52 protein-coding genes, 2 tRNA genes and 1 riboswitch (1 of these 55 running past the window's edge) are annotated in these 57671 nt (G+C 68.7%); of the genes, 21 read left to right on the forward strand and 33 right to left on the reverse strand.

Translation table 11 applies throughout. From position 1 onward, the window contains the following. Positions 1-513: 513 nt before the first annotated feature. From ABT061_RS44175 to ABT061_RS44200, 6 genes are all read right to left on the reverse strand, one after another. Positions 514-3150, reverse strand: coding sequence for a valine--tRNA ligase (locus tag ABT061_RS44175; RefSeq protein WP_350929667.1), 2637 nt, complete (start codon positions 3148-3150; stop codon positions 514-516). A 172-nt stretch (positions 3151-3322) separates the two neighbouring features. Beyond that, entirely contained in the window at positions 3323-4603 is a 1281-nt protein-coding gene (gene clpX / locus ABT061_RS44180; protein ID WP_030917736.1) for an ATP-dependent Clp protease ATP-binding subunit ClpX, read from the reverse strand. 192 nt (positions 4604-4795) lie between these two features. Continuing rightward, complete coding sequence (locus tag ABT061_RS44185) at positions 4796-5440, reverse strand: ATP-dependent Clp protease proteolytic subunit (protein WP_030917740.1); 645 nt, start codon at positions 5438-5440, stop codon at positions 4796-4798. A gap of 11 nt (positions 5441-5451) precedes the next feature. Then, on the reverse strand, positions 5452-6096 hold the full coding sequence (locus tag ABT061_RS44190; protein WP_030917742.1) for a ClpP family protease: 645 nt from the start codon (positions 6094-6096) through the stop codon (positions 5452-5454). 520 nt (positions 6097-6616) lie between these two features. Continuing rightward, entirely contained in the window at positions 6617-8002 is a 1386-nt protein-coding gene (gene tig / locus ABT061_RS44195) for a trigger factor (RefSeq protein ID WP_350929670.1), read from the reverse strand. Between the two features lie 209 nt (positions 8003-8211). After that, entirely contained in the window at positions 8212-9078 is an 867-nt protein-coding gene (locus ABT061_RS44200; protein WP_030917746.1) for a Sco1979 family transcriptional regulator, read from the reverse strand. Positions 9079-9321: 243 nt separating this feature from the next. Here ABT061_RS44200 and ABT061_RS44205 point away from each other — a divergent pair, with 243 nt between their 5' ends. Beyond that, positions 9322-9831 (forward strand): ATP-binding protein, encoded by a 510-nt coding sequence (locus ABT061_RS44205; protein ID WP_245651726.1) that lies wholly within the window; start codon positions 9322-9324, stop codon positions 9829-9831. Positions 9832-9970: 139 nt separating this feature from the next. Here the strand turns inward: ABT061_RS44205 and ABT061_RS44210 are convergent. Next, positions 9971-10044, reverse strand: a tRNA-Pro gene (locus ABT061_RS44210). A gap of 89 nt (positions 10045-10133) precedes the next feature. Here ABT061_RS44210 and ABT061_RS44215 point away from each other — a divergent pair. Beyond that, positions 10134-10207: transfer RNA gene (locus ABT061_RS44215), tRNA-Gly, on the forward strand. 53 nt (positions 10208-10260) lie between these two features. On the opposite strand, the gene ABT061_RS44220 is transcribed toward ABT061_RS44215, so the two are convergent. The 10 genes from ABT061_RS44220 to ABT061_RS44265 all read right to left on the reverse strand — a co-directional run bounded on the left by ABT061_RS44220 (position 10261) and on the right by ABT061_RS44265 (position 18356). Continuing rightward, entirely contained in the window at positions 10261-11385 is a 1125-nt protein-coding gene (locus tag ABT061_RS44220) for a tyrosine-type recombinase/integrase (RefSeq protein WP_350929672.1), read from the reverse strand. An 83-nt stretch (positions 11386-11468) separates the two neighbouring features. Beyond that, positions 11469-11723 carry an excisionase family DNA-binding protein gene (locus tag ABT061_RS44225; RefSeq protein WP_350929674.1) on the reverse strand — a complete coding sequence of 85 codons (255 nt, stop codon included), beginning with the start codon at positions 11721-11723 and terminating at the stop codon, positions 11469-11471. Then, positions 11720-13456 carry a replication initiator gene (locus ABT061_RS44230; RefSeq protein WP_350929676.1) on the reverse strand — a complete coding sequence of 579 codons (1737 nt, stop codon included), beginning with the start codon at positions 13454-13456 and terminating at the stop codon, positions 11720-11722. Before ABT061_RS44230 ends, ABT061_RS44225 begins: the two co-directional genes overlap by 4 nt. After that, positions 13453-13647, reverse strand: coding sequence for a hypothetical protein (locus ABT061_RS44235; RefSeq protein WP_350929678.1), 195 nt, complete (start codon positions 13645-13647; stop codon positions 13453-13455). Before ABT061_RS44235 ends, ABT061_RS44230 begins: the two co-directional genes overlap by 4 nt. Continuing rightward, positions 13647-15092: an FtsK/SpoIIIE domain-containing protein gene (locus tag ABT061_RS44240; RefSeq protein ID WP_350929680.1), complete on the reverse strand. Its 1446-nt coding sequence runs from the start codon at positions 15090-15092 to the stop codon at positions 13647-13649. Before ABT061_RS44240 ends, ABT061_RS44235 begins: the two co-directional genes overlap by 1 nt. Positions 15093-15176: 84 nt before the next feature. Continuing rightward, positions 15177-15602, reverse strand: coding sequence for a plasmid replication, integration and excision activator (locus tag ABT061_RS44245; protein WP_350929682.1), 426 nt, complete (start codon positions 15600-15602; stop codon positions 15177-15179). Positions 15603-15721: 119 nt separating this feature from the next. After that, on the reverse strand, positions 15722-16456 hold the full coding sequence (locus tag ABT061_RS44250) for a GntR family transcriptional regulator (RefSeq protein WP_350929684.1): 735 nt from the start codon (positions 16454-16456) through the stop codon (positions 15722-15724). Between the two features lie 146 nt (positions 16457-16602). Further along, positions 16603-16950 (reverse strand): hypothetical protein, encoded by a 348-nt coding sequence (locus ABT061_RS44255; protein ID WP_350929686.1) that lies wholly within the window; start codon positions 16948-16950, stop codon positions 16603-16605. Further along, the gene (locus ABT061_RS44260; RefSeq protein WP_350929687.1) at positions 16937-17281 is read right to left on the reverse strand and encodes a hypothetical protein; all 345 of its coding nucleotides are present in this window, start codon (positions 17279-17281) and stop codon (positions 16937-16939) included. The genes ABT061_RS44255 and ABT061_RS44260 overlap by 14 nt, the downstream gene beginning before the upstream one ends. 289 nt (positions 17282-17570) lie before the next feature. Then, entirely contained in the window at positions 17571-18356 is a 786-nt protein-coding gene (locus ABT061_RS44265) for a GntR family transcriptional regulator (protein WP_350929688.1), read from the reverse strand. A 73-nt stretch (positions 18357-18429) separates the two neighbouring features. On the opposite strand from ABT061_RS44265, the gene ABT061_RS44270 reads away from it, so the two are divergent. Then, entirely contained in the window at positions 18430-18882 is a 453-nt protein-coding gene (locus tag ABT061_RS44270; RefSeq protein WP_350929689.1) for an NUDIX hydrolase, read from the forward strand. A gap of 242 nt (positions 18883-19124) precedes the next feature. Here the strand turns inward: ABT061_RS44270 and ABT061_RS44275 are convergent, their stop codons facing one another. After that, on the reverse strand, positions 19125-19907 hold the full coding sequence (locus ABT061_RS44275; RefSeq protein WP_350929690.1) for a methylenetetrahydrofolate reductase: 783 nt from the start codon (positions 19905-19907) through the stop codon (positions 19125-19127). 862 nt (positions 19908-20769) lie between these two features. Between ABT061_RS44275 and ABT061_RS44280 the strand changes: the two genes are divergently transcribed. The 3 genes from ABT061_RS44280 (at position 20770) to ABT061_RS44290 (ending at position 25617) form a co-directional block, all read left to right on the forward strand. Further along, positions 20770-22128 carry a TrpB-like pyridoxal phosphate-dependent enzyme gene (locus ABT061_RS44280; RefSeq protein ID WP_350929691.1) on the forward strand — a complete coding sequence of 453 codons (1359 nt, stop codon included), beginning with the start codon at positions 20770-20772 and terminating at the stop codon, positions 22126-22128. 184 nt (positions 22129-22312) lie between these two features. After that, positions 22313-23899, forward strand: coding sequence for a phytoene desaturase family protein (locus ABT061_RS44285; RefSeq protein ID WP_350929692.1), 1587 nt, complete (start codon positions 22313-22315; stop codon positions 23897-23899). Between the two features lie 62 nt (positions 23900-23961). After that, entirely contained in the window at positions 23962-25617 is a 1656-nt protein-coding gene (locus ABT061_RS44290) for an ATP-binding SpoIIE family protein phosphatase (RefSeq protein ID WP_350929693.1), read from the forward strand. 201 nt (positions 25618-25818) lie between these two features. Here ABT061_RS44290 and ABT061_RS44295 read toward each other — a convergent pair whose 3' ends face one another. Next, entirely contained in the window at positions 25819-27363 is a 1545-nt protein-coding gene (locus tag ABT061_RS44295; protein WP_350929694.1) for a choice-of-anchor I family protein, read from the reverse strand. Positions 27364-27548: 185 nt separating this feature from the next. On the opposite strand from ABT061_RS44295, the gene ABT061_RS44300 reads away from it, so the two are divergent. Further along, on the forward strand, positions 27549-28136 hold the full coding sequence (locus tag ABT061_RS44300; RefSeq protein ID WP_350929695.1) for a TIGR03086 family metal-binding protein: 588 nt from the start codon (positions 27549-27551) through the stop codon (positions 28134-28136). A gap of 40 nt (positions 28137-28176) precedes the next feature. Here the strand turns inward: ABT061_RS44300 and ABT061_RS48500 are convergent, their stop codons facing one another. After that, positions 28177-28254 carry a 50S ribosomal protein bL37 gene (locus ABT061_RS48500; RefSeq protein ID WP_386323758.1) on the reverse strand — a complete coding sequence of 26 codons (78 nt, stop codon included), beginning with the start codon at positions 28252-28254 and terminating at the stop codon, positions 28177-28179. A 254-nt stretch (positions 28255-28508) separates the two neighbouring features. Between ABT061_RS48500 and ABT061_RS44305 the strand changes: the two genes are divergently transcribed. From ABT061_RS44305 to ABT061_RS44325, 5 genes are all read left to right on the forward strand, one after another. Further along, positions 28509-29105 (forward strand): HD domain-containing protein, encoded by a 597-nt coding sequence (locus ABT061_RS44305; protein ID WP_350929696.1) that lies wholly within the window; start codon positions 28509-28511, stop codon positions 29103-29105. 86 nt (positions 29106-29191) lie between these two features. Further along, positions 29192-29992 carry a DeoR/GlpR family DNA-binding transcription regulator gene (locus tag ABT061_RS44310; protein WP_350929697.1) on the forward strand — a complete coding sequence of 267 codons (801 nt, stop codon included), beginning with the start codon at positions 29192-29194 and terminating at the stop codon, positions 29990-29992. After that, entirely contained in the window at positions 29989-31068 is a 1080-nt protein-coding gene (galT, locus tag ABT061_RS44315; protein WP_350929698.1) for a galactose-1-phosphate uridylyltransferase, read from the forward strand. The genes ABT061_RS44310 and galT overlap by 4 nt, the downstream gene beginning before the upstream one ends. Positions 31069-31140: 72 nt before the next feature. Then, positions 31141-31277, forward strand: a riboswitch (cyclic di-AMP (ydaO/yuaA leader). Between the two features lie 3 nt (positions 31278-31280). Continuing rightward, positions 31281-32255 carry a coiled-coil domain-containing protein gene (locus tag ABT061_RS44320; RefSeq protein ID WP_350929699.1) on the forward strand — a complete coding sequence of 325 codons (975 nt, stop codon included), beginning with the start codon at positions 31281-31283 and terminating at the stop codon, positions 32253-32255. A gap of 110 nt (positions 32256-32365) precedes the next feature. Next, positions 32366-32560, forward strand: coding sequence for a hypothetical protein (locus ABT061_RS44325; protein WP_350929700.1), 195 nt, complete (start codon positions 32366-32368; stop codon positions 32558-32560). A gap of 53 nt (positions 32561-32613) precedes the next feature. Here ABT061_RS44325 and ABT061_RS44330 read toward each other — a convergent pair whose 3' ends face one another. From ABT061_RS44330 to ABT061_RS44340, 3 genes are all read right to left on the reverse strand, one after another. Then, positions 32614-33069 carry a hypothetical protein gene (locus ABT061_RS44330; protein WP_350929701.1) on the reverse strand — a complete coding sequence of 152 codons (456 nt, stop codon included), beginning with the start codon at positions 33067-33069 and terminating at the stop codon, positions 32614-32616. 109 nt (positions 33070-33178) lie between these two features. Then, the gene (locus ABT061_RS44335) at positions 33179-34228 is read right to left on the reverse strand and encodes a LacI family DNA-binding transcriptional regulator (RefSeq protein ID WP_350929702.1); all 1050 of its coding nucleotides are present in this window, start codon (positions 34226-34228) and stop codon (positions 33179-33181) included. Further along, positions 34212-36668: a beta-xylosidase/alpha-l-arabinosidase gene (locus tag ABT061_RS44340; RefSeq protein ID WP_350929703.1), complete on the reverse strand. Its 2457-nt coding sequence runs from the start codon at positions 36666-36668 to the stop codon at positions 34212-34214. Before ABT061_RS44340 ends, ABT061_RS44335 begins: the two co-directional genes overlap by 17 nt. 355 nt (positions 36669-37023) lie before the next feature. Here ABT061_RS44340 and ABT061_RS44345 point away from each other — a divergent pair, with 355 nt between their 5' ends. Genes ABT061_RS44345 through ABT061_RS44355 form a run of 3 tightly spaced genes read left to right on the forward strand, consistent with a single transcriptional unit; the run spans position 37024 to position 40186 of the window. Then, a complete protein-coding gene (locus ABT061_RS44345; RefSeq protein ID WP_350929704.1) occupies positions 37024-38361 on the forward strand; it encodes an extracellular solute-binding protein in 1338 nt (445 codons plus the stop codon). Then, positions 38358-39284 (forward strand): carbohydrate ABC transporter permease, encoded by a 927-nt coding sequence (locus ABT061_RS44350; protein ID WP_350929705.1) that lies wholly within the window; start codon positions 38358-38360, stop codon positions 39282-39284. The genes ABT061_RS44345 and ABT061_RS44350 overlap by 4 nt, the downstream gene beginning before the upstream one ends. Before the next feature lie 2 nt (positions 39285-39286). Continuing rightward, on the forward strand, positions 39287-40186 hold the full coding sequence (locus tag ABT061_RS44355; RefSeq protein WP_350929706.1) for a carbohydrate ABC transporter permease: 900 nt from the start codon (positions 39287-39289) through the stop codon (positions 40184-40186). Between the two features lie 325 nt (positions 40187-40511). Here ABT061_RS44355 and ABT061_RS44360 read toward each other — a convergent pair whose 3' ends face one another. The 4 genes from ABT061_RS44360 to ABT061_RS44375 all read right to left on the reverse strand — a co-directional run bounded on the left by ABT061_RS44360 (position 40512) and on the right by ABT061_RS44375 (position 46098). Continuing rightward, entirely contained in the window at positions 40512-41069 is a 558-nt protein-coding gene (locus ABT061_RS44360) for an OmpA family protein (protein WP_350929707.1), read from the reverse strand. Further along, a complete protein-coding gene (locus ABT061_RS44365; protein WP_350929708.1) occupies positions 41053-41685 on the reverse strand; it encodes a hypothetical protein in 633 nt (210 codons plus the stop codon). Before ABT061_RS44365 ends, ABT061_RS44360 begins: the two co-directional genes overlap by 17 nt. Before the next feature lie 77 nt (positions 41686-41762). Next, positions 41763-44573: an AfsR/SARP family transcriptional regulator gene (locus ABT061_RS44370; RefSeq protein WP_350929709.1), complete on the reverse strand. Its 2811-nt coding sequence runs from the start codon at positions 44571-44573 to the stop codon at positions 41763-41765. Positions 44574-44577: 4 nt separating this feature from the next. Next, entirely contained in the window at positions 44578-46098 is a 1521-nt protein-coding gene (locus ABT061_RS44375) for a serine/threonine-protein kinase (protein ID WP_350929710.1), read from the reverse strand. A gap of 150 nt (positions 46099-46248) precedes the next feature. Here ABT061_RS44375 and ABT061_RS44380 point away from each other — a divergent pair, with 150 nt between their 5' ends. Next, the gene (locus ABT061_RS44380) at positions 46249-46755 is read left to right on the forward strand and encodes a DinB family protein (RefSeq protein ID WP_350929711.1); all 507 of its coding nucleotides are present in this window, start codon (positions 46249-46251) and stop codon (positions 46753-46755) included. 41 nt (positions 46756-46796) lie between these two features. On the opposite strand, the gene ABT061_RS44385 is transcribed toward ABT061_RS44380, so the two are convergent. Together ABT061_RS44385 and ABT061_RS44390 are read right to left on the reverse strand one after the other, a co-directional pair. Then, the gene (locus ABT061_RS44385; protein WP_350929712.1) at positions 46797-47318 is read right to left on the reverse strand and encodes a MarR family winged helix-turn-helix transcriptional regulator; all 522 of its coding nucleotides are present in this window, start codon (positions 47316-47318) and stop codon (positions 46797-46799) included. 52 nt (positions 47319-47370) lie between these two features. Next, positions 47371-48678: a M50 family metallopeptidase gene (locus ABT061_RS44390; RefSeq protein ID WP_350929713.1), complete on the reverse strand. Its 1308-nt coding sequence runs from the start codon at positions 48676-48678 to the stop codon at positions 47371-47373. 188 nt (positions 48679-48866) lie between these two features. Between ABT061_RS44390 and ABT061_RS44395 the strand changes: the two genes are divergently transcribed. Continuing rightward, positions 48867-49472 carry a LuxR C-terminal-related transcriptional regulator gene (locus ABT061_RS44395; RefSeq protein ID WP_350929714.1) on the forward strand — a complete coding sequence of 202 codons (606 nt, stop codon included), beginning with the start codon at positions 48867-48869 and terminating at the stop codon, positions 49470-49472. Between the two features lie 13 nt (positions 49473-49485). On the opposite strand, the gene ABT061_RS44400 is transcribed toward ABT061_RS44395, so the two are convergent. After that, positions 49486-50601, reverse strand: coding sequence for a PP2C family protein-serine/threonine phosphatase (locus tag ABT061_RS44400; protein ID WP_350929715.1), 1116 nt, complete (start codon positions 50599-50601; stop codon positions 49486-49488). Between the two features lie 118 nt (positions 50602-50719). Between ABT061_RS44400 and ABT061_RS44405 the strand changes: the two genes are divergently transcribed. Both ABT061_RS44405 and ABT061_RS44410 read left to right on the forward strand, forming a co-directional pair. Continuing rightward, positions 50720-51949 carry a GNAT family N-acetyltransferase gene (locus ABT061_RS44405; protein WP_350929716.1) on the forward strand — a complete coding sequence of 410 codons (1230 nt, stop codon included), beginning with the start codon at positions 50720-50722 and terminating at the stop codon, positions 51947-51949. An 85-nt stretch (positions 51950-52034) separates the two neighbouring features. Beyond that, complete coding sequence (locus tag ABT061_RS44410; protein WP_350929717.1) at positions 52035-52181, forward strand: hypothetical protein; 147 nt, start codon at positions 52035-52037, stop codon at positions 52179-52181. A gap of 3 nt (positions 52182-52184) precedes the next feature. On the opposite strand, the gene ABT061_RS44415 is transcribed toward ABT061_RS44410, so the two are convergent. After that, the gene (locus ABT061_RS44415) at positions 52185-52652 is read right to left on the reverse strand and encodes a ribose-5-phosphate isomerase (RefSeq protein ID WP_350929718.1); all 468 of its coding nucleotides are present in this window, start codon (positions 52650-52652) and stop codon (positions 52185-52187) included. Positions 52653-52749: 97 nt separating this feature from the next. Here ABT061_RS44415 and def point away from each other — a divergent pair, with 97 nt between their 5' ends. After that, positions 52750-53238 carry a peptide deformylase gene (gene def / locus ABT061_RS44420; RefSeq protein ID WP_350929719.1) on the forward strand — a complete coding sequence of 163 codons (489 nt, stop codon included), beginning with the start codon at positions 52750-52752 and terminating at the stop codon, positions 53236-53238. Between the two features lie 43 nt (positions 53239-53281). Here def and ABT061_RS44425 read toward each other — a convergent pair whose 3' ends face one another. Together ABT061_RS44425 and ABT061_RS44430 are read right to left on the reverse strand one after the other, a co-directional pair. Beyond that, positions 53282-54691 carry an aldehyde dehydrogenase family protein gene (locus ABT061_RS44425; RefSeq protein ID WP_350929720.1) on the reverse strand — a complete coding sequence of 470 codons (1410 nt, stop codon included), beginning with the start codon at positions 54689-54691 and terminating at the stop codon, positions 53282-53284. 200 nt (positions 54692-54891) lie between these two features. Continuing rightward, positions 54892-55512, reverse strand: a complete 621-nt coding sequence (locus ABT061_RS44430) for a mycothiol-dependent nitroreductase Rv2466c family protein (protein ID WP_350929721.1) — start codon at positions 55510-55512, stop codon at positions 54892-54894. Positions 55513-55731: 219 nt separating this feature from the next. Between ABT061_RS44430 and pepN the strand changes: the two genes are divergently transcribed. Then, positions 55732-57671, forward strand: partial view of an aminopeptidase N gene (gene pepN, locus ABT061_RS44435; RefSeq protein ID WP_350929722.1) — the 5' portion only. 628 nt of this gene lie beyond the right edge of the window; 1940 of the gene's 2568 nt are visible here — the first part of the coding sequence; the start codon lies at positions 55732-55734; the stop codon falls past the right edge of the window.

A 57671-nucleotide genomic window follows, 5' to 3' on the forward strand; every position in this document is an offset into this window, starting at 1 on the left:
GAGTTCTCAAGAAACGGACGCGTACACCGTTGTTCGCAGACCCGCGTTCGCGGTGTCCCGGACTTCGGGGCGTTCCATTCCGTGTCACCATCTTACCAGATCTGCCGGGTTTGTGTCAACTTGTCGGCTTCCCGACCGTCGACCCAGACCTGCCGAATCCGCTAGGATTGCGACCACCCTGTCTCCAGGGCAACCCCTCTAACTTACTCCAACATCCGGTCGATGTCCAACTTGTGCAGACACGCCCGATTTGCCAGATTCTCAGAGGGGGGTGCAGGACTTTGCCCTGCCTGAAAAACTCTAGCAGCCTCCTAGGGCCACCATGACCAACTTCCTGGTAACAACTAGGTCTTCCCTGAGACTCAAGCTCTCAAACACGAGAACCCGGAGTCAAAAGACTCCGGGTTCTCGGCTCGCCCCAACTTCCTGACCTGGGCTGTTCCCCTCCCAACCACCGGCTGGAACTCCGGGTCAGGACTCTCGCACTGCTCTCGAACTCAGGCCATCGGCCAGTCAGCTCGCCGGCAACGCCGCCAGCTGAGCGAGCAACCGCGCGATGTCCTGGTCGGCCTGTGCGGCACGGGACCGCACCTTGGTCACCACATCGTCCGGCGCCTTGGCCATGAACTGCTCATTGCCGAGCTTGGCCGCGACCTGGGCCGCCTCCTTACGCGCCACCGCGAGATCCTTCTCCAGGCGCTTACGCTCGGCGGCCACATCGATCGTCCCCGCCGTGTCGATCTCCACGACAACCCCGCTCACATCGAGACGGGCGGTCGCGGCGAACGAATCGGACGGCTGGTCGAGCCGGAGCAACGACCGGATCGCCCCTTCGTGAGAGGCCAGCGCCGTACCGGCGAGCGAGAGCCGCGCGGCGACCCGCTGCCCTGGCTTGAGGCCCTGATCGGAACGGAACCTGCGCACCTCGGTGATCAGCCCCTGCACCGCGATGATCTCCTCCTCCGCCGAGGGATCACGCAATGACTCCTGGACCGTCGGCCATGGCGCAACCACGATCGACTCGTGCCCGGTGACCGCTCGCCACAGTTCCTCGGTGACGAACGGAACCAGCGGGTGGAGCAGACGGAGCAGCGAGTCGAAGACATGGCCCAGCACGAGCCGGGTGTGCTCCTGCCCGGAGGCGATCTGGATCTTGGCGAGTTCCACGTACCAGTCGCAGACCTCATCCCACGCGAAGTGGTAGAGCAGGTCGGAGATCTTGGCGAACTCGAAGTCCTCGAACGCGGCGTCCACCGACGCGACGATCTCCTGGAGTCTGGACAGGATCCACCTGTCGGCAGCGGTCAGTTCCTCAACCGGAAGCTCACCCGTCACGGCACCGTTCATCAGCGCGAAGCGAGTGGCGTTCCAGATCTTGTTACAGAAGTTGCGCGACCCTCCTGCCCATTCCTCGCTGATCGCCACGTCGGAGCCGGGGTTGGCTCCGCGTAGCAGCGTGAAACGGGTGGCGTCGGCGCCGAAGCGCTCGATCCAGTCGAGCGGGTCGACGACGTTGCCGAACGACTTCGACATCTTCTTGCCGTACTGGTCCCGGACCATGCCGTGCAGAGCCACGGTCCGGAACGGCGGCTCGCCGTCCATCGCGTAGATGCCGAACATCATCATTCGGGCGACCCAGAAGAACAGGATGTCGTAGCCGGTCACCAGGACGGAGGTCGGGTAGAACTTCGCCAGTTCAGGCGTCCTGTCCGGCCAGCCGAGAGTGGAGAACGGCCACAACCCGGAGGAGAACCAGGTGTCGAGGACATCGGGGTCCTGGACGTAGCCATCGGGCGCCTGCTCGTCGGGGCCGACGCAGACGACCTCACCGTCGGGGCCGTACCAGACCGGGATGCGGTGCCCCCACCACAGCTGCCGGGAGATGCACCAGTCGTGCATGTCGTCGACCCAGTCGAAGTAGCGCTTGGCCAGCTCCGGCGGGTGGATCTTCGTCCGGCCGTCACGGACCGCGTCGCCCGCCGCCTTCGCCAGGGGCGAGACGTTGACGAACCACTGGAGTGAGAGCCGCGGCTCGACCACGGTCTTGCAGCGCGAGCAGTGCCCGACGGAGTGCAGGTAGGGACGCTTCTCCGCCACGATCCGGCCCTCGGCGCGCAGTGCGGCCACCACTGCGGGCCTGGCCTCGAAGCGGTCGAGCCCCTGGAACGGGCCGTGGGCCGTGATCACACCGCGCTCGTCCATGATCGTCAGGGACGGCAGCGAGTGGCGGCGTCCGATCTCGAAGTCGTTCGGATCGTGCGCCGGGGTGACCTTGACCGCTCCGGTGCCGAAGGCCGGGTCGACGTGCTCGTCGGCGACGATCGGGATGAGACGCCCGGTGAGCGGTAGCTCCACTTCCCTTCCGATCAGGTGCGCGTAGCGCTCGTCGGAGGGGTGCACGGCCACGGCGGTGTCACCGAGCATCGTCTCGGCCCGGGTCGTGGCGACCACGATGGAGTCGTCGCCGTCGCCGTAGCGGATCGAGACGAGCTCACCCTCGTCCTCGCTGTGCTCGACCTCGATGTCCGAGAGCGCGGTCAGGCAGCGCGGGCACCAGTTGATGATGCGCTCGGCGCGGTAGATGAGCCCGTCGTCGAAGAGCCTCTTGAAGATCGTCTGAACGGCGCGGGAGAGTCCGGGGTCCATGGTGAAGCGCTCGCGTGACCAGTCCACGCCATCGCCGAGCTTCTTCATCTGGCCGAGGATCCGGCCACCGGACTCCTCCTTCCACTGCCAGACCCGTTCGACGAACGCCTCTCGGCCGAGGTCGTGCCGGGACAGGCCCTCCTTGGCGAGCTCGCGTTCGACGACGTTCTGGGTGGCGATGCCAGCGTGGTCCATGCCTGGCAGCCAGAGCGTCTCCTGGCCGCGCATGCGAGCGCGCCTGGTCAGCGCATCCTGGATCGAGTGGTCGAGTGCGTGGCCGATGTGCAGGACACCGGTCACGTTCGGCGGAGGCAGGACGATGCTGTAAGGCTCGCGCTCGCCGCTCGGATCAGCGGTGAAGTATCCCTCCGATACCCAGCGCTCGTAGCTCCGGGTCTCCACGTCGGCAGGTGTGTACTGGGTGGGCAGCTCTGGCGTCGTCACGATGCCCAAGTCTAGGGATGTCCGCGCACTCGATGTTCCCCAGCCGAAGAGTTGCGACATGTTCCCCCATCTCGCGAGCCCCGCCATGCCATCGGCCCCGCGGACCGGCTGCGGAAATCGTCCGGCGAATGCGCCACCGGCCGGCCCGGCGGAAACCGCCGGAAACGGCGACGCCCCCGCAGGATCTCCCTGCGGGGGCGTCAGCCGTGAAAACCGGTTTGTCCAGGCTGGATCACGCGGACTTCTCGCGCGGCGGCCGCTGCTGCTTGTTGAGCTGGTCACGCGGCACGAGCGTGGGGTTGACGTGTTCGAGAACCGACTCGCGGGTGATGACGACGCGCGCCACATCCTGCCGCGACGGCACCTCGTACATCACCGAGAGGAGAACCTCCTCCAGGATCGCTCGCAGGCCACGGGCGCCGGTGCCGCGCAGGATCGCCTGGTCCGCGATCGCCTCAAGTGCGTCGTCTGTGAACTCGAGTTCGACATTGTCCAGCTCGAACAGGCGCCGGTACTGCTTGACCAGGGCGTTGCGCGGCTCGGTGAGGATCTGGATGAGCGCCTCACGGTCAAGGTTGTGAACGCTCGTGATGACTGGGAGCCGGCCGACGAACTCGGGGATCATGCCGAACTTCAGCAGGTCCTCGGGCATGACGTCCCCGAAGATGTCGGAGCTGTCGATGTCTTCCTTGGAACGGATGATGGCGTTGAAACCGATGCCCTTGCGGCCGATCCGGGACTCGATGATCTTTTCGAGACCGGCGAAGGCTCCACCGCAGATGAACAGCACGTTGGTGGTGTCGATCTGGATGAACTCCTGGTGCGGGTGCTTACGGCCGCCCTGCGGCGGCACACTCGCGGTCGTGCCCTCCAGGATCTTCAGCAGGGCCTGCTGCACGCCCTCACCGGAGACGTCCCTGGTGATCGACGGGTTCTCGCTCTTACGAGCGATCTTGTCGACCTCGTCGATGTAGATGATGCCGGTCTCGGCCTTCTTGACGTCGTAGTCAGCGGCCTGGATCAGCTTGAGCAGTATGTTCTCTACGTCCTCGCCCACATAGCCCGCCTCTGTCAGGGCTGTGGCGTCGGCGATGGCGAACGGAACGTTCAGCATCTTCGCCAACGTCTGGGCGAGCAGCGTCTTACCGGAACCGGTCGGGCCCAGGAGCAGGATGTTGGACTTGGCCAGTTCGATGCCGTCGTCACGCCCGCGCTCGCCGGACTGCACCCGCTTGTAGTGGTTGTAGACCGCTACGGAGAGAGCCTTCTTCGCCTGGTCCTGACCGATGACGTAGGCGTCGAGGAATTCGTAGATCTCCCTCGGCTTGGGAAGGCTGTCCCACTTGAGCTCAGAGGACTCGCTGAGCTCCTCCTCGATGATCTCGTTGCAGAGGTCAATGCACTCATCGCAGATGTATACGCCGGGTCCGGCGATGAGCTTTTTGACTTGCTTCTGGCTCTTTCCACAGAAAGAGCACTTCAGCAGGTCTCCCCCGTCGCCGATGCGTGCCACCCCAGATACTCCTTTGCGTGGGACCGCCCTGGCTGCCGCGGTCCGTTTCTTCCGACCGGCCCGATACCCGATCGAAAAGTCATCCCGCTTAGGTTTCGACGTTACCGTCTTCTGAGCCCTCAGTGAGCCCCCTAGCGGCGAGTCGCACCGGAACGTGCCCGATTCGGCACGGTTCCGGTGCGATATGCCTCGTTAGGAGGCTACGGCCTTCGCGAGCTTCTTGCGGGACGGGATGATGTCGTCGATCAGCCCGTACTCCTTGGCCTCCACGGCGTCAAGGATCTTGTCCCGCTCGATGTCCTTGCGGACCGCCTCCGGCGCCCTGCCCGAGTGCTGAGCGATGATGCTCTCCATCTGCGCGCGCATCCTGAGGATCTCACGCGCCTGGATCTCGATGTCGCTTCCCTGGCCGCCCCCCTCGGTGGAGGGCTGGTGGATCAGCATGCGGGCGTTCGGCAGGGCGAAGCGCTTGCCGGGCGTGCCGCCGGCCAGCAGGACCGCCGCCGCCGAGGCCGCCTGGCCCAGACAGACCGTCTGGATCTCCGGCCGGACGAACTGCATCGTGTCGTAGATCGCCGTCATGGCGGTGAAGGAACCGCCCGGCGAGTTGATGTAGATGCTGATGTCACGGTCGGGGTCGAGCGACTCCAGGGTCAGCAACTGCGCCATGACGTCATTGGCCGACGCGTCGTCCACCTGCACGCCGAGGAAGATGATGCGGTCCTCGAAGAGCTTGGCGTACGGGTTCATCTCCCGCACGCCGTAGGACGTGCGCTCACTGAAGGACGGAAGAACGTAACGGCCGTTGATGTCTCCCGGCCGGATCAACTCACTCACCTTGTGCCCCTTCAGGAGACGGCGCCCGTGGAGGGCACCTGTCGAGCGCTGCGCACGACCTGGTCGATGAAGCCGTAGTCCTTGGCCTCCTCGGCCGTGAACCAGCGGTCACGGTCGGAGTCGGCCTCGATCTGCTCCAGATTCTGACCGGTGTGGAACGCGATGCGCTCGGCGAGGGTCTTCTTGACATATAGCATCTGCTCAGCCTGGATGGCGATGTCGGCTGCGGTACCGCCGATGCCGCCGGACGGCTGGTGCATCATGATGCGAGCGTGCGGCAGGGCGTAACGCTTGCCCCGCTCGCCGGCGCAGAGCAGGAACTGGCCCATGGAAGCGGCCAGACCCATCGCGACCGTGCACACATTGTTAGGCACGTATTCCATCATGTCGTAAATCGCCATCCCAGCGGTCACGGAACCGCCTGGCGAGTTGATGTAGAGCCAGATGTCGCGCTCTGAGTCGTCCGCGGCGAGCAGCAGCAGCTCTGCGCAGATTCGGTTGGCGATCTCGTCGTTGACCTGGGTGCCCAGCACGATGATGCGCTCACGCAGCAGCCGCTGGTAGAGCTGGTCTTCGAGCCTGAACGAGCCATTCGGCTGGCTCATCGACTCGGGCCCGGAGCCGGTCGGCTGGTAGAAGGTCGGCGGGCTGGTCACAGCGTCACCTTCCGATGCGTCGTAATCGATTGGCTTTGCTTGTGACCTTAACGCGCGTGGCCTACCGGACATGCCCCCTCAACGCGCTGTTCGCTGACGGCGCATGCTGCCCGCCGCCTCCGCACCGTGCCTGGAACCTCCCGCCGCGCGCCTCGGTAAAGGCTCGGAAACCGGGGCCCGTACGGCGTGTCGGAGCTCGCGGGATACGTGTGCGGACGCCGGAGACGGATCGTGGAGGACCGCTGAGAGGACTTCCGGCGCGAAAGAGCGGAAGGTCGCGGCCCTCAGAGGGCCCAGGAGCCTGCGAACCCCTTGGAAGCCGGGGAGGAACCGGAGGAGTCCAGGAGAGCGCCAGGGCAGCGCTCTGCGGCGCGCTCACCCCCACATCGCCCTCGGTCCGGCCCCGAAGGAGCGGCCGAAGGCCCTGACCGGGACCGGGAGAGCGCGGACGCCCCCGCCACGCTGAGCGCGGCGGGGGCGTCCGGGGCGCTCGACGGCGCCCCCTCGCTTCGCTCTGGGGCTACTTCGCGGCGTCAGCCTCGGTGGCCTCGGTGGCCTCCTCGGTCTCGGCGGACTCCTCACCGTTGATCTCGGTGTAGATGGCCTTGAGGTCGACCTCGTTGCCCGCCTCGTCGGTCACCTTCGCGGCATCGCCGATGACACTCTTGGCCTTGTCACGGACGATCTCGACCATGGCCAGCGTGAGCTGGTCGTTGTCGGCCAGGTGCTGGGCCAGCGTGTTGGGCGCGACGTTCATCTGCATGGCGCGGCGCACCACGAAGTTGGTCAGCTCCTGCTCGCTGACGCCGAGCTCCTCGCTCTTGACGATCTTGTCGAGGACGAAGCCCGTCTTGAGCGCCTTCGCGGCGCTCTCGTCGAACTCGGCGAGGCGCTCCTCCTCGGTGGTCTGGTAGAGGCGGAAGAACGCCTCCTTGCTCAGGCCACTGTCGGCGATCTGGTGCTCGAGGTTGTGCTTGCGGTTGTCGACCTCGGCCTTGAGCGCGCTCTCCGGCAGCGGAATGTCGATCTTGCCGAGCAGGGCGTCGAGCGCGTTCTCACGGGCCTGGACGACCTGGTCGATCAGCTTGTTGCGGCGGGCCTGCTCGCTGATGCTCGCCTTGAGCTCGTCAAGGGTGTCGAACTCGCTGGCGAGCTGGGCGAACTCGTCGTCGAGCTCGGGGAGGACCTTCTCCTTGACGCTCTTGACGGTGATGGTGACCACGGCCTCCTCGCCGGCGTTCTCGCCGCCGACCAGGTTGGTGGTGAACTCCTTGGTCTCACCGGCGGACAGGCCGACCAGGGCGTCGTCCAGGCCCTGCAGCACCGAGCCGGCGCCGACCTCGTAGGAGACGTCGTTGGCCTGCTGCTCCTCGATGTTGACACCGTCGATCGAGGCGGCCAGGTCCATGACGACGAAGTCGCCCGCGGCGGCGGCGCGCTCGACGCCGGTCAGCGTGGCGAAACGCTGGCGCAGGCCGTCCAGCTGGGTGTCGATGTCGGAGTCGGAGACCTCGGAGACCGGGACGGTCACCTCGATGCCCTGGTAGTCGGGGACGTCGAACTCGGGACGGATGTCCACCTCGGCGGTGAACTCGACCTGCTGACCGTCCTCGATCTTGGTGACCTCGATCTCCGGCTGGCTGACCGGGAAGATCTCGCTCTCGTCGACGGCCTGGCCGTACAGCTTGGGCACCGCGTCATTGAGGGTCTCCTCCAGCACCACCGCGCGGCCGAACCGCTGCTCGATGATGCGGGCCGGAACCTTGCCGGGGCGGAACCCGGGGACGCGCACCTGCTGCGCGACCTTCTTGTACGCCGCCTGCAGGCTCTCACCGAGCTCCTCGAACGGCACCTCGACGGTAAGCCTTACCCGGGTCGGGCTGAGCTCCTCCACAGCGGTCTTCACGGGGTCGTCTCCTTGATCAAACTTCGAGTGATCGCGGGCGCGCCAAGTCGTAGCGGCTATCGCGGCAAGCTCTCGCGCCGCGCCCACATGAGTGGCACCTGGCACAGCCATCGAGACGCGCGAGATTAGGGCACGCTCCACTGCGGCGGGTGTTCAGCGCCGCAGGCCAGTCTAGGGCAGAGCGACACCTTGGAGCGACCAATGACCGCTCAGTCCTCCTTGATGATCCGCCTCAGGATGTCGTTCGTCTCACCGGGGGTGGTACTGACCGCGCACAGCCGCTCCATGACCTCGCTGTAGCGGTCGACATCCTCGCGCTTGTCCAGGTAGAGGGCGCTGGCCAGCTGCTCGACGTAGACCACGTCCGGGAGCTCGCTGTCGTTGAAGCGGAGCACGCTGAAGGCACCGCCCTCCGCGCTGTGCCCGCCGAAGCTGAAGGGCATCACCTGGATTGTGATGTTCGGCTGCCGCATGAGGTCGAGCAGGTGCTCCAGCTGTGCCCGCATGACGTCCGCACCACCGATGGGACGTCGCAGCGCGGCCTCGTCGATGACGGCCCAGAAGAACGGGCCGTCGGGCCGCCTGAGCACCTGCTGGCGCTCCATCCGCAGGTCGACCCGGCGGGTGATCTCGTCGGGCGCTATGCCGGCGCTCCCCGCGGTGATGACCGCCCTGGCGTACTCCTTCGTCTGCAGCAGGCCCGGCACGAACTGCACCTCGTACGTACGGATCCGGGAGGCTGCCTCCTCCAGGCCGACGTACGTCTGGAACCATGAGGGCAGCAGGTCGTTGAACCGGTGCCACCAGCCGGGTTCGTTGGCCCTGAGCAGCAGATCCATGATCGCCGACCGGGCGCGATCGTCCTCCACCCCGTAGAAGGTGAGCAGATCCGCCACATCGCGCTCTCTCAGGCCAACCCGGCCGAGCTCCATCCTACTGATCTTGGATTCGGATCCGCGGATCAGATGGCCTGCCTCCTCTCGCGAGAGCCCCTTGGCCTCGCGCAGACGACGCAGTTGGGAGCCTAAGAGGATACGCAGAGCTGTGGGACCTGATCCCGGTTGAACCTGCGCCACTTCGCCTCCCTCTCTACTTGGGCCAGCGCACACAGTGTCACTACTTCCGGCCGCTATGACAAGGTCTCAAGTCACTGCCCAATTCGCCAAGTCGCCGACCTAACCGTCCATGCTGCTGCACATTGCAACTGCACGTGCATTTGGGTCTTGCAGCAGACGTTCCAGTGACCCATGATGGCTTAGTGCATATTGGGCTTATGGTGCACAAGCTCTGAAAACTCTCACGTGGTACGGAGACTCACGATGACAGCGGGAGGTACCGGCAGGATGGTGGAGGAGCCAAAATCGGCTGCCGACTACCTGCAGGCGACCCGCGAGGTGAGCTTTGACGAGCTGCTCGAGGCCAACCAGTCCGACGCCACCGCATGCCCTCTGCCCAGCCAGGCCGACTCGGTGAAGACCGCCCGGGACGTGACACGCTCGACGCTCCGCGACTGGGGACTGGCGGAGCTCAGCGATGACGCAGCGCTAGTGGTTTCGGAACTCGTCACCAACGCGGTCCGTTACGCGCTGTGTCCGCCCGGCCAGCCGGGAATCACCCCGATCACGCTCGTCCTGCTGCGTCTCTCGCCCCACGTGCTCCTGGCCGTGATGGACCCCAGCAACGAGGTTCCGACCCCCAAGGAGCCGGACTTCATCTCGGAGAACGGCCGGGGCCTCTACATCGTGGAGACCTACAGTCAGGGCTGGGGCTGGGACTACCTCAACTGCGGCGGCAAGGCCGTCTGGGCCCTCTTCAGCGCCCACCGCTGACGTTCCGCACCGCGCTCCCGCACCGCGAGGCGGTCTTCCAGACATGCGTCGTCCAGGTGCCCTGCCTCGCCTGGCCGAGAACTCACACCCCTGTACAACGAGAAACCGGGCACCGGTCGGAACCGATGCCCGGCATGCGTCGGGGTGACAGGATTTGAACCTGCGGCCCCCTGCTCCCAAAGCAGGTGCGCTACCAAACTGCGCCACACCCCGGTAGGTCGAGTACGCGCACGCTCCGGAACTCCGGTACGCTTACGCCCTGACGAACGGATGAAGTCTAGACCAGACTGAAGCCGCTTCGCGCGGACGTAGCTCAATGGTAGAGCCCCAGTCTTCCAAACTGGCTACGCGGGTTCGATTCCCGTCGTCCGCTCCAACGATGAAAGGCCAGGTCAGCCCATATGCGGCGACCTGGCCTTTTGTGTTTTCCTAAAACTTCAGGATCTTTCGTGCCCGTGGCGTGCCCGATGCTTTTTTGTGCCCGCCATCCCGAGCTTTCTTGAAAGCTTGGCCGAGGGCACGCGCGATGGCCTGGTCACGATCCTTGCTCGCATGCTGGTAGATCAGCGCCGCCCGCGTGGAGGAGTGCCCCATCCGGGTCATCAGCTCTTTGAGACTCGCCCCGCTGTCCGATGCCAAGGTGTTACCGACGTGCCGGAGATCATGGAAGCGGAACCCCGGTAGGCCCACGTCGGCCTGTACCTTCCTCCAGATCCGGCGGAAGCCGGAGCGCCGCAGCATCGCCCCCTTGGGACCGACGAAGACGCGCCCGTGCTCCCCCTGCTCCGCGAACTCATCGAGATGCGCCCGCAGATCGGGAATGATCTCCGGAGGGATGGAGACCGTACGCCGACCGGCCCGCGACTTGGGCGTGCCCTCAACAAGGGTGCCCCCGTCGAGTTCGGCCAGCGCGCCCACAACCCGGACCACTCCCCCGTCCAAGTCGAGATGCGTTCGGCGTAGCCCCGCCAGCTCACCCCATCGCAGGCTTGCGAAGGTCCCTAGGAGCACCAGCGCTCGATACCGGCAGGGAACCGCGTCCGCGATCTCCAGAACCTTGGCCAGCGGGATCATCTCCCGTTCCGGGGTGTCCGGCGTGCCGGCGCCCTTGATCCGGCACGGGTTACGGCGGATCCGCTCATCGTCCACCGCCGTTCCCATGATCGACTTGAGGAGCTGGTAAGCCTTGGCCACGGTGGACTGTCCGACGACGCCGAGCCGTTCCTTGCGCCAGCGCCGTACATCGGCCTCTTTGATGTCGGCGAGGTGGTGATTGCCGAAAGTCGGAGCAAGGTGGTTCTTCAGGAGCCCGCGATACAGCCCCTCTGTCCGAGGCTTGAGTACGCGATCATCAATCCACTCGGCGGCGTACTTGCCGAAGAGAACCTTCCCGCGCTCCGGACTCATCCAGTCGCCCCGCTGGATCTCGGCCTCTTTCAGGACGAGCCACCTGTCCGCGTCCTTCTTGGTGGCGAAGGTCTCCGGGGCAGGGCGGTCCATGCCGTCAGGACCGGGGTAGCGGGCCTGGAACCGCCCGGAGGGGAGTTTCCGCACACGCCCGAAGCGCCTCTTAGCGGCCTTCCTGCCCCTTGATGGCCGGGGGTCTTCCTCTGGGGTGGGCAGAGCGGTTTTAGCCATTACGCGGCCCTCCTGCGGCGTGTGGTGGTGATCGGCTCGACCAGCCCGGCGGCGATGAACGCCTCAAGGGCCGCTTCGGGGATTCGGACGTTCCGGCCGACGTGGACGAAGGCGATCCGGCGTTCCTCGATCAGGCGCCGGGGGAAACGGGGTGTGGTGTTGAGCCGCTCGGCGGCCTCTTCCACGGTGAGCAGCCGCCCCCGCGCGAGTTCCGGGAGGAGCGAGACGGGCTCTTGCCTGGTCTTCCTGGTCATGCCGCCACCCCCAGGGCCGGAGTTGCCGAAAGATCTGGAACAGGGGTGCCGTCGGCTCTGGCCTGGAGTTCGGCCAGGCGTGCTTTGGTGCGGTGGCGGTCGGCGACCCCGCGCAGCAGCCGTTTGGCCAGTGGGGTGCGGTTGGGGTCGCTGGTCGAGACCGGCCGCCAGATGTAGCGGTGGGAGTCGGTCTCGGTGTCGTCGGGCAGGCCGAGCATGTCGAGGACCCAGGCCCGGCGGTCGGCCTTGTGCTCGCGAAGGGTCTTGTTGGACCACTTGCGCGAGACCAGGACGCGACGCCCCGCGTAGCCGAGGTGTTCGGCCTTGTGCGCCTTGCCCTTGCACCGGCCCGGCAGCATGCCCGCCTTGGCGCCCTTGGGCTGGATGCCGTACCGCAGCCAGTTCGGGCAGGTGGGCGAGCACGGTTCGTAGCGCAGCGCTTCGACCATCCGCACGGCGTGGTCACGGCGAGCGGGATCGTCGGTGGTGGGGTCGAGGGTGTCGCCGAGGTTCTTGGTCAGGTACTTGGTGAGGTAGCCGATGCGCTTGTGAGCGTCCGGCGATCCGGCGACGATGCCCTGAACATCGACTTGAGGGCCGAAGCGGACCACGTGCAGCGGTTCGGCCGCCTCGTCCTGGTCGAGTTGATCGAGCGCCTCGTCCCAGGTGGGCAGCAGTTCCCCGGTTTCGGGGTCGAGGTAGTCGCCGCTCTGTCCGTCCGGGTAGGTGGCACCGTCGCCCAGGTCGGCCCGTTCCGCCCAGATGGGCAGGTGGTCACCGTCGAACTTCACTTCATCGACCGAGGGCCACCACACCTGATGGTAGGTCGCGGCGGCGATGGCCTTGATTTCCGCGCGGGGCAAGGTGCCGCGGATGGCCATGTGCAGATGAGGCGCGAGCCGCTTCTGAGGTTCCACCGTGGCGAAGTACTGCACGTCATAGCCGGCCACCCGGCGCAGGTTCTGCACGAACCGATCGACCAGCTTGGAGAAGTGCAAGGCGTCGCGGGCCGCCGCCGCGTAGTCGTAGGTGCTCGGATCGACCGGCACGCCCAGGCCGGAACGGATCTTGCCGTACGAGGGCAGGGTGAGGGTGACGAACAGCGACGGCCGGTAGACCCTGCCATCGGCGGCGATGAAGGTCCGCCCGAGGGTGGTGTCCTGCTTGGCCCGCTTGGGCAGGTCCGGCGCATCCTGACGCCGCCTCGTCGAACGCGAGCGTTTCGGGGTCGCTCGACCGCCCAGGACGTTGCCCCGCATCCCAGCGGCGTTGATCTCCGCGTCAATGCCCGCGATCGCCTCGTCCCAGTCGGCGACCTCTTCCCCGTCGCGTTCGGCCTCACCCCGCTTGGCCTGCACGTCGGCCCGGAACTCGATCAGCCATCGCTGGTCTTCAGTGGAGGGGTGGGGCTCGGCGATCGGCTCGTGATCCAGGTGCCAGCCTTCCCGGCATTGCGCCCGGCGCAGCTGCTGATTGCGCTTGGCGCACGGCGGACACTTGGCCTCTTGGGTGGTGCCACAGGGGATGTCGAACGGCTCAACGGTGCCGGTGTGGGTGTCCAGGCGCCGCATCTCGATCGGGCGGATGCAGACCCCGTTGAGCTTGGCGACCTCGATGGCCACATCCAGGGCGACAGGCAGAGTGTCGCGGAGGAGCCGGGGCAGGGTGCGATCAGAGCCGTTCGGCGGGGCGTCGGTCGAGGGGGTGGACGGGGGGACGGGGGTGTCGGTCACATGGCCCCCTCGGGGTCGATGAAGTCAGCACAGATCCGGTAGGCGTCGCGGTAGGGGTGCTTGCGCAGCCGGGCGGAGTCGAGGTCAACGATCACCGTCACCTCGGCCAGGTCGGAACCGTCGAAGGTCCTCAGCCGCCGGAAGGACAGGGCGTCGATCTGGGCCGGGGTGCCGTGCAGGATGATGCGCATCAGGCCGCCCCCTCCATCTCGATCGGCAGGGTGTCGCCGGTCATCAGGGCCGCCATGGTGCGGATGTCGGCATCGGAGACGTAGGCCGCGCGGACCCGGATGGGGTCGGGTGAGGTCTCCAGTCGTACATAGGCGACACCCGCACCCTGCTCGGGGATCGGGGAGATGTGATCGGCCAGCGCTCCCCTGTCCCGTGCGCCGTCGCCGAGGACCATGTCCACCTGTTCCGACTCGTCCAGCCGGAGCGCGATCTTGTCGGGGAACAGGTTGCGGATGTTCATGACCTCCTTGCGCGGGTCTTGGAGAGCGGCCATCACGCCGAACCCGACCGCGCGACCTTGGGTGGTCAGCGTCGCCAGCGCGGCCGAGATCCGCAGCTTGAGGCCCTTGTCCGACTGGTAGGCGGTCAGGAACGCCACCTCGTCGACGAGCACCAGGACGAACGGGTCATCGAGGGTGGGAGTGTGGGAGCGCTGAAGTCCGGCGTAGCGATCAGCCCGCTCCTGCATGACCTGTACGGCTGCTTCCAGCAGATCCGCGCACGCGGCCGGATCGGCGGCATACCGGTCTCCGAAGATCTCGCGCCCGTAGGACAGTTCCATCCGCTTGGGGTCCAGCGCCCACACCTGAGTCAGGCCCGCCCGGACGGCCGGGAGGAGACCACGGATGGCCGACCATAGGAACGAGCCCTTGCCCGCACCCGTCGCGCCCGCGATCAGCACATGTGTGCCATGCACCGTGAGCCGGTACGGACTGCCGTCTTCACACATACCGATCTCGACCGGACCCACCGACGCCACCACGGGGAGGGGAACCGCCGGCAGCGGGACGGCCAGCGGGTCACGCCGGGGGAAGGTCAGTTGCAGACGACCGGCCCGCACGACGGCCACCCGGCAGGAGGAGGCACCGAACCCGTGGGCGAGGTGGTCGATGTGGTCGGACCAGTCCTTGACCGACTGACCGCTGATCATCTTCACCGTGACCACATCGGCCCACGAGGTACAGCGGACGCCGACGAGGCGGGGCAGGTAGTCGCGGCCCTGGAGATGACGGCCGAGCCCGGAGACGATCATCACTGGTTGCCAGTGCCGCCGGTAGATCCACACCCGGCGCCAGAAGGCCAGCAGCCGCCAGCCCACCCAGCGATCGAACGAGGGCCGATCGAAGAACGGCCACGGGGCGAGGAGTGAGAGGGGAACGGTGACGACGACCAGGGCGACGCGCCAGCCGTACAGGACGCCGAGCATGGCGGGAACGGCAACCAACGCCACGGCGATCGGGTGACGCCAGACGAGCCGGACCACTCTGGCCAGCAGCCGCCACAGGAAGATCGTGATGGTGAAGATGGCCGGGGTGTGGACCACGGCCGGGCGAAACACTACGGCGGTGTCGGGGGTGGTGGAGACGAGGGTTCGTGTCTCGTCGCCGGGCAGTTTTTTGAACATTAGGCTTGGGGCCTCTCTTGATTCGCTGTCTGGGGAGAACCGAGGGGCCGCCGGAATGCCAGTTCCAGCGGCCCCGCTTGCGTGTCAGGCCGCGATGTCCTTACCGGCCGAAGCCTTGGTCGAGGCCGCACCGGATCGAGGAGCACGCATCGCGGTTGCCCGCAGGGACCAGGCCAGACGGCCGGTCTTCTCGGCGACGTAGGCGGTGGCGGTCATGCCGTCGAACTCGACCGGGACGAACGGCAGACCCGGCAGAGCAGCCGGGGGAACGGGCTGGACCGGGGACAGGATCTTGACTGCCACCGTCTTCTGTCCGGCCTTGAGCGTGGGATCCGCATCCATGACGGCGACCTGCCAGACGAGTTCGCCGGTGGTCTTGTCCTTGGCATAGACCGTGCGCCCCCCGGTCGAGGCGGTGAAGTCCTTGACCTGCTCGACCTCGCCGACGACGTAGCAGCCGTGCGGGAAGACCTGGTCGAAGCTGACGGGGATGGGGCCTTGGATGGCCATGATGTTCTCTCCTGTTGTCTAGTCGCTCTGTCGGTAACTCGTACTGTCGAGTTGAAGGTAAACGGTAAACGGATACTCGACAAGACGAGTTTCCGTTCCGCTATGTGAGCTACATCACATCAAAGGGCATAGGTGTCTTCCAGCTCATGAAGCACCCCCGGAAGCGCCACCTCGATGACCATGACAGGCCGAGTCCCGGCGAAGACCCGAGCCACAACCCCCAGCACCGCCGCCGTCTCCCCCAGCCCCAAAAGCTTTATCTCATCGGCCGTCGGATGACGAGCCGCCAACCGCTCGATGACGTGATCCAGCCGCAGGCCCTTGACCGCCTGGACATGCTGGCGAATGCCGGCCATCAACGGCAACGCCTTCCCCAGGTCGGTCCCCTCGGCCAACTCGACCGGGCACCACAAGGTGATCAGCTCACACGGTTCGCTGCCGTCGCTCAGCAGGACCCGGCGCATCATGATGGGCGCCTCCGGGGGCAGAGCCATCGCCGCCGCGATGTTCGCGGGAGCCGGACGTGGCCCCGCCTCCAGCACCGATGCGCCCTGGTTGGCTTCGGGCCGGTCCAGGACGGCACGGCCAGGCCGGGAGAAGTCCTCCTCAGCCAGCGGAGGAGCCGCCTTCACATACGAGCCCTTGCCATGCTCACGGTCGATGAAGCCCCGCAGCTGCAACACCTGAAGCGCCCGCACAACGGTAGGACGGCTGACCGCGAACTCCCGGATCAGCTGCGACTCAGAGGGCAGCAGAGAACCGGGCGGATAGGTGCCGTCCGCGATCTTGTGCCGGATCGCCGCGACGATCTGGGCGTACTTCGGAGGTGCGTACTCCTCACCGGAAACAGACATCTCAATAACCCAACTACTCGACTTATCGTCAGCATAGAGCAGGCACTCAGCATGTACAGCTGTTCCTCGTGGACGAGCGAAAGAGTGCGGCGGTGCGGAACAGCAAGGTTTCCCTCCCGGACCTTCCACCACACCGCCGCACCCGTCTAAAGGGGCGAACGCCGCATCATGATCATGCTCTTGTGAGGGACGCCCGTGATGATCGACGACTGATCGCCGAACTCGCACAGCACCCACACCATTCGGATCTCAGCGACCACGGGAAAGCTGCGCCAGAGGCGCCGGCTGATCTCCACGACTCTCCCCCACTCGCAGCCCTCCGGGAGAAGACCTTGCGTACAGCGCTCGATGCGGACCGGCGACATCTTGATCCCTGCCGGAGCGGCGTCTGCGCTGTATTCGAAGGCAAGGAAGTCACCGACGCCCAGGTCATCGACCTGTCGTTCTTCGACAGGTCCGGCATCGGCCAAAGCTCGCGGCTCAGCGCGGCCCATGATCGATTCCTTCGGCATCCGAAGTCAGCCAGGCCGGTGAGTGGTGCTCGCGTAGATGCGCGTACTGGAACGCGACCCGCCGAGCCGCACGAGCCGGTTCCGTCGAGCAGTGCCACGCATAGACGAATCGGCCACGTCGCACGTCCCAGCCGGTGCGCCACCAGAACCGGTCACCGTCGCACCAGACGACCAGGCCCACCCAGACCGACACCAGCGCCAGGCCGTAGCCGTCGTGAACATCGGAAGAGATCTTGAGGCGATCGAGTTCGGCCTGGAGCGACTCGGCCGTTTCCGCCGGGGAGACGCCTCCCATCGTCAGCGCCCTGCTCACGACCGCCGTCCTTGCGGAGCCTGCGATGTGGTCAACCCCTGGCACATCGAGCAGTCATCGCGGACACGCATAGAGGACGCGCCCCCGGCAGGTCCGGCGAGAAGTCCGCGCCGAGGACTGACGTACTTCCACCCCCGTCCTTCGCAGGACACGCACTGATCGGTCATAAGACACAGCCCTTCGGTCTGCTGATCTTCGCGTCGTAGATTCAGCCACTCCAGACGTCTGCTCGTCTATAGGAGTTTGAGCGTATGTCATTTATGACTCCTCTAGAGGAGTACGTCAAGTCCTATCGCGCAGGCAACTCGTACGAGAGCACATAGGCATCGCTGGACATCACCGTGTCGCACACCTCCACGGCGCGACCATCGGCGGCATAAGCAGTACGGACCAGGTGAAACACCGGAACACCCGGCGCCAGCTTGAGAGCCCGCACCTCATCACGCAGCGGCATCCGAGACCGGATCTCCTCCACGAAACGATCCAGCCGGAACCCCAACTCCTCCAGCCGAGCGTAGATCCCGCCCGGACCACTGTCCGGCTGCGCGATCCGCGTATCCCGCGCGATCTCCGCCGGGATGTACGACACGGCCGTCTCCACCGGCTGACCGTTGATCAGATACCGGCGCGACCGGGCGATCACATGATCTTCCGAGCCGATCCCGAGCAATCCGGCGACCTCCGCAGAGGGCCGCTCCTCGGTGATCTCGATGGAATCGACGGTCGGCTTCCCGCCCGCACCCTCGGTCTCCGCGATGAACGCGGCCTTGCCCTGCTCACGATGACGACGCGCGAACCGGTCCGAGGCCAGCCGCCGCACCGGAGGATGAGACCGGACAAAGACCCCACGCCCGTGCTCGGCCACCGTCAGCCCCTCGCCCTGGAGGACCTGGAGCGCGTTGCGAATGGTCATCCGCGCGACGCCGTAGTGTTGCATGAGCTGAGCTTCCGAGGGCACCTTGTCACCTTCGGCCAGAGTGCCCTGCTCGATCGCATGCCTGATGTGATCGGCGATCTGCCGGAAGACGGCCCGATCGCTGGTCGGGTCCAGATCCGGAAACGGCAGCTCGGCCACGACCAACTCCTCAACTCGTACATACGTGTACCGCAGTCCGAGAATAGCGATCAGCAGCCCCGGAGGACATCCGATGGATCACCACAACACGCAGCACTCCGTCAGCGTGGCAGGCGTGATCATCGACGACCAGGGCCGCGCACTCCTCACCCAGCGCCGAGACAACGGCCACTGGGAAGCACCCGGCGGAGTTCTGGAACGCGACGAGGACATCACCACCGGCCTACTCCGAGAGATCCACGAAGAGACCGGCCTACACGTCGAGCCCGTCACCCTGACCGGCGTCTACAAGAACATGACCCGCGGCATCGTCGCCCTGGTCTTCCGCTGCAAAGTCATCGGCGGCCACCTCACCGAGACCGACGAAGCCCGCGCGTTCCGCTGGGTCACCGCGGACGAGGTCTCATCACTCGCATCCGAGGCATTCGCCGTCCGCGTTCTCGACGCCATGCACCACAACGAGGTGCCGGCCATCCGCCAGCACGACGGCACTCGTCTGCTCGGGTCGTCACAGCGTCACGAGTGACTTGCCGAATTGTTCTTATGTGGTCATCAAGCGGCGGCGCGCCGCGCCGCCGTACCCGGCCCTCTGCCGCCCGCCGCCTGGGCGTGCGGCGTGGGCGCCGGTCCCAGCCGGCGGCGACCCGGGCCGTAGCCGTACCGCGCACCCGCCGTACCCAACGCACTCACCGACCCCAGCGACGCGCCGCCGCCAAGTTGCTCCGAGCCGCCGGACCGATTACCGGCCAGGACTGCCCAACCATGCCGTCAGCTGAGTAGGTGCTCCAGCCGGGCGGCTACCTCGCGATACCGGGCCACCGGGATTAGATGTACGCCGTCGAAAGCTCCGGAGTCTCGGATCTGGAGCACTTGTTCGCAGGTGGCCTCGACACCGGCGAGGCGGTCGGAGGCGACTTTCTCCACCAGTTCGCTCGGGATGTCGATGTCTGGGATCGCAGCCGCGAGACGTTGGGCGTGCGTCTCACTGGCGAGAACCATCACGCCTGCATATACCGGAACGTCCATCGGGTTGGCCTCCCGCCACCTCAGCAAGGCTTCCAGCGAGAAGCTGACCTGGACAAACATAAAGTCCGCTGCTCGCTTCCAGGCTGGCAGCGGACGCAGCGCCGCAGCTGTGCCAACGCGGAAGGGTCGCACTCCCGCGAACGCGCTGTCCTTCGGTAGGGCTCGGACCTCCTCGATCATCGCCCGCACGTTCAGCTCTCCGGTCCGGCTACCTGAACTGGGCTTGTCCCCGTAGACGAACAGGAACTGGTCAACACCGTATGCGGCTGCGGTGAGCAGGTCCCGGCGGAACCCCAGCAGGTTACGGTCGCGTGAGTTGAGGCAGGCGATACTACGTCCCCCCATTGCCTCAACCTCGTGCGCGACCGCCACGCTGGACACTGTGGCACGGCCGATGTGGTTGTCAGGTACGAGGAAAGTGTCGGCCACCTTGCTCAGGGTGCCGATCTGGTGCCGGACGTGCTTCAGGTCTGGCCGGGTGGGCGGTTCGATCTCGCAGATGATCTGGAACGGGTGATTAGTCATGGAGCCAACCTAGAGAAGGCAGGTGGCGGCCAACCACTCGCTTTCATCGACCGATGCGTTCTGCGATCACATGAGTACCCAAGCAATGATCTGAGCCACCGGCAGGAAGAATCCATCCCCTGTTAGAAAAGCGATGCCTCCGGCGGGGGTCCTCAGCTCCGGGATGATCGCCCGCGCATCGCCGAGGACCCGAGGGGCTGAGGTGGAAGCCTGATCTTCCCGTCTGCCACGTCCCAGGCAAGCCCAACATCCCAACTCCTCCGGATCAAGGCCGTCTGTGACCGTTGGCATCCAATGGCCGAGGAACGTCTACCGGCTGACGTACACGCGAAGACGGCCTTGACCCTCCGTCCCCGGGCTGTTGCCCCTCCGGGGTGGGACGAGGCAGACGGGAAGATCCGGCGAGAGGGGTGCGTGCGTCCGCACGGGGTTCTCAGGCCGTGCCCGTTGCGTGCCCGTCAGGAGGGTGAGCAAAGGGGACTCGCGGGCAAGGCGAAACCGTCTATGAGCTGGAACGCAGCAGGCCGGAGGGTCACGCACCGCAATCTTCCAAACTGGCTACGCGGGTTCGATTCCCGTCGTCCGCTCCGAATGGCTTAGGGCCAGCTCAGACCCCTTGTGGGCGAGCTGGCCCTACCGCTTTCCCGGGGCTTTTTCCCGCTTTCAGAGTCGTTATATGAATGATGGTTTCTCCGCGTGGCGGGCGTGTTCAGGGGCGCGGATTCCTCTCGCCGGAAACCGATCGGACCATCGTGGCCTCGGTGGCGGCGGGTGTCGCGAGGAACCGGGACGTCGCGCGCGAGCTGAACTACGGTGGGTGACGAGAACGGCACTGAGTGGATCCGACACGTGGAGGCACCCGATGACCGAAGCCACCCGAATCCTGCTCGACGAGTCCCGTATCCCCCACAACTGGTACAACATCGTGGCCGACCTCCCGGTCCCGCCGCCACCGATCCTGCATCCGGCCACCTCGCGGCCCGTCGAACCGGACGATCTCATGCCGCTGTTCCCGGTGGAGCTGATCGACCAGGAGGCGAGCGCCGAACGGTTCGTCCCGATCCCGGCGAGCGTCCGCGACGTCTACCGGCTCTGGCGGCCCACCCCGCTGATCCGGGCCCGCAGGCTCGAACGTGCCCTCGGCACCCCCGCGAGGATCTACTACAAGTACGAGGGCGGCTCGCCCGCCGGCTCGCACAAGCCGAACACCGCCGTCCCGCAGGCCTACTACAACGCGCGCCAGGGGGTCGGGAAGCTGGTCACGGAGACCGGGGCGGGCCAGTGGGGCTCGGCACTGGCGTTCGCCTGCGCGCAGTACGGCCTGGAGTGCGAGGTGTGGATGGTCCGCGTCTCGTACGACGGGAAACCCGGCCGCAGGAGCCTGATGCGGGCCTACGGCGCGACCGTGCACCCGAGCCCGTCCCCGCTGACGGCGTACGGCGCCGAGGCACTGGCCCACGACCCCGACTCGCCGGGCAGCCTCGGCATCGCGATCAGCGAGGCCGTCGAGGCCGCGGGGGCCGAACCGGGCACCCGGTACGCGCTGGGCAGCCTGCTGAACCATGTGCTGCTGCACCAGACGGTGATCGGCGAGGAGGCGCTCGAGCAGATGGCCGCGTTCGGCGAGGCACCGGACATGGTCGTGGGGTGCACCGGAGGCGGTTCCAACTTCTCCGGGCTGGCCTTTCCGTTCCTGCGGGAGAAGCTGGCCGGGCGGATGGCCCCGGTGATCCGGGCGGTCGAGCCGGCGGCCTGCCCGTCCCTCACCAGGGGCGTCTACGCCTACGACTTCGGCGACGCCGCGGGGCTGACCCCGCTGCTGAAGATGCACACCCTGGGCCACGGCTTCGTCCCCGATCCCATCCACGCAGGCGGGCTGCGCTACCACGGCATGTCCCCGCTGCTGTCGCACCTGTACGAGCTGGGGATGTTCGAGGCGGTGGCCATGGGCCAGCACGACTGCTTCGAGGCGGGGCTGCGCTTCGCCAGGTCCGAGGGGGTCGTCCCCGCCCCCGAGGCGGCCCACGCACTGGCCGAGGTCGTCGCCGAGGCACTGCGGTGCAGGGAGACGGGCGAGGAGAAGGTCCTGCTGACCGCGGTGTGCGGGCACGGGCACTTCGACCTGGACGGCTACGACCGCTACCTGTCGGGGCGGCTTGAGGATCTCTCGCTGCCGCAGGACCGGATCGACACGGCCCTGGCCGGGCTGCCCTCCCTGTAACCCGGCACGCACCGGGAACTCAGGGAGTTCCCGGTGCGGCCTGGTGTGGCCACTTCGTCGGCTAAGCGCCGCTAAGTCCTAGTCCATGTGGAAATATCTACGAATCTCTGTTAAACACAGGGTTCGCATATAGATCATTCTTTACAATCCTCCATACCAGCAGTCAGAGTGCCCTGGAGGGAACGTGTCGGAGTTCGACGGCGTCATCGTGGGCGGGGGCCACAACGGCCTCACGTGTGCCGCCTACCTCGCGAAGGCGGGGTTGTCGGTCGCGGTCGTCGAGCGCAACGACGTCGCCGGCGGTGGTTGCAGCACCCAGGAGCTCACCCTCCCGGGGTTTCGGCACAACACCCACAGCAGCTACCACTTCCTGGAGGAGGGCCCGGTCCCCGCCGACCTGGAACTCCAGCGGTACGGCCTGAGCTACGTCTATCCCGAGACCCAGCACGCCACGATCTTCCGGGACGGCCGGGCGATCACCGTCTACACCGACCCCAAACGCACCGCCGACTCCTTCGCCCGGTTCTCCAAGGCCGACGCCGGGCGCTGGCTGGAACTGCACGAGCGCTACGCCGAGGCGGCCAGGGAGCTGATGAACGGGTTCCTGTACTCCAGCCCGCTACCACCCCCGGTGCTCGCCGAGCGGCTCAAGGGCGACCTGGGCCGCGACCTGATGAGCTACATGCCGCTCTCGCTGTACGAGGCCGTCGACAGGAACTTCGAGAGCGACCAGGTCAGGGTCCTGTTCAAATCCTTCCTGCACGCCATCTCCATCGAGGACGTGCCGGGCACCGGCGGATTCTTCCCCCGGCTGCTGTCGCGCATCGCCCGGCTCGGCGTGCCCGTGGGCGGTGCGGGGAACGTCGCGAGCGCGCTGCGCGCCGTCATCGAGGAGCACGGCGGCACCGTGGTGACCGGCGCCCATGTCGAGCGGATCCTCGTCGGTGACGGGCGGGCCACCGGAGTGGAGCTGGCAGGCGGCGACGTTCTCACCGCCCGCCGGTTCGTGGCCAGCGCGGTGGACGCCCCGCAGACCGTCCGGCTGGCGGGCCCGGAGAACTTCGGCCCGGAGATCGCGGCCAAGGTCGAGGACTACAAGTGGGCCGGGCACAGCCTCGTCACCCTCCACCTGGCGCTCGACGAGGCGCCGCGCTACCGGGCCGCCGAGTTCGAGCCCGACGTGGACCGGGCCTTCCTCGTCGTGCTCGGCGCCGACGACAGCGAGCAGCTCGGCCGCACCTTCGACCAGATCCATCAGGGACAGCTGCCCGACCGGCTGGCCGGCAACGGCGCATGCCCCTCGCTGTTCGACTCCTCGTACGCGCCGGACGGTAAACACGTGGCCTTCTGGTGGCCATGGGCTCCGTACGACCTCGGTGGCGACGCGGCGAACTGGGACCATCGGCGCGAGGAGGTCGGTGAGCGGCTGCTCGCCGAGTGGGCCGAGTACGCCCCCAACCTCGCGGGAGGCGCCGTCCTCGGCAAGCGGGTCTTCTCACCGCTCGACATCGAGCGGCACTGCATCAACATGGTGCGAGGCAGCCACCACGTGGGAGCCTACGAGCCGTCCCAGCTGGGCGGCAACCGGCCGGTCCCCGAGATGGGCCGGTACCGCACCCCCATCGACGGCCTCTACCTCTGTGGCGCCAGCAGCCACCCCGGCGGCTCGGTCTCCGCGGCCCCCGGATACAACGGCGCCAACGCCATCGCAGAAGATCTCGAACTGGCAACCTGGTGGACGCCGGTTCCCGCACCCCGGTGGAGCGAGTGAAGTCCCGTTTCGTCACCAAAGATCCAGCGACGCCAGGGTTCAGGATGGGCAGTCCCGCATCCATGCACGAGCAGCTGTCCCTGCTCAACGCGGCCAGCAAACGCATCGGCAGCACATTGGACATGTTCGAGACCGGCAGGGAACTCATGGACGTCGCCGTGCCGCGTTTCGCGGACGCGGCCGGCATCCTGGTGCAGGACCGGCTGGTGACCGAGGGGGAGTTCCCCCAGCAGACCACCGACGGCTCGGCGCTGGTGCGGCGGATCGCGGTCGGCGTGGCCGATCCCGCCCCCGGCATGTACGCCATCGCCTTCCCGGTGGACGAGGTGGCCGTCTACGAGTCGTGGACCCCCTACGCCCGGTGCATGGCCACCGGCAACCCGATCCTCTACCCCCGCCTGGGGCGCCGGACCGCCGAGGAGATCGGGCGGTTCTGGAAGCGTGACTCGGTGTCGAAGGTGCTGGAGGACAGCTCGTTCCTGGTGGTACCGCTGAAGGCGCGCGGCCGGGTACTCGGTTTCGTCATCTTCACCCGCCGTCCCACCAGCCAGCCCTTCGACGAGCAGGACGTCAACCTGGCCGAGGAACTGGCGGCCAGGACCGGGGTGTGCCTCGACAACTCCAGGCTCTACAACCGTGAGCGCCGTACCGCGCTGACCCTGCAGAGCAGCCTGCTGCCCGTCGACCTCACCCAGCCGCTGGGCCTGACGATCGCCTCCCGCTACCTGCCCGCCAGCGATCTGGTCGGGGTGGGCGGCGACTGGTACGACGTGATCCCACTGCCCGGCTGCCGGGTCGCCCTCGTCGTCGGTGACGTGATGGGGCACGGCATCAGGGCCGCCGCCACCATGGGCCAGCTCCGCACGGCCGCCCGCACGCTGGCCAGCCTGGACCTGAGCCCGGCCGACGTGCTGTTCCGGCTCAACCTGATGAGCCAGGACCTGGACGCCAGCCAGATCGCCACGTGCGTGTACGCCACCTACGATCCGGTCACGCGGCGGTGCGCGATAGCCTGCGCGGGTCACGTTCCGCCGATTCTGGTGCGACCGGGCGGCGAGACCGAGCTGCTGGAGCTGCCGCCGGGACTGCCCCTGGGCATCGGCAACGAGCCCGCCGAGATGCGGGAGTTCACGCTTCCCGACGGCAGCGTGCTCGCCTTCTACACCGACGGCCTGGTGGAGAGCCGCGACCGGGACATCGAGGAGGGCATCAGCGCGCTGCGCGGCCTGCTCTCCGGCCAGGACCAGGACCTGGAGGAGGTCTGCGACCTCACGATCGGCGCCCAGCGGCCGGGGCACGAGCGCGACGACATCGCCCTGCTGCTGGCCAGGGTGTCCGAGCTGACGGAGAAGGAGTTCGTCGAGACGTCGCTGCCCGCCGACCGCCGCTCCGCCGCCCAGGCCCGCCGCTTCGTCCGGGCCACACTCGGAGGCTGGGGACTCGACTCCCTGTGCGACAACACCGAGCTGATGGTCAGCGAGCTGGTCGCCAACGCGGTCGAGCACGGCCAGGGCGAGGTCGAGCTACGCCTGCTGCGCGGGCCCACGCTGGTCTGCGAGGTGTCCGACAGCTCCGCGTCCGAGCCGGTGATGCGGGAGGCGTCCACCACCAGCGACACCGGTCGCGGCCTGCACCTCATCAACTGGCTCGCCCACCGCTGGGGCTCCCGCCTCACCCCGAAGGGCAAGATCGTCTGGATCGAGCAGCGGCTGCGTTGACATTCTCTCCGCCCTGCCGCGTGTACGGCTTCGGGGGGATCGCCGCTTCGCCGCACGGTGCCGGGATCACTCCCGGTCCTGCCCGCGCCCCACGGTCGTCTGGTCGGACCGGAAACGTCACCGGCCTGTTCCCGTGCCGTCGACGTGCTCGGCGTGGGAACAGGCCGGTTGGTGTGCGGCGTGCCTTCGTGGCCGCGCGGCTCAGCGAACCTCGTAGATCGCGGTGGTGCCGCTGACCTCGTTGCCCACCACCAGGAGCGCGTGGCGGGTCGGGCTGTCGGAGGCGGAGACGAACAGCACGCCCTCGGGGCCTACGTCCCCGGCGGTGCCGTCCGCGACCGAGCCGGCGAAGTCGCGGGTGTTGAGGTATCCGGCCAGGCTCGGCGCCCGGGGATCGTCGATGTCGTAGGCGACGATCCCGCCGACCCGCTCCAGCCCGGCGAAGGCGTAGGTGCGGCCGCGCACCTCACCGACCGTGACCCCCTCGGGCTCGGGGCCCTTGTTGTCGCTGCGGCTGTCGAAGGAGTCGTTCGCCTCGTTGTCGGCGTTGAATGCCTCGGGCAGCTCCTTGGCGACGAGCCGCTCCAGCTCGTCGCCGGAGTCCCAGACGAGCTCTCCGGAGGCGGACCTGATCGAGATCGAACGGGCGCCGAACGCGTGCAACTCGGTGTAGGCGCCGCTCGCGTCCCTGGGCGAGTCGACGGCCACGTTCAGCCGGCCGAGTTCGCCGTCCTTCTTGAGGTTCTCCGCGTCGGGCATCGCGAGGTTCAGCGACTTCACCCTGACCTCGTCGGCGTGGCAGCCCCAGTCGCGCCCGTCGCCCTCGTTCGCGGTGACCAGGTAGGTGCGCCCGCGGTCGCGGAAGTGCGCGATCCCGTCGGGCTGGTAGAGGCCCTTCACCGGCCTGGGCCTGATGTCGATCTTCCCGTCCCTGTCCGAGGCGTCGAAACCGCTCTTCGACCAGTCCTTCAGGCCCAGCGGGACGACGTCGCGGACCTCCACCCGCTTCAGGTCGACGATCGCGAGCGCGTTGTTCTCCTGGAGGGTGACGTAGGCGGTGTCACCGTCGACCGTGACGTACTCGGGTTCCAGGTCCTGGGCGGCGGTCGCCCCGGGACCGGTGATCCGCACCCCCTTGGCCCGCAGCCGCTCGGCGTCGAACTTCTGGAACCCCGCGGTCCGCACCGTCCAGCGCTTCAGATCGACAACGCTCACCGAGCCCTCGGGGTCGACCTTCTCCCCCTCGCAGTAGGAGGACGGCTCGCCCTCGTTGGCCACGACCACCCGGTGCCCGTCGGGGGTGAAGGTCACCATGTCGGGCAGCGCGCCGACGGTCACCTGCTTGAGCTTCTTCCCGCTCCGGGCGTCGAAGAAGGCGACGGTGCCCGGGTCGGTCTTGACCGCGGCCTGCTGGGCGACGGCGACCAGACCGTCGCGTACCGCGACGCTGTTGGCCCCGGGGGTGGCCAGGGTGGCGACCTTGCGAGGCTTGCGCGGGTCGCGGATGTCGAGCACGTCAACGGTGCCGGCCTGCGCGTTCACGACGAACACCCGGCGGGTCTTGGCGTCGTACGCGGTGATCTCCGAGGCGCCGGCGGCGACGGTGCCGGTGGTGTAGCGGCCGAGGAAGGTCAGTTCGATGCCTCGGGGGCCGGATTCGGCGGAGGCCGGGGCCACGGCCGCGGGCAGCAGGATCAGGCCGGTGGCCGCGGCGACGGCCGCTCGGGTGAAGGTCGTGGTGCGCATAGGAGAGATCCTCACGACATACCGTGACTCTTCCCTGACGCCGAGATGACCGGGAGATGAAGCCGTCCGGTCGGATGCGCTCCCGGACGTGCCGGTCATGTCCATTGACGCGATGACTACTGGCGGGCCAGGGGTTACGGTCAAGATGAGGGCCGGGAGAGAACCCGGGAGGGCATCGGGAGGGCATGATGACCATCGACGTACCCGAGGCTTACCGTCGCGCGCTGGACGACTTCGGCGCTCTCGTCCACCGGATCGGCCCCGACCAGTGGGAGAATCCGACACCGTGCGTCGACTGGGACGTGCGCTCCCTCGTCAACCACGTGGTCGGCGAGAGCCTGTGGGCTCCCGAGTTGCTGGCCGGGCGGACCCACGCGGAGATCGGCGACGCCTTCGAGGGCGACCTGCTCGGCGACGACCCCATCAAGGCGTTCGACACCTCGGCCGTGCCCGCCATCCAGGCGGCGATCGATCACCGGGTCCTCGACCGCGTCGTCCACCTGCCCTTCGGCGACGTGCCCGGCCGGGAGTACATCACCGAACTGTTCGCCGACGCCCTCATCCACACCTGGGACCTGGCCCGCGCCATCGGCGCCGACGAGCGGCTCGACCCGGAGTTGGTCGCGGCCTGCGCCACCTGGTTCGCCGACGCGGAACCCGGCTACCGGCAGACCGCGGCCGTCGGGGAGCACCAGGCCGGAGAGCACCGGAAGGTGCCCTCCGACACCGACGCGCAGACCCGGCTGCTGGCCTCCTGGGGCCGCCGCGCGTGACCGCCAGTCCCCGTGGACTCGGGCTCTGTGATCAGTACGGCTAGCGAGCGGTCGGCCGCTTGCCGTGGTTGGCCTTGTGCTTCTTGCGGGCCTTGCCCTTACGCGATCTTCTGGCCATGCCGACCACCCCTTCCCTGAGGTCCTTCCAGGTCCCGCGAGTGCCGGCCTCCGTGATTCCGGACCCGTGATTCCGGACCCGTACGGGACTCGATGTCACCGGTTCAGACCTTCACGTTCCTCCTGCGACGCCCGGCGCACAAGGCCCGAACCGCGATCCGCCCCGCTCCGGTGGGTGCGTTGCCCCAACCTTGACGATCAGCGCCTCCCGCACCTGAGGGTCCTCCCCTCCGGCCAGGTTCTAGGCTCGCCCTCATGCGCGAGAAGCTGATGGCCCGCTGGCTGTCCCTGTCCGGCCCCGAGGCCGAACCCCTCGGCCGTGAACTGATCACCCGGTACGACGAGCCGCACCGCAGGTATCACACCACCACCCACCTGGAGGCCGTGCTCGCCCACATCGACACCCTGGCCTCTCATGCCGAGCACCCGGACCTGGTACGGCTGGCGGCCTGGTTCCACGACGCCGTCTACGACCCGCGGCGCGGCGACAACGAGGAGCGGAGCGCCATCCTGGCCGAGCGCGCGCTGCCGGAGATGGGGCTCTCCCCCGAGGCGGTGGCCACGGTCGCCCGGCTGGTCAGGCTGACCGTCACACACGCCCCCGCACCGGGCGACGCGGACGGGGCCGTGCTGTCCGACGCGGACCTGGCGATCCTGGGCGCGTCGCCGGAGGTCTACGCCGCCTACGCGACCGCCGTGCGCGAGGAGTACGCCTTCGTGCCCGACGACGCTTTCAGATCCGGCAGGGCCGCGGTGCTGCGCTCGCTGCTCGATCTTGCGGCGATCTTCCACATCGCCGATCTGGAGGAGGCGGCGCGGGCGAACATCATGGCGGAGCTTGAGCGGCTGTGAGCAGATGACCACCATAATTCAACAGTATTTCCCGATACCTGCCGTGGTATTTTGGTGGAATCTGGTGAATTAAAGGGAGTGAGTCAATGCTCGCCCAGCAGCGGCAGCAGGCGATCCTGGAGAGGGTGCGGAGCAGGGGCGGGGTCAGGGTCGCCGATCTCGTCCGGGAGCTCGGCGTGTCCGACATGACGATCCGGCGCGACCTTGAGGTGCTCTCCGAGCGCGGGCTGGTGGAGAAGGTCCACGGTGGCGCCACCGCCACCGGGTCCGGCTCGACCGAGGAGCCGGGCTTCGCCGCCAAGTCGGCGCGCCAGCAGGCGGAGAAGGAGACGATCGCCCAGCAGGCCGCCCGGCTCGTCCGGCCCGCCACCGCCATCGCACTCTCCGCGGGAACCACGACCTGGACGCTCGCCCACCACGTGACCGACGTGCCCGAGCTGACCGTGATCACCAACTCGATCCGGATCGCCGACGTCTTCCACCGCTCCCCCAGGGCCGATCGCACGGTCGTGCTCACCGGCGGGGTCCGCACCCCCTCCGACGCGCTGGTCGGCCCGGTCGCGGTCACGGCGATCCGGGGACTCCACGTCGACACCCTCTTCCTCGGCGTGCACGGGATGAGCGCCCGAGCCGGGTTCACCACACCCAACCTGCTGGAGGCCGAGACCAACCGCGAGCTGGTCGCCTCCGCACACCGCCTGGTGGTGCTCGCCGACCACACCAAGTGGGGCACGGTCGGCATCAGCACGATCGCCGAGCTGGCCCAGGCCCACATCGTGGTCACCGACTCCGGCCTGGCCGAGGAGGCCCGCGAGGAGCTCGCCGCCTCGGTGGGAGAGCTGATCATCACAGAGCCACAGCAGGAGAGCGAGAGCGTCGGCCGATGAAGCGTACGATCACCCACCTGGCCGACGGCCGGGAGCTGTTCTACTTCGACCGCCGCGACGACGCCGACCGCGGAGCGGTCGACGGACGCGACCTGCCGCCCCGCCCCACCGCCTCCGAGTTGCGTTACGACCCGCTGACCGAGGAGTGGATCGCGGTGGCCGGACACCGCCAGGGCCGCACCTTCCTGCCTCCGGCCAGCGAGTGCCCGCTCTGCCCTTCCACCTCCGGCAACCTCACCGAGATCCCCTCCGCGGCCTACGACGTGGTGGTCTTCGAGAACAGGTTCCCCTCGTTCTCCACCTATCTGGGCGACTATCAGCAGGTCGGCGGGTTGAGCGAGGTCCGTCCCGGGATCGGCCGCTGTGAGGTGGTCTGTTTCACCTCCGAGCACGACTCCTCGTTCGCGATGCTCCCCCCCGAGCAGGTGGAGCTGGTCATGGAGGCCTGGATCGACCGTACGGCGGAGTTGTCGGCGATGCCGGGCGTGGAGCAGGTGTTCTGTTTCGAGAACCGGGGAGCCGAGATCGGCATCACCCTGGCCCACCCGCACGGCCAGATCTACGCCTACCCCTACGTGACCCCGCGCACCAAGCTGACCCTCGGGGCGGCCGGGCGCCACCGGGAGCGGACCGGCGGCAACCTGTTCGCCGACGTGCTCGCCGCGGAGCGGGAGGCCGGGGTCCGGGTGGTGGCCTCGAACGAGCACTGGACGGCCTTCGTCCCGGCCGCGGCGCGCTGGCCGGTGGAGGTTCACCTCTACCCCCACCGGCAGGTCCCCGACCTGGTCGGGCTGGAGCCCGCGGAGCGCGCGGCGTTCGGACCGCTCTACACCGACGTGCTCCGCCGCCTCGACGCGTTGTTCGGCGTGCCGATGCCCTACATCGCGGCCTGGCACCAGGCGCCGGTCAACACCGGTCGTGACCTGTCGTACACGCACATGGAGCTGTTCAGCATCCGCCGCGCGCCGAACAAGCTGAAATATCTCGCCGGCTCCGAGTCGGCCATGGGTGCCTTCGTGAACGACGTGCTGCCCGAGGAGACAGCACACCTTCTGCGCTCTGTTGTCACGAACTAATCACCAATTGGTCTCGTCTTGAAGTCGCGTGACCCTGTGTTTACCACTACTATCCTTCCCACATCGGCTGCAACAGCCGATATGCCTAATCCCAGGCGCATCGCCCGGGAGCCGGGGAACCACCGCACCTGGGGTGAAACCACTTCGGTGGAAGGGCGTTCTCCAGCCCGAACCCGTCAGCTAACCCGGTAGGCGGAAGGAGAGGAGAGTTCGTGGCGGCCCCGTCCCCCACGTTCCGTCGGCATGCGGCTCTGGCCCTTTGTCTGAGCCTGGTCGCCACGTTCACCCTCGGTGCCCCCACCGCGGGAAGCGCGGAGCCCAAGCCGACCGAGGCCAAGCTCCGCGCCGAGCTGGCCAAGCTCGGCAAGAAGGTCGACGGGCTGATCGAGGCATACGCGGCCAAGCGCGAGTCCCTCAAAAAGGCACAGAAGGCCGAGGCCGTCGCCAAGCAGAACCTGGCCAGGGCCTCCGACCTCTACGCCAGGGCGGAGAAGCAGGTCGACTCCATAGTCCAGCTCCGCTACCAGAGCAGCATCGGAGGCCTGCCCGCGCTGCTGTTCGCCGACGACATGGGTGGAGCCGCGGTGATGGAGCAGCTCACCGCCCAGCAGAGCGCCCATCTGCAGGGCTTCGCCGAGAGCTTCGAACGTAGGAAGAGGGCGACCGAGACGGCCGCCAGGCTCACCGACGAAATCAGGGAGGAGGCCAAGGAGATGCAGACCCAGCGTGACGAGGTCGAAGATCTGATCAAGGACATCAAGAACAGGCTCGACCAGCTCGCCCCCGTCGGCTCCGGGCGCCGCGCCGACGGCAGCTGGGCCCCGCAACTCCCCACCGGCGCCGACAACATCACCGACCGGACCCGGATCATGCGTGAGGCCGTCAAGAGACGCTTCGACCTCCCGTACGCCGTCGGTTGCTACCGGTCCGCGAACGACGGCGGCGAGCACCCCCTCGGCCGCGCCTGCGACTTCATGATGAGCACCGGCGGCACGATGCCCTCAGCCGCCAACCTCCGGCTCGGCGACGAGATCGCCGCCTGGGCCATCAAGAACAAGGCCAAGCTCGGAGTGAAGTACGTGATCTGGCGCCAGCGCATCAACCACGGCTCCGGCTGGAGAACCATGTCCAACCGCGGCGGCATCACCGCCAACCACTACGACCACCCGCACATCTCGATGTACTGAGCCGCCAGGTTCCTGAACTGCGGTGATCTCGCTGTAATCCCCTCTCAGGACACAGCGAGGTCCCCGAGACCCGGCACGATTCAGTCACTGGCGTTCGATTGGATGGGCGTATGACTGCTCATGATGTGGCCCGTCTGCTGCCCGGTGTCCCGATGCTCCGCGACCTGTGCCGGTCCATGGCGGTGCTGGAGGCCATCCTGAGCCCGGAGTGGGAGAGCCGCTACCACTCCTTCGACGCGGGTTGGAGTCCGAGGGCGGAGATGGCTTACACGATCACACACCACCGACCCGCAACCACCACCTGAGCAGGGCGAGATGCCACTGGCGAGGTATCTGCCCTTCCCTACGGATCTGGTGGTCAGGTGTCGTACAAGCCGTCCCAGGGTTCGTAGAAGCCGAGGTTGTTCGGGTAGAGCTCGGCGTGTTCGGTGCCTTCGAAGGTCTCGATGACGAGGCCGAAGAGCACGCCGTCGACGTCGCGGCGAAAGGGCCGGATGGCGATGTCGCCGAAGCGGAGGCCGGGGAGGGCATCGAGCCACTGCTTCAGCCGCTCCTGCGCTGCGTCGACGGCGGCCCGGTGGTTGTCGTCGGTCCCGGTGCGCTCGATGCGGGAGTCGAGGTGGTGGCCGGCGGCGTCGAAGGTGTGCAGGACGGCGTGCCAGCGTTTGTGCGCCTGCCAGTCGTCGGTGTGCGTGTAGCCCTCGGGGAAGGCGGCGACGACGGAGCCGAGGAACTGCCCGCCCTCCCAATGGCCGATGGTGTCGGTGTGGTAGTCGGGTTCGTAGCTGATGGGGATGATCTCGGGGACTGCCATGTGCGGGAGAGTAGCGATCGGGTCCGACACGGCCCGGAACTCACAACCTCCGCACGGCCGTGTCGGCGAGACGGGCACGCGCTACCCCCGGTGGGCGGCCGTAAGCGGGTCAGTCGCGGCCGGTGGAGCCCTCGGGTGGGACAACAGGGGCGGTGGAACCGCGTACCACCAGTTCGGTGGCGAGTTCGACGTGGTGGGAGTCGACTCGTTCGCCTGCCGCCAGGCGCAGGGCCGTGCGTACGGCGACGCCGCCCATCTCTCGCAGCGGCTGGCGTACGGTGGTCAGCGGGGGCGAGGCCATGCAGGCGACCTGGGTGTCGTCGAAGCCGACGATGCTGAGGTCCTCGGGCACGCGCAACCCTCGCGCCCTGGCCGCCTCCAGCACGCCGAGCGCGATGTCGTCGCAGCCGGCGAAGATGGCGGTGGGGACCTCAGGCAGGTCGAACAGGGCCGCGCCGCCCGTCACACCCTCCTGGTAGCGGAAGTGCCCCGCCCGTACGTAACCCGGAGGAACCGAAGCGCCTGCGGCCTCCATGGCGGCGCGGTAGCCGTGTAGCCGGGCCTGGTTGCAGGCGGCGGTGGCCGGGCCGCCGAGGTAGGCGATGCGCCGATGTCCGAGCGTGAGCAGGTGCTGCGTCGCGGCCAGGCCCCCGGCGAAGTTCGTCGAGCCGACGCTGGTGACCCCCCTGGTCTGCGGCAGGTTCAGCGGGTCGATCACGACCAGTGGCAACCGCACGCGGGACAGGGCGGCGAGCTGCCCGGCGGTCAACTCGCTGGTGATGGCGATCAGGGCCCGCCGTCCGGCCGTGACCAGGCCGCGTGCCCAGGCTCCGGCGCGGTCGGCGTTCGTCCGGATGCTCACCACGATCGCCGCGTCGACCTCGGCCCCGGCCTGCACAGCGCCCTGGACGATCTCGGTCGAGTACGCGTTGAGATCGGCGTCCAGCTCCACTTCGATCGTGTCCGGCACGGCCGCGTCGCCCCGGCGGCGCTGCGGCGGCGCGACGTAGTCGTGCTGCTCCAGCAACGACTCCACGAGGGAGCGGGTCACCGGGGAGACGTCACCTCGGCCGTTGAGCACCTTCGACACGGTCGCGACCGACACGCCCGCCGAGGCTGCGACCGTGGCCAGCGTGGCCCGTTTAGGACTGGCCGGCATCTGTTCCTCCCTGCTGTGTGGCGGAAGAGCCCGGTGTCGGTTCCACATCCACGCGGGTGACCAGTCGGCGGCCCAGGCCGACGTGACGCAGCGGGCCGGTCAATCGTATGTGGCCCCGGCAGGGCAGGTCGGACGCCGACGTGCCCACAAGCACCTCAAGGTCCCCCGGTTCGACGATACGCCGCAGATCGCGCCCGGTGAACGCGGTCCGGTCGGCGGGCACGGTGAAGGTCGCCAGGGCGCTCGCGCCGGGCTCCAGCCGGACCCGGGCGAACCCGGTGAGCTGCCGCACCGGTCGGGTGACCTGGGCGACCACATCGTACAGGAAGAGCTGGACGACCTCCTCGCCCGCCCGGCCCCCGGTGTTGCGTACCCGCACCGACACGGTGAACTCGCCGTCGGTGGGCACCTCGGCGTCGCTGATCCGCAGGTCGTCGATCTCGAAGGTGGTGTACGAGGCGCCGTGCCCGAACGGGAACAGCGGGGTCGGGTCGAGATTGCTGATGCCGTGGCTGTTGGAGCCCAGCGGCGGCTGCAGGTAGGTGCCCGGCTGCCCGCCCGGGCCGCGTGGGATCTGCACCGGCAGCTTTCCGCTGGGCTGCACCCTGCCGGACAGGACCCCGGCGACGGCCGCCCCGCCCTCCTCGCCGGGCATGAACGCCTGGACGAGCGCGGCGGCCGTCCCGGACACCCGGCCCAGCGCGTATGGACGGCCCGAGACGACGACCACCACGACCGGCGTGCCGGTGGCGGCCAGCTCGGCCAGCAGGTCCTCCTGCACGCCGGGCAGCCGCAGGTCTTCGGCGTCGCAGCCTTCGCCCGACGTACCCAGCCCGAACATCCCCGCCAGGTCGCCGACGACGGCCACGCACACGTCGGACTCACGGGCCGCCTGGAGTGCGGCGGCGAAGCCGGAGCGATCGTCGCCCCGCACGTCGCAGCCCGGCTCGTGGATCAGCTCGGCATCGGGCAGCTCGGCCCGCAGCGCGTCGAGCAGGCTGGGTGCCGCCACGCCGAGCCCGAGCCCCGGATGACGGGGCAGCACGTGGTTGGGGAAGGCGTAGCAGCCCATTAACGTGTGCGGGTCGTCGGCGCAGGGGCCGACCACGGCCACCCGGCGCGGCCCCGGACGCCCCTCGCCGAGCAACGGCAGCGCGGTGCCCGCGTCGAGCAGCACGATCGACCGCTCGGCCAGTTCCCGGGCCAGTGCCCGGTTGGCCGGCGAGTCCAGGTCCACGGCCCGTGCCCCGGCCACCGACTTCTCCGGCGTCCAGTCCGGGTCCAGCAGTCCGAGCTGCACCTTCTGCGTGAGCAGGCGCCGGGCGGCCCGGTCGACCAGGGACTCCGGCAGCTCGCCCCGCCGCACCCGCCCGGCGAGGTGCTGGCCGAAGCCGAGCGTGTCGGGCAGCTCGACGTCGATGCCCGCGGTCAGCGCCTGCACCCCGGCCTCGTCGGTGTCCGCGGCGACCTGGTGCGTCGTCGCGAGGAACGGGATCGCCCAGTAGTCCGACACCACCGTCCCGGTGAACCCCCACTCGTCGCGCAGCAGGTCGGTCAGCAGCCACGAGTCGGCCGCGGCGGGAACGCCGTCCACGTCGGAGTACGAGTTCATGACCGAACGCGCGCCGCCCTCGACGATGGCGGTCTCGAACGTCGGCAGGATCATGTCCATCAGCTCGCGCCGGCCCATCGGCACCGGGCCGTGGTTGCGGGCCGCCCGGGAGGCGGAGTAGCCGGCGAAGTGCTTGAGCGTGGCGATGATCCCGGCGCTCTCGAGGCCGCGCACGTAGGCCGCGCCGAGCATCGCGACGAGGTACGGATCTTCACCCATGGTCTCCTCGACCCGGCCCCAGCGGTAGTCGCGCACCACGTCCAGCACCGGCGACAGGCCCTGGTGGACGCCCACGGCGCGCATGTCCCGCCCGATGGCGGCGGCCATCCGCTCCACCAGGTCCGGGTCGAACGTCGCGCCCCAGGCGATGGCCGCCGGGTAGACGGTCGCGCCGTAAGTGGTGAAACCGGTCAGGCACTCCTCGTGGACCAGCGCCGGGATGCCGAGCCGGGAATGCTTCACCACCTCGGACTGCAGCCGTACCACCTCCGCGGCGCCCTCCGCCGCGGTCACCGGAGCACTGCCGAACACCCGCGTCAGGTGGCCGAGCCCGTGGCGGATCGCCTCCTCGAAGGGCACCCTCCCCGAGGCCGCGAAGACGTCCTGCATCGGCGCCACGTTCGCCGGGCCTTCGGCCTCCTCCTCGGGCTCCCCGCCCTGGTCGGCCTGCATGTCGTTGCCGAGCCACCGGCTGCCGAGCTGGCCGATCTTCTCCTCCAGGGTCATCTCCTCAAGGAGGGCGTCGACCCGGTCGGCCACGGGGAGTGCCGGGTCCTGCCACGGACGGAGGATCCGGCCCGCCGCGGAGGCCCCATCTAGCGCCGTCATCTGCTCTCTCCTCAAGAAAAACTCACCCGGACAACTTTCCGAAACTTTTCGGTGCGTTGCGGTAGCCCTGCTCGAATCCTGGCGCACCTGAGTGACCAGGAAAAGCCCCAGATGAGAGTACCTCACACACCTTACATACGAAGCTCATGCCGATATGAGGTCACCCCTTGACAGGCAAGTAGTAGAAATCTAAATTTGCGTGCCACGCGGCCTGTTTCGGAAATGTTTCGACATGCTGGGCTCAAGAAGAGCGGATGCCTGGCAGCGGAGGTGCTGATCCACGACCGACGACCACCGCCACTGATGTTTCACATGGAGCCGCGCCCAGCTCGGCATTCGACATACGGAGATCAGCGTGGAGTCAACGACACCATCTCGCCGCACCTTCCTCACCCTCTCCATGGGCATCCCCCTGGGAGCCGCGCTGGCGGCCTGTGGCACTTCCGGCCCCACCGCGGCGGGCGGAGGCGGAGGCGGCGGGACCAAGGCCACTTACTGGTACCTGGCGGTCCAGCCACAGGAGGGCGTGCGCACCCGGGCCGTGGAGCGGTTCAACAAGGCCAACCCCAACGGGCAGATCACCGGGACGATCCTCCAGAACGACGCGTACAAGACGAAGATCAAGACGGCGATCGGAGCGGGCCAGGCCCCCACCATCATCTGGGGTTGGGGCGGCGGGACCCTGCGCACGTACGTGCAGGCCGGCCAGGTGGAGGACCTCACCTCGTGGTTCGACCAGAACGCCGCCGTGAAGGACCGGCTGTTCCCCTCCTCCTTCGGGGCGGCCACGATCGACGGCAAGATCTACGCGATGCCGTGCGAGACCATGCAGCCCATCGTCCTGTACTACAACAAGAAAATCTTCGACCAGGTCGGCGTGCAGCCGCCGGAGTCGTGGGGCGACATCATGGCCCTGGTCCCCAAGTTCAACGCCGCCGGCATCGCCCCGTTCTCCCTTGGCGGCCAGTCCCGCTGGACGAACATGATGTGGCTGGAGTTCCTCTTCGACCGCATCGGCGGCCCCGAGGTGTTCCAAGCCGTGTTCGACGGCAAGAAGGACGCCTGGTCCCACCCCGCCGCCCTCGATGCCCTGACCAAGCTGCAGGACCTCGTCAAGGCGGACGGGTTCATCAAGGGCTTCTCCTCGATCACGGCCGACTCCAACGCCGACCAGGCCCTGCTGTACACCGGCAAGGCCGCGATGATGCTGCACGGCGGCTGGACGTACGGCAGCATGTCGACCGACGGCGGTGACTTCGTCTCCGGCGGCCACCTCGGCTACATGAACTTCCCGCCGGTCGAGGGGGGCAAGGGCGACCCCAGCAACACCGTCGGCAACCCGGGCCAATACCTGTCGATCTCGTCCAACGCGACCGCCGAGCAGAAGGAGATCGCCAAGAAGTTCTTCGCCACCGCCGTGCTCAGTGACGAGGAGGTCAAGGAGTGGGCCGGCACCGGCGCGGTGCCGATCGTCAACGGTGCCGACAGCGCGTTCGCCACCGCCAAGGACGCGGACTTCCTGAAGTTCGTCTACGGCATCGCCAGCAACGCCAAGTCGTTCGCCCAGTCCTGGGACCAGGCGCTCAGCCCCACCGCGGCCGAGGTGCTGCTGGACAACATCGCCAAGCTGTTCCAGCTGTCGATCACGCCGCAGCAGTTCGTGTCCAACATGAACGCGGTCATCGGCAGTTGAGCGCGTTCGCCACCCCCGCTCGGAGGGGGACGCCGCCGGACGCCACGCGAGAGGCCCGAGGCGGCGTCCTCCCGTGGCTGGCCGTGCCGGCTCTGGCGGTGTTCGTCGCCTTCGGGGTAATTCCACTGGTCGGGGTCCTGTTCCTCAGCTTCACGTCCTGGGACGGGCTCGGCGACATCCAGATGTCCGGGCTCACCAGCTGGTGGGCCGTGCTCAGCGACCCCGGCCTCCTGCACGCGCTGTGGGTGACGTTGCTGGTGATGGCCGCCTCCTGGGCGGTTCAGACGCCGGTCAGCATCCTGATCGGGGTGTTCCTGGCCGGGCACCAGCGCTATCGCGCGCTGCTGGCCGTGCTGTACTTCATCCCACTGCTGCTCAGCTCGGCCGCCGTCGCCATCGCCTACAAGGCGCTGCTCGATCCGAACTTCGGGCTCGGTGCCGGGCTGCACATCGGGCTGCTCGCACAGGACTGGCTCGGCGAGCCCTTCCTCGCCTTCAGCGTCGTGATCTTCGTGGTGTCGTGGCAGTTCATCCCCTTCCACTCGCTGATCTACCAGGGCGGCGTACGGCAGATCCCGCGCTCCATGTACGAGGCCGCCGAGCTGGACGGCGCGGGCCGCGTCCGCAAGTTCTTCAGCATCACGCTGCCGCAGCTCAAGTACACGATCATCACGTCCTCCACCCTCATGGTCGTCGGGTCTCTGACCTTCTTCGACCTGATCTTCGTGCTGACCGCGGGTGGTCCTGGCGACGCCACCCGGGTGCTCGCCCTGGACATGTACAAGCGCGGGTTCCAGGCCAACCTCATGGGACCGGCCAGTGCCATCGCCGTCATCCTCGTCCTCGTGGGCCTCGCCCTGGCGTTGCTCCTGCGCCGGCTCGGCGGCGGCGACGCGGGAGCCAGCCAGCTGGAAGGGGCCTGACCATGGGCTTGACCCACACGACCGGGCTCAAGCGGACCCCGGCGGCCGAAACGGAACCGCGCCGGCGCCGACCGCGTCCGGGCGGCGAACGCCCCAACTGGCTGGGCGGGGCCGCGGGCTGGCTGTGGCTGGCGATCGTGATCGTGCCGATCTACTGGATCCTCATCACCAGCTTCAAGGCGCAGAGCACCTACTACGCCACCAACCCGCTGGCTCCGCCTACCGAGCCGACCCTCGGCAACTACAGGATGGTCATCGAGTCCGACTTCCCGCTGTACTTCCTCAACAGCCTCATCGTGACCGTCGGCGCGGTCGTCCCGGCGGTCACGGTCGCGTTCATGGCGGCGTACGCGATCGTCCGGGGCGGCGCCCACCGCTTCCTACGCGGGGTGAACTCGCTCTTTCTCATGGGGCTGGCCATCCCGCTGCAGGCGACCATCATCCCGATCTACCTGATCATCATCCGGCTGCGCCTCTACGACTCGCTGGCGGCGCTGATCCTCCCGTCCATCGCCTTCGCGATCCCGCTGTCGGTGCTGGTCTTGGCCAACTTCATCCGTGACGTGCCCAAAGAGCTGTTCGAGTCGATGCGGCTGGACGGCGCGGGCGAGATGACGACGCTCTGGCGCCTGGCCCTACCGCTCACCCTGCCGGCCGTGGTGACGGTGACGATCTACAACGCGCTGACGATCTGGAACGGATTCCTGCTGCCGCTGATCCTCACCCAGAGCCCCGACAAGCGCACGCTGCCGCTCGCGCTGTGGACCTTCCAGGGGCAGTACAGCGTGAACGTGCCCGCCGTACTCGCCTCCGTCGTGCTGACCACGCTCCCCCTCCTGATCCTGTACGTGGTCGGCCGCCGTCAGCTGCTCAGCGGCCTGACGGCCGGTTTCAGCAAGTGACCTTCCCCTGGCGGTACGTGGGCTTATGACGGATCAGATCTCGACGTACCAGCGCTCCGAGCCGCGGGGCGTCGCTCTCGCCTGACCGCAGGGCTCGCGGAGGTCCGGCCGGGCCGAGCCGGTCCGGTTCTCCCCGGCATGGGTGGCCAAGCACGCCCCGGTGTGCTTGGCCACCCATGCCGGGGAGAACACCGGGAAGGAAACGGGGTCGGACGCGGTCCCCTCCGTTCCTTTGCCCGACGTCCCGCCCCGAGCCACAGACCGGCCGCCGTGACGGATCGGGTCTCGACGCACCGGCGCACCGATACGCCGGACAGGGCTCGGATCACCGCTTGGCGTCGAAGACGATCTCCACCCGCCGGTTCTTCGCCTGGTTCTCCTTCACCGGCCGTCCCTGGACGGCGTTGGGCACCCTGGGCCGTCTCTCGCCGAAACCCACGGCCTGAAAGGTCACGTGTGACAGCTGCTGCGCAAGGACCTGCCGCACGGCCCGCGCCCGCCGCAGGGACAGCGCGTCGTTGTAGGCGTCGGTCCCCTGGTCGTCGGTGTGCCCCTCGATCCTGACCATCCCGCCCGCGGAGTCGGCCTGGAGCCGCTCGGCGACCCGCCGCAGCCGCTGTCGCGCCTGCGGCGTCAGCGCGGCCCTGTCAAGCGCGAACAGCACGTCGCTGGTGAGCGCCACGGTGACCTGATCACCCTGCTTGGACTCGCTCTCGGCGCCGTCGAGCGACTCCACCTCGGCGATGACGTCCTCGACGGGGGCGACGATGTCCTCCACCCCGGCCACGGCGTCCTCCGGATCCGCCCACGCGACCGCGGCCGGGCCCGCCACCAGGGTGAGCGCGAGCGCGAGGACCGCGAGACGCTCAGGAGATCGGGACATCGGTGAACACGCCCAGCACCTTGAGGTCCACATTGATCTTCGTGACGTCCGGCGGCGGGGCGGCGAACGTGGCGTGCAGCGGCAGCACCTCGCCCGGCTCGGTGAACACGTCGTAGTCGGAGCACAGGCACTTGGCCCTGGGGTACTTGCCCGTGCGCGCGACGGTGTACCGCTTGCCGTTGACCGGGTCGACCAGGCTGATCCCCGCCACGGTCAGGCCGAGGCCACCGGGGGTGTCCCCCATGTCGCTGTTCATCTGCCAGCGCTCGTCGCCCTTGTTGGTGACCGTCCAGGTCAGCGTGGAGAGCCGGCCCTGCCGCTTGAGGCCGGTGATCTGCACGGTCAGGTCGGCACCACCGGCTTTGACCTCCCTATCGGCGATCACCTCGCCCTGCTCGGCGGGCGCGGCCTGCTGCTCGGCGGCCCCAGCGGCTTCGGAAGGCTCGGCGGACCCGGAAGGCTCAGCGGAGTCAGCGGATTCGACGGGCTCGGTGGAGCCGGTGGCCTGCTTCTCCTCGCCGCCACCGCCGCGCTGCTGCCCGGGAAGCACCCCGCAACCGGCCAGCACGATCGCCAGCACGGACGCGGCCACCGCCGGTGTGATTCCTCTTCTCAACGCGTCCCACCTCTAGCCGTCATGGATCGAATCGAACCCGACCGTAGGCAGGACACCTTCAGGATCCGCATAGTGCGCTAAAGGCGCAGGCCGCGGCGGCGCCGTACCTCGCCGGCGAGTTCTTCTGCCCCGGCGAGGCCATGCCGGTCGCCGAGAACGTCAAACTCTCCCATAGAGCTTGTTATCGCACCAACTGCACCATCTATCTCATCAAGGTCCAAAAGAGCTGCGGCCAGGGTCAGTAGCGCCTGCGCGGCACCCCTGCGGTCCGCGTGCTCGCGGAACGTACCGAGCGCCTCCTCCGCGGCCCCGCGGGCGACGTCGGGCCGGCCCTCCGCCATGGCCACCCTGGCCAGAATCACCAGCCCCGCGGCCTCGGGCAGCCGATCCCCCAGCCGTCTGAGCAGACCGAGACCGCGTTCGGCCCGCTCACGCGCCTCGACGGGGCGCCGCTGGTCCAGATGGAGCCCGGCGAGGTCGAGCGAGACGGCCGCCTCGCCGCGCGGATCACCCAGCTCGCGATAGGCCGCGAGGCTCCTGACGAGCAGGTCCTCCGCACGCCGCAACCCGCCGAGGGCGCGCAACGCATCGGCCCTGCCGCGCTGGTCGCCCGCGGCCGAGAACGCGGTCAGGCAGGCCACAAAACACGCCTCCGCCTCCTGCGTCCGCCCCCTGGCAAGATGGACCAGGCCGAGCCGGTGCCGGGTACGTGCCACCTCTCCCGCCTCCGCCAGCGGAAGCGCCCGCTGGAGGGCCTCGGCCGCCGCCACCAGGTGGCCCCGCACCCGGTGCAGGTCTGCCGTGGACCGCAACAGCAGCGCCTCGCCGTGGCGGTGGCCCATCCGCCGCGCGGCCCGCAGGCCGATCTCCGCGGCCGTGTGCCAGTCCTCGTGGTGCGCGCCGAGTTCGAAGAAGGGCGTCAGGTAGAAGGCCAGCCGCCAGGCCGCCTCGTCCAGGCCGGTCCGCTGGAAGTCGGCGACCGTCGCGACCAGGAACCCCCGCTCGGCGGCCAGCCAGCGGGCCGACTCCCTGAACTGCGTGGTCGCAAGGGCCATGACCTGCTCCGCCGTATGGGCCAGGGTCTGGCCCGAGCCCGGCTCCGCGGGCAGGAGCAGTGCCCTGGCCCGCCGGGTGCGGTCAAGGATCTCCTGTCCGGCCACGGCGAGGACCTGCCCGGGCTCGCCCTCCTCCCCCTCCAGGCGCTCGGCGGCATAAAGCCTGGTCAGATCGTGCCAGCCGTATCTTTCCTGGCCGGTCGCGTCGAGCCCGCGCACCTGCAGCAGGCCCGCCTCGGCCAGCGCCTCCAGCAACCGGTCGGCGGGCGCGCCGAGGACCGCCGAGGCCGCCCACGGGGCGAAGTCGGGCGCGGACAGCGCACCGAGGCGGCGCAGCAGCAGGCGTTCCCGATCCGAGAGCGCGTGGTAGCCGAGCGCCAGGCTGCTCCGTACGGCCAGATCGCCCGCGCTGAGCTCGTCAAGGCGGCCGCGCTCGTCCTCAAGTCGTCCCGCCAGGTGCTTCAGCGTCCAGTCCGGCCGCCGCGCCAGCCTGGACCCGGCGATCCTGAGCGCCAGCGGCAGCCCGCCGCACAGCGCCGCGATCCGCGCCGCCGCCTGCGGCTCGGCCCGCACGCGCTGCTCGCCCACCACCCTGGCCAGCATCGCCACGGACTCGCCGGGATCGAACACGTCAAGCTCGCAGGCGCGCGCCGCCTCCAGGCCGAGCAGCGGCGAGCGGCTGGTCACCAGCGTCAGGCAGCCGGGCCCGGTGGGCAGCAGCGGGCGCACCTGTGCCTCGTCGACCGCGTCGTCCAGCACCACCAGCAGCCGCCGCCCGCTCACCATGCTGCGGTAGAGACGGGCCCGCTCGGCCGGCTCGGCGGGCACGGCCCCCTGCGGGCAGCCGAGCGAGCGCAGCAGGTCCTCCAGCACCGCGCCCGGCGTCCTGGCCCTGAGCGAGGCGTAAAGCCGTCCGTCGGGGAAATCGAGCGCGGTGGCCGCGTGAATCGCCATCGCGGACTTACCCGCTCCCGCCGGGCCGTGCAGCACCAGGTGGACGGGCGCGCCACCGGCCGTGGGCACCGCCCCGCGGATCCAGTCCAGCACGCGCTCTCGCCCGGCGAAATCGACGACGTCCGGCGGCATCTCGTTCGGCACGGCTCTCGGAGACGCGTCCTTGGCCAGTACCCGCTCGTGCGCCTCCCGCAGCTCGGCACCGGGTTCCAGGCCGAGCTCGTCGACCAGCAGCCGCCGCGCCTCCTGATAGGCGCTCAGCGCCTCCGGCCTGCGTCCCGCCTGGTTGAGCGCCAGCATGAGCTGCCCCCATGCCCGCTCCCGCAGCGGGTACGCGGCCACGAGCGCGCGCAGTTCCCCGGTCAGCTCCGCACCGCGGCCGAGCGCCAGGTCCAGCTCGACGCGCTCTTCGAGCGCGGTGAGCCGCAACTCCTCCAGCGGTACGGCATAGGCCAGCCGCAGCGGCCCCGAGTCGATGCCGGCCAGCGCGGGTCCCCGCCAGAGCGCCAGGGCGGCGCGCAGCTCGTCGGCCGCCTCGGCGATCCTGCCCGCGTCCCTGGCCCGCCTGCCGGCGCTCACCAGGCGCTCGAACCTGTGCGCGTCCACCTGGTCGGGGTCGACGTCGAGGAGATAGCCTCCGGGCACGGTCCGGATCCCGTCCACCACCTTGCGCAGCGCGCTCACGTACACCCGCAGCACCGGCTCGGCCGAAGCCGGCGGCTCCTCGCCCCACACCTCGGCGATCAACCGGTCGACGGTCAGCACCCGCCCTCGCCGCAGCAGCAGCGCGGCCAGCAGCGCCCGGTGCTTGGCGGGTCCGGGCGTGAGGTCACGGTCGCCGTCAAGGACCCGCAGCGGTCCCAGCACGCCGAACCGCACCGCTTCAGCCCTTCGCCGGGCGAAGCTCGAACGAGCGGAACCTGACCTGGACGGGCTCGGCCGTGTCCGGCGCCGCGTAGACGCCGGTGTCCCCCGGGCCGTAGGGGTTCCGCGTGTCGGCGGCCTCGCTCACCAGTTCGTCGTTGAGCCACATGCTCAGGGCGACCCGGTCCCCCTGCTGCTCGCACTGGGCGACGATCCGGTTGTCGGCTGACTTCTTCACCCGTACGGGCCCGTGCAGGACCGTGCTCCGCCCACCGTGCCGTTTGGTGATCGAGGCGCTGCCCGAACCGGTGACCGCGAAGTCGTAGCGGTCACCGGTACTCGCGTCGCCGTGGCACCAGACGCCGAACTCCCCCGAGCCCCGCTCCAGCCGGATCTTGGAGCTGACCACGATGCCCTCGGCGGGCTCGGCGGAGAAGGGCGCCGACTTCCACAGCCGCCAGCCGGGGTTCGCGGTCAGCAGGTAGGACACACCGTCCTGCTCGGCCCTGCCACCGTCGGACGCGCCGACGGCCCAGGATTCGGCGAAGTCCGCGTGGTAGGGCAGCGCCGGTGCGCCGAGGCCGGCGTAGGCGGTCCATCCGCCTGCCAGGAGCGCCACGAGCGCGGCGGCGCCCGCGAGCCACGGCCACCGCCGGGTGCTCCTTCCGGGCCGTTTCTCTGGTGTGACCGGTCCCTCAGGGGCGCCCGGCGCACCGGTGACGGCCCAGGCCCGCTCGACCACCTGGCTTGCCGCCGCCGGGGTCGGCCGGCCGCCGATCAGCTCGTCCAGCAACTGCTGGGCGCTCGGCCGCCGCGCGGGATCCCTGGCCATGGCCCGCTCGACGACGGCGCGCATGCGTTCGTCGAGGCCGTCGAGATTCGGCCCCTCGTTGAGGATCCGGTAGAGGACCTCCGGCGGCGGGCCGCCGCCGAACGGCAACCGTCCCGTGCCGGCGAACGCGATCACCCCGCCCCACGCGTAGACGTCGATCGCGGGCGTCAGCGGCTCGCCGCGCACCTGCTCGGGGGCCATGAAGGCGGGCGTACCCATGATCGTCTGGCTGGTCAGGCTCTGGTGGTCGACAAGCTGGGCGATACCGAAGTCGATCACGCGCGGGCCGAGCGGCGACAGCAGCACGTTCGACGGCTTGAGATCGCGATGGATCACCCCCGCCCCGTGGATGGCGTGCAGCGCCGTGGCGATCCCGACCGCGAGCGCCTCCAGGTTGGCGCCGGTCAGCGGCCCCTGCTCGCGTACGGCCTGCGCCAGGTCGGGTCCCCTCACGTACTCCGTGACGAGGTAGGCGGCACCTTCCTCGATCCCGGCGTCGAGCACGGGAGCGGTGCAGAACCTGGCCACGCTGCGCGCCGCCGTGACCTCGCGGTCGAAGCGCCGCCGGAAGGCCGGGTCGCCGGCCAGCTCCGGGTGGATCACCTTCACCGCGGCCAGGCCACCGGTCGGGGTGGTGGCGAGGTGCACCACGCCCATACCGCCCCGGCCCAGCTCACGCCTGAGCTCGTATCCCCCGATCGCCTTCACCGGAGTCACCTTACGATTAAACGATTACATCCGGGACAAGCCCTCCCCCTCGTCACGACTCGTCGCCGGCACCTTCGCGGACCCGGCGTGCGCCCGCCGGGCTGCGAAAAACTCATGACAACGGCCACCTGCGGCGAAAGGATCGGCCCCATGACCGACACGCGCGTTGACACCCCCTTCATCGCCGACGAGAGCACCATGCTGCACTCCTGGCTGGACTGGCACCGGGAGACCCTGGCGGTGAAATGCGCCGGGCTGTCGGACGAGCAGCTTCGCCTGCGCTCCGCCGAGCCGTCCACGCTCTCCCTGCTGGGTCTGGTCCGCCACATGACCGAGGTCGAGCGCAACTGGTTCCGCAACGTCCTCAACGGTGAGGACATCGGCCCGTTCTACTATTCCGACGACGATCCCGACGGCGACTTCGACACTCTGGAGACGACCACGGCGGAGCAGGCCTTCGCCCGCTGGCGGGAGGAGATCGCCCACTCTCGCGAGGTGTCCGCCGGACTCCCCATCGACACCGTGGGCAAGGCGCAACGCCACGGCCATGACGTGTCGCTGCGCTGGATCCTCGTCCACATGATCGAGGAGTACGCCCGGCACAACGGCCACGCCGACATCATCCGCGAGCGGATCGACGGGGTCGCCGGGGAGTAGGCAGGGCCTGCCGGAAACCAGGCGGACCGGCAGCGGGCGGCTCAGGTGGGGGCGGGGGTCTCCGCCAGCGTCTCGGCGATCAGCCGGTCGAGGTTGGCCGGGCTCGCCGGGCGGGCGACGGCGGCATCGGCGAAACGGGCCAGGAGCCGGGCGAAGACCTCACGGTCCTGCTCGTCCCAGTCGGCCATCAGGCCGTCCAGGTAGGTGCGCCGGTGGCGGACCACCACCTCCAGCACGCGGCGGCCCCGCTCGCTCAGCACGAGCCTGGCCCGCCTGGCGTCCACGGCCGACTCCTCGCGCTCCACGAGCCCCGCGCCGATCGCGTCGTTGACCAGCCTGCTGGCGGTGGAGGGATCGACGTCCAACTGCTCGGCCACGGCACCCACGGTCACCTCGGGCACGTCCAGGCTCAGCTTGTGCACGGCGTGCACGACCATGACGTTCGACATGTGCACCGGCCGCTGCGGCTCTTCGGCCCTGCGCGCGCGCAGTGGCCGCGACCAGATCCGGCGGAGCCGAAACAGGGCCACATCGATCACCGCTCCGGGCGTCCCCTCGTTCACGGCGCCACCCTAACGCCTGCGGGGGGTGACGGGCGCCCCCGGCAGAAGACGGTCAGCCGGCCAGGCGGACCGGGTTGACCAGATCGGCGTACATCAGCAGGCCCGCCATGATGACCATCAGGAAGGCGATCGCGTACGTGAGCGGAAGCGCCTTGGCGATGTCGACGTGGCCGGGGGTGGGGCGGCGGGCGACGCGCGCGAAGCCGCGCTTGAGACCCTCCCAGAGGCCACCGGCGATGTGGCCGCCGTCCAGCGGGAGCAGCGGGATCAGGTTGAACAGGCCGATCGCCAGGTTGAAGCCCGCCAGCAGGTTGATGAAGACGACGATCTTGTTCTCCAGCGGGATCGCGGAGGCGGCGATCTCACCGCCGATGCGGCTGACGCCGATGACGCCGATCGGGCCGTTCTTGTCACGCTCGTCACCGGAGAAGGCGGCGTTCCAGACGCCCACCATCTTCTCGGGGAACCTGAGCAGCGCGGAGGCGGTGGCCGAGGTGAGGTCCCACATGTGCTCGGTCACGGCACCGAAGCTCTGCTGCTCTATGGCGATCTTCGGGCTGACCCCGAGGTATCCGACACCCTTTTCGATCTTGCCGGGCTCGTCGAGCGACTCGCGGTCCTGGGCGATGAGGGTGGCGTTGACGGTCAACTCCTGCCCCCCGCGCCTGATACCGATCGCGATCGGCCCCGCGCCGTGGTCGCGGATGGCCCGTGTCGCGGCGTCCCAGCTCGCGGCGGGCCGGCCCGCCACGGCCACGATGACGTCCCCCGGCCTCAGCCCCGCCACGCTGGCCGGGCTGGGCCTGTCGGCCGCGGTGCACTCCTGGTTCTTGGCGTAGTCGGCCGCGGTCTTCACGCACTGCGGGATCGAGGCGATCTCGGTCTTCTGCACGGGGATGCCGAACCCCATGAGCACGACGCCGAACAGGATGAACGCCAGCACGAAGTTCATCGCCGGACCGCCGGACATGATGATGACCTTCTGCCACCAGGGCTTGCGGTAGAACACCCGGTTCTCGTCGCCCGGCTGCACGTCCTCCAGGGCCACGTCACGCGCGTTCTCGATCAGGCCCTGCCACGGCCCGGTGGAGACCGAGCGCACCTTGCCCGGGGCGTCGGTGGGCCGGGGCGGCAGCATGCCGATCATCCGGATGTAGCCGCCGAGCGGGAGCCACTTGATCCCGTACTCGGTCTCGCCCTTGCGGCGCGACCACATCGTCGGGCCGAAACCGACCATGTACTGGGTGACCTTGACGCCGAACAGCTTGGCCGGCACCAGGTGGCCGATCTCGTGCAGCCCGATCGACACCATCAGTCCCACGAGGAACACAACGACTCCGACCACGGAGAGCCAGCTCACAGGTTCATACTCCCATCGCGGTTTCACCGACAATGCCCCATAAGAGATTAGCCGAAGTATCCGGCCTTCACGGCCCCGTTCCTCATCGGGTCACGTTCGGGCACTTTGCCGATCGGCCACATTTCATTGACATTAAGCGATCACACAATCACTCTTTGATGATGGTGAGGACGAGAGATAGGAGCGTTTTGATCGGAATTTTGGTCGCCGAACACCTACCCCTGATACGGCGCGGGCTGGTGGCCTCGCTGGAGGGCGAGAGCGACATGCGGGTGGTGGCCGACGTGGCCGACGGCGAGGAGGTCGTCCCCGCCGTTCTGCGGCACGCGCCCGAGGCCGCGGTCATCGACCTCGACCTGCCGGGGGCCGACGGTTTCACCACCGCCCTCCGGCTGCACGAGGAGGCTCCCCGCTGCAGTGTCCTGCTGCTCTCCCGCGCCCCGAACCCGGGCCAGGTCCGCCGCGCCTTCGCCGCCCACGCGCTCGGTTTCATGAGCCTGGAGGCCGACCCCGGGCAGCTGGCCGACGGCGTCCGCCGGGTCGCGGCCGGCCGCCGCGCGGTCGACTCCGAACTCGCGGTGGCGGCCCTGAGGTCGGCGGACAACCCCCTGACCCGCCGGGAGCTCGACGTGCTCCGGCTGGTCGCGCGGGGCGCCAGGTCCGGCGAGGTCGCCGACCAGCTGTTCCTCTCCGTGGGAACGGTCCGCAACCACCTGTCGCGGATCATGTGCAAGACCCAGGCCCGCAACCGTCTCGACGCCGTGCGCATCGCCGCCGACTCCGGCTGGCTCTGACGCCTCTCACACCTCAGGGGCGCCAGATGAGGATGAGGGCGCAGTCGTCGTTGTGCCCCGCCGACATGGAGGTGACCAGGTTACGGGCACCATCGCGGAACCCGGAGGGCACCAGACGCTCGGCCTCTCCCAGCAGGCGGTCGAGGCCCGCGTCGATGTCGCGCCCCGGCTGCTCGATCAGGCCGTCGGTGTAGAGCATGAGCGCGTCGCCCTTGCGGAGCATCCCCTGGTCCGCCTCGCAGTGCAGGTCGGGCACGACGCCGAGGACGACGCCCTTGGCCGTGGAGACCCGCCACGTTCCCGCGCCCGACTCGTACTTGACCACCGGGGGATGACCGGCCGAGGTGATGACGTACTCGCCCGTCGCGAGGTTGAGCCGCAGGTGGACCGCGGTGACGAAGCCCTCGGCCTCGCGCTGGCGGTGCAGGTAGGTGTTACAGGCGGGCAGGAAGTCGTCGACCGAGCCGAGCAGCCCGCCGAAGGTGCCCGACAGCAGCAGTGCCCGGGTGCCCGCGTCGACGCCCTTGCCCGACACGTCGACCAGGGCGAGCTCCATCGTGTCGCCCTCGCGGATGGAGACCAGGAAGTCACCGCCGAAGGAGGATCCTCCGGCCTGCTTGAGCACCACCTTGGAGCCCCACTCCTTGGGCAGCGAGGGCAGGTCGCTCTGGCTCTTGAGACGGTCGCGCAGTTCCAGCAGCATCGCGTCGCCGCGCAGGCCCTGCACGCCGAGCTTGCCCCGGGTACGGGCCATCAGCGCGGCCAGCACGGCGGTGAAACCGAAGGTGACCAGCAGGCCGGGGCCGATGTAGTCCACCCCTCGCACCACGGCCACGTAGATCAGCGAGGCCGCGACCGCGCACAGCAGCTTGACAAGGCTGTTCAGCCGGAGCTGAAGCCCGGCCACCAGGGTGATCGGGATCATGAGCGCCGGGGAGAACCACTCCATGGAGACCCTCGCGGCCAGCACACCGATCAACAGGGTCAGCAGGATCAGCGTGATGAGCAGGTTTCTGTCGCGTGCCAGAGGGCCCCGGCGCAGCAGACGCACGATGGGGACGAGAAGCGGGATGCGGACCAGGAACGCACGGAGCGCCGGGGGAAGCAGCGGCACCGGACGGGAACTCATGATGCGCCTGACTGTATCTGGCTATCCCCCATTTGGGCAGCCAACTTGACCAATGCCTTGATCACTAAGCGCGGATATTAGCTGGCCGGAACTGTTTGTCCCATCTACCGTGTGAAAAATGACTCTTAGCCTGCGTCCGATCACCGAAGCCGAGTGGTCAGGTTGGATAACCGTCGACGAGGAGGCGTTCGGCGCTCCCGTCCTCCCGCACCGGGCGGAGCTGTACAGAGGTGTCACCGAGTTCGACCGCTCGCTCGGAGTGTTCGACGGCGATCTGCTCGTGGGCACCACGGCGGTGTGCAGTTTCACCATGACCGTGCCCGGCGGCCCGATCCCGGTCGGCGGCATCACCGCCGTCGGCGTGCTGCCCTCCCATCGCCGCCGGGGTGTCCTCTCCTCGCTGATGACCCGCCAGCTGTCCGACCTGCACGAGCGGGGTGAGGCGGTCGCCGCGCTCTACGCCTCCGAGGCCGCGATCTACGGACGTTACGGCTACGGCAGGGCCGCGGACAGCCTGGTCTTCCGGATCCCCACGGCGAAGGCGGCCTTCACCCGGCACGCCCCCGTCGATCCGGGCCTGCGGCTGCGCGTCGTCAGGCCCGAGGACGCCAGGGCCACCTTCGAGAAGGTCCACGAGTCGGTGCTCGGCGAGCGTCCGGGACTGTACGCCCGCACACCCGGGCGCTGGGACACGGCGCTGAGCGACCACGAGGCCGACCAGGGCGGCGCCGGACCGCTGCGCGCCGTGATCGTCGAGGACGACACCGGTCCGCGGGGCTACGCGCTCTTCAGGATCAGGCAGAGCTGGACCGAGGATGACGTCCCCGACGGCGAACTGCAGATCAAGGAGCTGTTCGGTCTCGATCCCGCCGCCTACGCACTGCTCTGGCGGCACGTCCTGGACCGCGACCTGGTCTCGCACGTCACCGCCAGGAACCGTCCCTCGGACGACCCGCTGATGCACCTGCTGGCCGAACCCCGGATGCTCCACGCGCGCTGGCTGGACGAGCTGTGGATCCGCGTCGTGGACGTCGAGCGGGCCCTTCCGGCCCGCCGCTACTCCGCACCCGTGGACGTGGTGATCGACGTCGAGGACGACGTCTGCCCATGGAACGCGCGCCGCTGGCGGCTGACCGCCGACACCTCCGCCGCCCGCTGCGTGCCCTGCGACGATCCGGCCGACCTGGCACTGCCGGTCTCCGTGCTGGGCGCGGCCTACCTGGGCGGGCGCCCGCTGGCGGCCCTGCTGGCGGCGGGGGTGGTACGCGAGTCGCGCGCGGGGGCCCTGCGGGAGCTGTCCACCGCGATGTCGTGGGATTCCGCCCCCTGGGGCGGCATGATCTTCTGACCACGGCCACGGCCGCCCGGCCCGCCGATCAGGCCGGGCCCGGAGTGGACCCGCCCGGACGGGCCGGGCGGGTTATGGTTGCGGCATGGCACTGCAGAGCTTGCAGATCAACGCGATCACCGCGATGCGGGCGCGAGATGTCTCGCGCCCGACACAGGAGCAGCAGGACAGCGCGGACCGCCGCCCGCTGCGCGACGAGACGCCCCGCAAGGAGCCCACGCGCAGGCGGTGAGGACTACGGCAGCGGCGGGAGCTGGCCGATGGTCTCGTACGAGGTGAGCTGTGCGATCCGGCGGTTGTGGCGCTCGGCCCCGGAGTACGAGGTGTTGAGGAAGACCTCGACGAACCGGGTCGCCTCCTCCTCCGGGTGCATCCGCGCGCCGACGCTGACGACGTTGGCGTTGTTGTGCTCGCGGGCGAGCCTGGCGGTCTCCTCGCTCCAGGCCAGGGCGGCGCGGATGCCGCGCACCTTGTTGGCCGCGATCTGCTCGCCGTTGCCCGAGCCACCGATGACGACTCCCAGGCTGCCCGGGTCGTCCACGACGCCCTGGGCCGCGCGCAGCACGAACGGCGGGTAGTCGTCCTCCGCGTCGTAGACGAAGGGGCCGCAGTCCACGACATCGTGGCCGTGCTCCTTCAACCAGGAGACGATGTGGTTTTTGAGCTCATAGCCGGCATGGTCGGCACCGATGTAGACACGCACCCACCCAGTTTCGCAGGTGTGCGCGGGCGGCTTTACCCGGCCCCGGCTAGAGTAATAGTCCCTATGCTCACCTAACCCTTACAAGAGAGAACTCCACATGCGTGACATCCGAGTGGTCGGTGACCCCGTCCTGCGCACGCCCGCCGAGCCGATCACCGAGTTCGACCGCGACCTGCGGCGCATGATCGACGAGATGTTCGACGTGATGTACGCCGCGCAGGGCGTCGGCCTGGCGGGCCCGCAGATCGGCGTGTCGAAAAGGATCTTCGTCTACGACTGCAGCAACCGCAAGGGGCACGTGATCAACCCTGAGCTGACCGTGGACGACGACTCCGAGGTCCTCGACGAGGAGGGCTGCCTGTCCGTTCCCAGCCGCGAGACCGGCACCCCGCTCTACGCCAGAACGCCCCGGGCCGCCGGCGTGACGGTAAGCGGCCTGGACCGGCTGGGGCGGCCGATCCGGCTCAGGGCCCGCGGCCTGCTGGCACGCTGCTTCCAGCACGAGACCGACCACCTCGACGGCATGCTCTACGTGGACCGGCTGGCCAAGGACGCCGCCAGGAAGGTCCTGCTCCAGGCGCCCTGATCCGGCGGGGCCGGCCGGGCGCGGACAGCCGCGCCCGGCGCCCTCAGAGCTGGATCGCCTTGATCTCCAGATACTCCTCAAGGCCGAACTCGCCCAGTTCGCGGCCGAGGCCCGACTGCTTGTAGCCGCCGAAGGGGGCTCTCGGATTGAACTGACCGCCGTTGATCGCCACCTGGCCGGTGCGCAGCCGTCGTGCGACCTCGACCGCGCGCTGCTCGCCACCCGCCCACACCGCACCGGCCAGGCCGTACGGGGTGCCGTTGGCGATGGCGACGGCCTCGTCCTCACCCCGGGTGTAGGGAATGATCGTGAGGACCGGGCCGAAGATCTCCTCCTGCTCGATCACCATCCCCGGCTCCACCCCGGCGAACACCGTGGGCTCCACGTAGAAACCGCGCTCCATCGGCCGGTCGGTGCCTCCGGTGACCAGCCGGGCACCTTCCTCCTGGCCTCGGTTGATGTAGCGGATCACCCGGTCACGCTGGGCCGCCGACACGAGCGGGCCGAGCCTGGTCGCCTCGTCGAAGGGATCGCCGACCGTGTACTTCCGCGCGGCGTCGACGACGAGACGGACCACCTCGTCGTACTGGTCCCGGTGGACGATCATGCGGGTCCAGGCGGAGCAGGTCTGGCCGGAGTTGAGGAAGGCGTTGGCCACCGTCGCCTTGGCCGCCGCCGGAAGGTCCGCGTCCGGCAGGACCAGGCTGGCGGACTTGCCACCGAGCTCCAGGGCCACCCGCTTGATCGTCTCGGCCGCGAGCGAGGCGACCCGGCGCCCGGCCCCGGTGGAACCGGTGAACGACACCATGTCCACCTCCGGGTGGGTGACCAGGGACTCCCCCACCACCGGGCCGTAACCGCTGAGCATGTTGAAGACCCCGGCGGGCAACCCGACCTCGTCGAAGATCCCGGCGAGCGCGAAGGCCGCCAGCGGAGCCACCTCGCTGGGCTTCAGCACGACGGTGCAGCCCGCGGCGAGCGCGGCGCCCACCTTGCAGACGACCTGATGGAGGGGGTAGTTCCAGGGGGTGATGGCGGCGACCACCCCGGCCGGCTCCCTGAAGACGCGGGAGTTGCCGACCTGCCCGCCCTCGAAGTCGTAGGTCTCGGCCAGCTGGGCGTAGGAGGCCAGCACCCCGGCCGGCATCAGCGTCTGCACCCTCATCGCCACGCCGTACGGCGCGCCCATGTCCGTGGCGATGATCCTGGCTATCTGGTCGGAGCGTTCTCGTATCAGCCCGGCGGCGGCGGCGAGGATCCGGCCTCGCTCGGCGGGGGCCGTCGCCGACCAGGAGGGGAAGGCCTCGCGGGCGGCGGCCACGGCGACCTCGACGTCGGCGGGCGTCCCGGCGGGCACCCTGTCGATCAGCTCCTCGGTCGCCGGGTTGATCACGTCAATGCTCTCGCCCGACGCGGAGGGCTGCCAGGCTCCATCCAGATAAAGGTGACGCATGCCCCTCATCTTTGCGCGCGTGCCCCTGTTTCGCGAGGGTGCGGCGGGTACCGCGATCACACAGAGATCATCGTTGTACGGGGACACAACCGCGATTCCACCGGCCCGGCGGACCACGGCTCCGGGGAGGCCGGACGTGCTCGGCCCCGGCCCGCCGCGGTCACGCCCGGCGGGCCCGGGGAAAGGACGGAGCCCGCGGATCAGTCGAAGATCGGACGCCGGTCCCTGGACCGCTTGAGCTCGAAGAAGCCGTCGGTGGCCGCGACCAGCCGTACCCCGTCCCAGAGCTTGCCCGCGTCCTCGCCCTTGGGCGCGGGCGAGATGACCGGGCCGAAGAAGGCGACGCCCTCGACCGAGATCACCGGGGTGCCGACCTCCTGGCCGACCCGGTCGATGCCGTCGTTGTGCGAGGCGCGCAGTGCCTCGTCGAACTCCGTCGAGTCCATCGCGTCGGCGAACGTGCGGTCGAGCCCGGCGGCCTCCAGGGCCTCCTCGACGGTCTCGCGGAGCGTGTCGAGCTCCTTGACCCTGCCCTGGTTGTGAAAACGGGTGCCAAGCTCGGTGTAGAGGCGGCCCACCGTCTCGGAGTCGTACTTCTCCTGCACCGCGGTGACCACTCGGACCGGGCCGATGGCCTTGGCGATCATCTCGCGGTAGCTGTCGGGGATCTCCTTGTCCTCGTTCAGCACGTTGAGGCTCATGATGTGCCAGCGCGGCTCGATCGGCCGCACCTTCTCCACTTCCAGCAGCCAGCGAGAGGTCATCCACGCGAACGGGCAGAAGGGGTCAAACCAGAGGTCAACGGGGGTTCGCTCAGTCATCTTCTCGGCTTCCTGATCGTAAGGTTTCGTCGACAGCGACAACCCGGACAGCCGAGTTCCCTATTCCATGGGTGGATTAATACCTTTACACGTGGCTTTAATCTCAAATTTAATGATCAGCCCACAGGTTGTGCCAACGCCGCGCGTCGCGGCCTTACATGGCAGGATTCAGTCACCCCCTAGCAACGGAGCGGGGGAAGTTGTGAAGAGGGAGCGGTAGTGGCAGGCAATCTGACCCGTGATGAGGCGCGCGAGCGCGCACGGCTGCTCAGTGTGCAGTCCTATGCGGTGGAGCTCGACCTGACCGAGGGTGAGGAGCGCTTCGAGAGCGTCACCACGGTCCGCTTCACCAGCACCCGCCCGGGTGCCGAGACGTTCGTCGACCTGGCCGGCGCGAAGGTGCGCAAGGCGGTCCTGAACGGCGTCGAGCTGGACGTGAGCGGCTATGACCTGGAGACCGGGCGGCTGCCGCTGCCGGGTCTGGCCGAGACCAACGAGCTGCGCGTGGACGCCGACTGTTCCTACACCCGCACCGGCGAGGGCCTGCACCGCTTCGTCGATCCGGTCGACAAGAGCGTCTATCTGTACAGCCAGTTCGAGACGGCCGACGCGCACCGGATGTACGCGTGCTTCGACCAGCCCGACCTGAAGGCCACCTTCGAGCTGACCGTGCTCGCGCCGTCCCACTGGGAGGTCATCTCCAACGCGGCGCCCGACTCGGCCGAGGAACTGGCGGAGCACCATGGCAAGCACGGTGCGCTCCAGGCGGCCAAGCGCTGGCACTTCCCGCCCACCCCGGTGATGTCGACCTACATCACCGCGCTGTGCGCCGGGCCGTACCACAAGGTGACCTCCGAGCACGACGGCATCCCGCTGGGCCTGTACTGCCGGGCCTCGCTCGCCGAGCACCTCGACCCGGAGAACCTCTTCGAGGTGACCAGGCAGGGCTTCGACTTCTTCCACGAGATCTTCGGCGTCCGCTACCCGTTCGGGAAGTACGACCAGCTCTTCGTCCCCGAGTTCAACGCCGGGGCGATGGAGAACGCGGGCTGCGTGACCTTCCTGGAGGACTACGTCTTCCGTTCGCGCGTCACCGACGCGATGATCGAGCGCCGCGCCGAGACGATCCTGCACGAGATGGCGCACATGTGGTTCGGTGACCTGGTCACCATGCGCTGGTGGGACGACCTGTGGCTGAACGAGTCGTTCGCCACCTACGCCTCGGTGCTCTGCCAGGCCGAGGCCACCCGCTGGGGCCAGGGCGCCTGGACCACCTTCGCCAACGTCGAGAAGTCCTGGGCCTACCGTCAGGACCAGCTGCCCTCGACCCACCCGATCGCCGCCGACATCGTCGACATGCACGCGGTCGAGGTCAACTTCGACGGGATCACGTACGCCAAGGGCGCCTCGGTCCTCAAGCAGCTCGTCGCCTACGTGGGGCTGGACAACTTCCTGGCCGGGGTACGCGACTACTTCCGCGAGCACGCCTGGGGCAACACCACGCTCGCGGACCTGCTCGGCGCGCTGGAGCGCACCTCGGGGCGCGACCTGTCCTCCTGGTCGAAGGAGTGGCTGGAGACCTCCTGGGTCAACACGCTGCGCCCGTCGTTCACCACCGACCCCGAGGGCCGTTTCACCGAGTTCGACGTGCTCCAGGAGGCCCCCGCCGACTACCCGACGCTGCGCTCGCACCGCGTGGCCATCGGCCTGTACTCCCTGCGGGACGACAGGCTGGTCCGGGTGAGGCGAGTCGAGCTGGACGTGGTCGGCGCGCGCACCGCGGTGGCCGAACTGGTCGGCGAGGTACAGCCGGACCTGATCCTGATCAACGACGACGACCTGACCTACGCCAAGGTCAGGCTCGACGAGCGGTCGCTGCAGACCGTGGTGAACGGCGGCATCGGCAAGTTCACCGACTCCCTGCCCCGTGCGCTGTGCTGGTCGGCCGCCTGGGACATGACCCGCGACGCCGAGATGGCCGCCCGCGACTATCTCGCCCTGGCCGTCTCCGGGATCAAGTCGATCACCGACATCACGGTCGCCCAGACCGTGCTCCGCCAGACCCGCCTGGCCCTCCAGCAGTACGCCGACCCCGCCTGGCGCGAGGAGGGCATGGCCCGGCTGGCCTCCGCGCTGCGCGACCTGGTCATCGGTGCCGA

The sequence above is a fragment of the Streptosporangium sp. NPDC002544 genome (assembly GCF_040295965.1).
In the GTDB taxonomy this organism is placed as follows: Bacteria; Actinomycetota; Actinomycetes; order Streptosporangiales; family Streptosporangiaceae; genus Streptosporangium.

Bases quoted from the DNA above. Each gene is read 5' to 3' on its own strand.
- ABT061_RS44430 (WP_350929721.1), bottom strand. From the start codon at position 55,512: ATGACTGAGCGAACCCCCGTTGACCTCTGGTTTGACCCCTTCTGCCCG.
- ABT061_RS48500 (WP_386323758.1), bottom strand. From the start codon at position 28,254: ATGGCCAGAAGATCGCGTAAGGGCAAGGCCCGCAAGAAGCACAAGGCC.
- ABT061_RS44355 (WP_350929706.1), top strand. From the start codon at position 39,287: ATGGGCTTGACCCACACGACCGGGCTCAAGCGGACCCCGGCGGCCGAA.
- ABT061_RS44400 (WP_350929715.1), bottom strand. From the start codon at position 50,601: ATGAGTTCCCGTCCGGTGCCGCTGCTTCCCCCGGCGCTCCGTGCGTTC.
- ABT061_RS44405 (WP_350929716.1), top strand. From the start codon at position 50,720: ATGACTCTTAGCCTGCGTCCGATCACCGAAGCCGAGTGGTCAGGTTGG.
- ABT061_RS44425 (WP_350929720.1), bottom strand. From the start codon at position 54,691: ATGCGTCACCTTTATCTGGATGGAGCCTGGCAGCCCTCCGCGTCGGGC.
- ABT061_RS44275 (WP_350929690.1), bottom strand. From the start codon at position 19,907: ATGACTAATCACCCGTTCCAGATCATCTGCGAGATCGAACCGCCCACC.
- galT (WP_350929698.1), top strand. From the start codon at position 29,989: ATGAAGCGTACGATCACCCACCTGGCCGACGGCCGGGAGCTGTTCTAC.
- ABT061_RS44250 (WP_350929684.1), bottom strand. From the start codon at position 16,456: ATGTCTGTTTCCGGTGAGGAGTACGCACCTCCGAAGTACGCCCAGATC.
- ABT061_RS44240 (WP_350929680.1), bottom strand. From the start codon at position 15,092: ATGTTCAAAAAACTGCCCGGCGACGAGACACGAACCCTCGTCTCCACC.
- ABT061_RS44280 (WP_350929691.1), top strand. From the start codon at position 20,770: ATGACCGAAGCCACCCGAATCCTGCTCGACGAGTCCCGTATCCCCCAC.
- ABT061_RS44235 (WP_350929678.1), bottom strand. From the start codon at position 13,647: ATGCGCATCATCCTGCACGGCACCCCGGCCCAGATCGACGCCCTGTCC.
- ABT061_RS44305 (WP_350929696.1), top strand. From the start codon at position 28,509: ATGCGCGAGAAGCTGATGGCCCGCTGGCTGTCCCTGTCCGGCCCCGAG.
- ABT061_RS44310 (WP_350929697.1), top strand. From the start codon at position 29,192: ATGCTCGCCCAGCAGCGGCAGCAGGCGATCCTGGAGAGGGTGCGGAGC.
- ABT061_RS44410 (WP_350929717.1), top strand. From the start codon at position 52,035: ATGGCACTGCAGAGCTTGCAGATCAACGCGATCACCGCGATGCGGGCG.
- def (WP_350929719.1), top strand. From the start codon at position 52,750: ATGCGTGACATCCGAGTGGTCGGTGACCCCGTCCTGCGCACGCCCGCC.
- ABT061_RS44295 (WP_350929694.1), bottom strand. From the start codon at position 27,363: ATGCGCACCACGACCTTCACCCGAGCGGCCGTCGCCGCGGCCACCGGC.
- ABT061_RS44290 (WP_350929693.1), top strand. From the start codon at position 23,962: ATGCACGAGCAGCTGTCCCTGCTCAACGCGGCCAGCAAACGCATCGGC.
- ABT061_RS44380 (WP_350929711.1), top strand. From the start codon at position 46,249: ATGACCGACACGCGCGTTGACACCCCCTTCATCGCCGACGAGAGCACC.
- ABT061_RS44300 (WP_350929695.1), top strand. From the start codon at position 27,549: ATGATGACCATCGACGTACCCGAGGCTTACCGTCGCGCGCTGGACGAC.
- ABT061_RS44325 (WP_350929700.1), top strand. From the start codon at position 32,366: ATGACTGCTCATGATGTGGCCCGTCTGCTGCCCGGTGTCCCGATGCTC.
- ABT061_RS44225 (WP_350929674.1), bottom strand. From the start codon at position 11,723: ATGACCAGGAAGACCAGGCAAGAGCCCGTCTCGCTCCTCCCGGAACTC.
- ABT061_RS44255 (WP_350929686.1), bottom strand. From the start codon at position 16,950: ATGGGCCGCGCTGAGCCGCGAGCTTTGGCCGATGCCGGACCTGTCGAA.
- ABT061_RS44175 (WP_350929667.1), bottom strand. From the start codon at position 3,150: ATGTCGCAACTCTTCGGCTGGGGAACATCGAGTGCGCGGACATCCCTA.
- ABT061_RS44335 (WP_350929702.1), bottom strand. From the start codon at position 34,228: ATGCCGGCCAGTCCTAAACGGGCCACGCTGGCCACGGTCGCAGCCTCG.
- ABT061_RS44205 (WP_245651726.1), top strand. From the start codon at position 9,322: ATGACAGCGGGAGGTACCGGCAGGATGGTGGAGGAGCCAAAATCGGCT.
- ABT061_RS44270 (WP_350929689.1), top strand. From the start codon at position 18,430: ATGGATCACCACAACACGCAGCACTCCGTCAGCGTGGCAGGCGTGATC.
- ABT061_RS44340 (WP_350929703.1), bottom strand. From the start codon at position 36,668: ATGACGGCGCTAGATGGGGCCTCCGCGGCGGGCCGGATCCTCCGTCCG.
- ABT061_RS44245 (WP_350929682.1), bottom strand. From the start codon at position 15,602: ATGGCCATCCAAGGCCCCATCCCCGTCAGCTTCGACCAGGTCTTCCCG.
- ABT061_RS44330 (WP_350929701.1), bottom strand. From the start codon at position 33,069: ATGGCAGTCCCCGAGATCATCCCCATCAGCTACGAACCCGACTACCAC.
- ABT061_RS44360 (WP_350929707.1), bottom strand. From the start codon at position 41,069: ATGTCCCGATCTCCTGAGCGTCTCGCGGTCCTCGCGCTCGCGCTCACC.